Source organism: Eubacterium sp. OM08-24, assembly GCF_003438075.1.
Lineage (GTDB): Bacteria > Bacillota > Clostridia > Oscillospirales > Acutalibacteraceae > Ruminococcoides.
On record NZ_QSTA01000001.1, the window covers coordinates 173,015 to 230,685 of the forward strand.

Annotated in this window: 65 protein-coding genes and 1 tRNA gene (2 of these 66 running past the window's edge); 59 read left to right on the forward strand and 7 right to left on the reverse strand. The window is 38.0% G+C overall.

From position 1 onward, the window contains the following. The 3 genes from DXC23_RS00865 to DXC23_RS00875 all read left to right on the forward strand — a co-directional run. Positions 1–123, forward strand: partial view of a ferrous iron transporter B gene (locus DXC23_RS00865; RefSeq protein ID WP_117704330.1) — the 3' portion only. 2,373 nt of this gene lie to the left of the window's left edge; the window shows 123 of its 2,496 coding nt (coding positions 2,374–2,496); its start codon lies beyond the left edge, outside the window; its stop codon occupies positions 121–123. Positions 124–146: 23 nt separating this feature from the next. Further along, the gene (locus DXC23_RS00870; RefSeq protein WP_117704331.1) at positions 147–335 is read left to right on the forward strand and encodes a FeoB-associated Cys-rich membrane protein; all 189 of its coding nucleotides are present in this window, start codon (positions 147–149) and stop codon (positions 333–335) included. A 75-nt stretch (positions 336–410) separates the two neighbouring features. Beyond that, positions 411–722 carry a hypothetical protein gene (locus DXC23_RS00875; protein WP_147329111.1) on the forward strand — a complete coding sequence of 104 codons (312 nt, stop codon included), beginning with the start codon at positions 411–413 and terminating at the stop codon, positions 720–722. Between the two features lie 253 nt (positions 723–975). Here DXC23_RS00875 and DXC23_RS00880 read toward each other — a convergent pair whose 3' ends face one another. From DXC23_RS00880 to DXC23_RS00890, 3 genes are all read right to left on the reverse strand, one after another. After that, positions 976–1,518 (reverse strand): stage V sporulation T C-terminal domain-containing protein, encoded by a 543-nt coding sequence (locus tag DXC23_RS00880; RefSeq protein WP_117704333.1) that lies wholly within the window; start codon positions 1,516–1,518, stop codon positions 976–978. Between the two features lie 131 nt (positions 1,519–1,649). Then, positions 1,650–2,954, reverse strand: a complete 1,305-nt coding sequence (locus tag DXC23_RS00885; protein ID WP_117704334.1) for a GHKL domain-containing protein — start codon at positions 2,952–2,954, stop codon at positions 1,650–1,652. After that, positions 2,951–3,670 carry a LytTR family DNA-binding domain-containing protein gene (locus DXC23_RS00890; protein ID WP_158552385.1) on the reverse strand — a complete coding sequence of 240 codons (720 nt, stop codon included), beginning with the start codon at positions 3,668–3,670 and terminating at the stop codon, positions 2,951–2,953. The genes DXC23_RS00885 and DXC23_RS00890 overlap by 4 nt, the downstream gene beginning before the upstream one ends. A 294-nt stretch (positions 3,671–3,964) precedes the next feature. Here DXC23_RS00890 and DXC23_RS00895 point away from each other — a divergent pair, with 294 nt between their 5' ends. Together DXC23_RS00895 and DXC23_RS00900 are read left to right on the forward strand one after the other, a co-directional pair. Further along, positions 3,965–4,174, forward strand: a complete 210-nt coding sequence (locus DXC23_RS00895) for a GAD-like domain-containing protein (protein ID WP_158552386.1) — start codon at positions 3,965–3,967, stop codon at positions 4,172–4,174. Positions 4,175–4,239: 65 nt separating this feature from the next. After that, positions 4,240–4,512: a T6SS immunity protein Tdi1 domain-containing protein gene (locus DXC23_RS00900; protein ID WP_158552387.1), complete on the forward strand. Its 273-nt coding sequence runs from the start codon at positions 4,240–4,242 to the stop codon at positions 4,510–4,512. A gap of 2,248 nt (positions 4,513–6,760) precedes the next feature. On the opposite strand, the gene DXC23_RS00910 is transcribed toward DXC23_RS00900, so the two are convergent. After that, positions 6,761–6,836 (reverse strand) — tRNA-Thr (locus DXC23_RS00910). 192 nt (positions 6,837–7,028) lie between these two features. On the opposite strand from DXC23_RS00910, the gene DXC23_RS00915 reads away from it, so the two are divergent. From DXC23_RS00915 to DXC23_RS00925, 3 genes are all read left to right on the forward strand, one after another. Beyond that, complete coding sequence (locus tag DXC23_RS00915; RefSeq protein ID WP_158552388.1) at positions 7,029–7,436, forward strand: helix-turn-helix domain-containing protein; 408 nt, start codon at positions 7,029–7,031, stop codon at positions 7,434–7,436. Positions 7,437–7,639: 203 nt separating this feature from the next. Further along, a complete protein-coding gene (gene rpsO / locus DXC23_RS00920; protein ID WP_022233876.1) occupies positions 7,640–7,903 on the forward strand; it encodes a 30S ribosomal protein S15 in 264 nt (87 codons plus the stop codon). Between the two features lie 386 nt (positions 7,904–8,289). After that, on the forward strand, positions 8,290–10,497 hold the full coding sequence (locus DXC23_RS00925) for a polyribonucleotide nucleotidyltransferase (RefSeq protein WP_117704340.1): 2,208 nt from the start codon (positions 8,290–8,292) through the stop codon (positions 10,495–10,497). A gap of 651 nt (positions 10,498–11,148) precedes the next feature. Here DXC23_RS00925 and DXC23_RS00930 read toward each other — a convergent pair. The 3 genes from DXC23_RS00930 to DXC23_RS00945 form a co-directional block, all read right to left on the reverse strand. Then, a complete protein-coding gene (locus DXC23_RS00930) occupies positions 11,149–14,523 on the reverse strand; it encodes a C1 family peptidase (protein WP_117704341.1) in 3,375 nt (1,124 codons plus the stop codon). Positions 14,524–14,794: 271 nt separating this feature from the next. Next, entirely contained in the window at positions 14,795–15,808 is a 1,014-nt protein-coding gene (locus tag DXC23_RS00935; protein ID WP_117704342.1) for a tyrosine-type recombinase/integrase, read from the reverse strand. Between the two features lie 514 nt (positions 15,809–16,322). After that, positions 16,323–16,742, reverse strand: a complete 420-nt coding sequence (locus DXC23_RS00945) for a helix-turn-helix transcriptional regulator (protein WP_117704344.1) — start codon at positions 16,740–16,742, stop codon at positions 16,323–16,325. Between the two features lie 196 nt (positions 16,743–16,938). Here DXC23_RS00945 and DXC23_RS00950 point away from each other — a divergent pair, with 196 nt between their 5' ends. The 51 genes from DXC23_RS00950 to DXC23_RS01195 all read left to right on the forward strand — a co-directional run. After that, positions 16,939–17,229 (forward strand): hypothetical protein, encoded by a 291-nt coding sequence (locus tag DXC23_RS00950; protein ID WP_117704345.1) that lies wholly within the window; start codon positions 16,939–16,941, stop codon positions 17,227–17,229. A gap of 125 nt (positions 17,230–17,354) precedes the next feature. Next, positions 17,355–18,056, forward strand: a complete 702-nt coding sequence (gene dcm / locus DXC23_RS00955) for a DNA (cytosine-5-)-methyltransferase (protein ID WP_158552389.1) — start codon at positions 17,355–17,357, stop codon at positions 18,054–18,056. Between the two features lie 286 nt (positions 18,057–18,342). Next, positions 18,343–18,591 carry a DNA cytosine methyltransferase gene (locus DXC23_RS00960; protein WP_117704347.1) on the forward strand — a complete coding sequence of 83 codons (249 nt, stop codon included), beginning with the start codon at positions 18,343–18,345 and terminating at the stop codon, positions 18,589–18,591. A gap of 23 nt (positions 18,592–18,614) precedes the next feature. Next, entirely contained in the window at positions 18,615–18,830 is a 216-nt protein-coding gene (locus DXC23_RS00965) for a helix-turn-helix transcriptional regulator (RefSeq protein ID WP_158552390.1), read from the forward strand. Between the two features lie 59 nt (positions 18,831–18,889). Then, complete coding sequence (locus tag DXC23_RS00970) at positions 18,890–19,291, forward strand: helix-turn-helix transcriptional regulator (RefSeq protein WP_158552391.1); 402 nt, start codon at positions 18,890–18,892, stop codon at positions 19,289–19,291. A 21-nt stretch (positions 19,292–19,312) separates the two neighbouring features. Then, a complete protein-coding gene (locus tag DXC23_RS00975; RefSeq protein WP_117704350.1) occupies positions 19,313–20,197 on the forward strand; it encodes a Lar family restriction alleviation protein in 885 nt (294 codons plus the stop codon). Further along, a complete protein-coding gene (locus tag DXC23_RS00980; RefSeq protein ID WP_117704351.1) occupies positions 20,194–21,483 on the forward strand; it encodes a DEAD/DEAH box helicase in 1,290 nt (429 codons plus the stop codon). Before DXC23_RS00975 ends, DXC23_RS00980 begins: the two co-directional genes overlap by 4 nt. Continuing rightward, positions 21,449–22,006, forward strand: a complete 558-nt coding sequence (locus DXC23_RS00985; RefSeq protein WP_158552392.1) for a 3D domain-containing protein — start codon at positions 21,449–21,451, stop codon at positions 22,004–22,006. Before DXC23_RS00980 ends, DXC23_RS00985 begins: the two co-directional genes overlap by 35 nt. Beyond that, complete coding sequence (locus DXC23_RS00990) at positions 21,999–22,445, forward strand: hypothetical protein (protein ID WP_117704353.1); 447 nt, start codon at positions 21,999–22,001, stop codon at positions 22,443–22,445. Before DXC23_RS00985 ends, DXC23_RS00990 begins: the two co-directional genes overlap by 8 nt. Positions 22,446–22,858: 413 nt before the next feature. Further along, positions 22,859–23,272, forward strand: coding sequence for a VRR-NUC domain-containing protein (locus DXC23_RS01000; protein ID WP_199523031.1), 414 nt, complete (start codon positions 22,859–22,861; stop codon positions 23,270–23,272). Beyond that, entirely contained in the window at positions 23,194–24,951 is a 1,758-nt protein-coding gene (locus tag DXC23_RS01005; protein WP_117704355.1) for an AAA family ATPase, read from the forward strand. Before DXC23_RS01000 ends, DXC23_RS01005 begins: the two co-directional genes overlap by 79 nt. Before the next feature lie 29 nt (positions 24,952–24,980). Continuing rightward, positions 24,981–25,439: a DUF669 domain-containing protein gene (locus DXC23_RS01010; protein WP_199523032.1), complete on the forward strand. Its 459-nt coding sequence runs from the start codon at positions 24,981–24,983 to the stop codon at positions 25,437–25,439. A gap of 67 nt (positions 25,440–25,506) precedes the next feature. Then, positions 25,507–27,216, forward strand: a complete 1,710-nt coding sequence (locus tag DXC23_RS01015; RefSeq protein ID WP_242997363.1) for a hypothetical protein — start codon at positions 25,507–25,509, stop codon at positions 27,214–27,216. A 1-nt stretch (position 27,217) separates the two neighbouring features. Further along, a complete protein-coding gene (locus DXC23_RS01020) occupies positions 27,218–27,397 on the forward strand; it encodes a hypothetical protein (RefSeq protein ID WP_117704357.1) in 180 nt (59 codons plus the stop codon). 3 nt (positions 27,398–27,400) lie between these two features. Then, on the forward strand, positions 27,401–29,293 hold the full coding sequence (locus DXC23_RS01025) for a DNA primase family protein (protein ID WP_242997364.1): 1,893 nt from the start codon (positions 27,401–27,403) through the stop codon (positions 29,291–29,293). Between the two features lie 14 nt (positions 29,294–29,307). Next, positions 29,308–29,667, forward strand: a complete 360-nt coding sequence (locus DXC23_RS01030) for a hypothetical protein (RefSeq protein WP_147329114.1) — start codon at positions 29,308–29,310, stop codon at positions 29,665–29,667. Between the two features lie 13 nt (positions 29,668–29,680). Further along, positions 29,681–29,887, forward strand: a complete 207-nt coding sequence (locus tag DXC23_RS01035) for a hypothetical protein (RefSeq protein WP_117704359.1) — start codon at positions 29,681–29,683, stop codon at positions 29,885–29,887. Then, complete coding sequence (locus DXC23_RS01040) at positions 29,884–30,078, forward strand: hypothetical protein (protein ID WP_117704360.1); 195 nt, start codon at positions 29,884–29,886, stop codon at positions 30,076–30,078. The genes DXC23_RS01035 and DXC23_RS01040 overlap by 4 nt, the downstream gene beginning before the upstream one ends. Further along, entirely contained in the window at positions 30,071–30,760 is a 690-nt protein-coding gene (locus tag DXC23_RS01045) for a site-specific DNA-methyltransferase (RefSeq protein WP_117704361.1), read from the forward strand. Before DXC23_RS01040 ends, DXC23_RS01045 begins: the two co-directional genes overlap by 8 nt. Continuing rightward, the gene (locus DXC23_RS12490; RefSeq protein ID WP_199523033.1) at positions 30,757–30,912 is read left to right on the forward strand and encodes a hypothetical protein; all 156 of its coding nucleotides are present in this window, start codon (positions 30,757–30,759) and stop codon (positions 30,910–30,912) included. The genes DXC23_RS01045 and DXC23_RS12490 overlap by 4 nt, the downstream gene beginning before the upstream one ends. Before the next feature lie 172 nt (positions 30,913–31,084). Continuing rightward, on the forward strand, positions 31,085–31,351 hold the full coding sequence (locus DXC23_RS01055) for a hypothetical protein (RefSeq protein ID WP_117704363.1): 267 nt from the start codon (positions 31,085–31,087) through the stop codon (positions 31,349–31,351). A 226-nt stretch (positions 31,352–31,577) separates the two neighbouring features. Continuing rightward, complete coding sequence (locus tag DXC23_RS01060) at positions 31,578–31,997, forward strand: flagellar biosynthesis protein FliA (protein WP_117704364.1); 420 nt, start codon at positions 31,578–31,580, stop codon at positions 31,995–31,997. A gap of 123 nt (positions 31,998–32,120) precedes the next feature. Beyond that, positions 32,121–32,558: a terminase small subunit gene (locus DXC23_RS01065; protein ID WP_117704365.1), complete on the forward strand. Its 438-nt coding sequence runs from the start codon at positions 32,121–32,123 to the stop codon at positions 32,556–32,558. Between the two features lie 82 nt (positions 32,559–32,640). Then, positions 32,641–33,927 (forward strand): PBSX family phage terminase large subunit, encoded by a 1,287-nt coding sequence (locus DXC23_RS01070; RefSeq protein ID WP_117704366.1) that lies wholly within the window; start codon positions 32,641–32,643, stop codon positions 33,925–33,927. Positions 33,928–34,017: 90 nt separating this feature from the next. Further along, positions 34,018–35,481 carry a phage portal protein gene (locus DXC23_RS01075; protein ID WP_117704367.1) on the forward strand — a complete coding sequence of 488 codons (1,464 nt, stop codon included), beginning with the start codon at positions 34,018–34,020 and terminating at the stop codon, positions 35,479–35,481. Then, positions 35,474–37,069: a phage minor head protein gene (locus tag DXC23_RS01080; protein ID WP_117704368.1), complete on the forward strand. Its 1,596-nt coding sequence runs from the start codon at positions 35,474–35,476 to the stop codon at positions 37,067–37,069. The genes DXC23_RS01075 and DXC23_RS01080 overlap by 8 nt, the downstream gene beginning before the upstream one ends. A 2-nt stretch (positions 37,070–37,071) precedes the next feature. Further along, positions 37,072–37,233, forward strand: a complete 162-nt coding sequence (locus DXC23_RS12320) for a hypothetical protein (protein WP_158552393.1) — start codon at positions 37,072–37,074, stop codon at positions 37,231–37,233. Positions 37,234–37,371: 138 nt separating this feature from the next. Beyond that, entirely contained in the window at positions 37,372–37,995 is a 624-nt protein-coding gene (locus DXC23_RS01085) for a phage scaffolding protein (RefSeq protein WP_117704369.1), read from the forward strand. Between the two features lie 33 nt (positions 37,996–38,028). Continuing rightward, a complete protein-coding gene (locus tag DXC23_RS01090; protein WP_117704370.1) occupies positions 38,029–38,931 on the forward strand; it encodes a N4-gp56 family major capsid protein in 903 nt (300 codons plus the stop codon). Positions 38,932–39,002: 71 nt separating this feature from the next. Next, the gene (locus tag DXC23_RS01095) at positions 39,003–39,533 is read left to right on the forward strand and encodes a hypothetical protein (RefSeq protein WP_117704371.1); all 531 of its coding nucleotides are present in this window, start codon (positions 39,003–39,005) and stop codon (positions 39,531–39,533) included. 1 nt (position 39,534) lies between these two features. Further along, the gene (locus tag DXC23_RS01100) at positions 39,535–39,954 is read left to right on the forward strand and encodes a hypothetical protein (protein ID WP_117704372.1); all 420 of its coding nucleotides are present in this window, start codon (positions 39,535–39,537) and stop codon (positions 39,952–39,954) included. Then, on the forward strand, positions 39,947–40,357 hold the full coding sequence (locus DXC23_RS01105) for an HK97 gp10 family phage protein (protein WP_117704373.1): 411 nt from the start codon (positions 39,947–39,949) through the stop codon (positions 40,355–40,357). Before DXC23_RS01100 ends, DXC23_RS01105 begins: the two co-directional genes overlap by 8 nt. 1 nt (position 40,358) lies before the next feature. Beyond that, positions 40,359–40,733 carry a hypothetical protein gene (locus DXC23_RS01110; protein ID WP_117704374.1) on the forward strand — a complete coding sequence of 125 codons (375 nt, stop codon included), beginning with the start codon at positions 40,359–40,361 and terminating at the stop codon, positions 40,731–40,733. Between the two features lie 6 nt (positions 40,734–40,739). Then, a complete protein-coding gene (locus tag DXC23_RS01115; protein ID WP_117704375.1) occupies positions 40,740–41,354 on the forward strand; it encodes a hypothetical protein in 615 nt (204 codons plus the stop codon). 18 nt (positions 41,355–41,372) lie between these two features. Further along, positions 41,373–41,795 carry a hypothetical protein gene (locus DXC23_RS01120; RefSeq protein ID WP_117704376.1) on the forward strand — a complete coding sequence of 141 codons (423 nt, stop codon included), beginning with the start codon at positions 41,373–41,375 and terminating at the stop codon, positions 41,793–41,795. Positions 41,796–41,809: 14 nt separating this feature from the next. Then, complete coding sequence (locus DXC23_RS01125; protein ID WP_117704377.1) at positions 41,810–42,094, forward strand: hypothetical protein; 285 nt, start codon at positions 41,810–41,812, stop codon at positions 42,092–42,094. Between the two features lie 17 nt (positions 42,095–42,111). Next, positions 42,112–44,763, forward strand: a complete 2,652-nt coding sequence (locus tag DXC23_RS12495) for a hypothetical protein (protein ID WP_117704378.1) — start codon at positions 42,112–42,114, stop codon at positions 44,761–44,763. Between the two features lie 3 nt (positions 44,764–44,766). Further along, entirely contained in the window at positions 44,767–45,459 is a 693-nt protein-coding gene (locus tag DXC23_RS01135; protein WP_117704379.1) for a mtfA protein, read from the forward strand. Next, the gene (locus DXC23_RS01140) at positions 45,459–48,488 is read left to right on the forward strand and encodes a phage tail protein (protein WP_117704380.1); all 3,030 of its coding nucleotides are present in this window, start codon (positions 45,459–45,461) and stop codon (positions 48,486–48,488) included. The genes DXC23_RS01135 and DXC23_RS01140 overlap by 1 nt, the downstream gene beginning before the upstream one ends. A gap of 10 nt (positions 48,489–48,498) precedes the next feature. Then, positions 48,499–48,735, forward strand: a complete 237-nt coding sequence (locus DXC23_RS01145) for a hypothetical protein (RefSeq protein WP_117704381.1) — start codon at positions 48,499–48,501, stop codon at positions 48,733–48,735. Continuing rightward, positions 48,735–50,828: a hypothetical protein gene (locus DXC23_RS01150; protein WP_117704382.1), complete on the forward strand. Its 2,094-nt coding sequence runs from the start codon at positions 48,735–48,737 to the stop codon at positions 50,826–50,828. Before DXC23_RS01145 ends, DXC23_RS01150 begins: the two co-directional genes overlap by 1 nt. 275 nt (positions 50,829–51,103) lie before the next feature. Further along, the gene (locus DXC23_RS01155; protein WP_117704383.1) at positions 51,104–51,364 is read left to right on the forward strand and encodes a hypothetical protein; all 261 of its coding nucleotides are present in this window, start codon (positions 51,104–51,106) and stop codon (positions 51,362–51,364) included. A gap of 18 nt (positions 51,365–51,382) precedes the next feature. Continuing rightward, positions 51,383–51,490 (forward strand): CD1375 family protein, encoded by a 108-nt coding sequence (locus DXC23_RS12740; protein WP_278286531.1) that lies wholly within the window; start codon positions 51,383–51,385, stop codon positions 51,488–51,490. Between the two features lie 50 nt (positions 51,491–51,540). Then, a complete protein-coding gene (locus tag DXC23_RS01160; protein ID WP_347474757.1) occupies positions 51,541–51,669 on the forward strand; it encodes a CD1375 family protein in 129 nt (42 codons plus the stop codon). Between the two features lie 125 nt (positions 51,670–51,794). Next, entirely contained in the window at positions 51,795–52,118 is a 324-nt protein-coding gene (locus DXC23_RS01165) for a hypothetical protein (protein WP_117704385.1), read from the forward strand. Positions 52,119–52,134: 16 nt separating this feature from the next. Continuing rightward, positions 52,135–52,365 (forward strand): hypothetical protein, encoded by a 231-nt coding sequence (locus DXC23_RS01170; RefSeq protein ID WP_117704386.1) that lies wholly within the window; start codon positions 52,135–52,137, stop codon positions 52,363–52,365. A gap of 84 nt (positions 52,366–52,449) precedes the next feature. Then, positions 52,450–53,454 (forward strand): peptidoglycan recognition family protein, encoded by a 1,005-nt coding sequence (locus DXC23_RS01175; protein WP_117704387.1) that lies wholly within the window; start codon positions 52,450–52,452, stop codon positions 53,452–53,454. 176 nt (positions 53,455–53,630) lie between these two features. Further along, entirely contained in the window at positions 53,631–54,422 is a 792-nt protein-coding gene (locus DXC23_RS01180; RefSeq protein ID WP_117704388.1) for a class I SAM-dependent methyltransferase, read from the forward strand. Between the two features lie 585 nt (positions 54,423–55,007). Continuing rightward, the gene (locus DXC23_RS01185) at positions 55,008–55,622 is read left to right on the forward strand and encodes a sugar transferase (protein WP_117704389.1); all 615 of its coding nucleotides are present in this window, start codon (positions 55,008–55,010) and stop codon (positions 55,620–55,622) included. 1 nt (position 55,623) lies between these two features. After that, positions 55,624–56,718: a glycosyltransferase family 4 protein gene (locus DXC23_RS01190; protein ID WP_117704390.1), complete on the forward strand. Its 1,095-nt coding sequence runs from the start codon at positions 55,624–55,626 to the stop codon at positions 56,716–56,718. A gap of 24 nt (positions 56,719–56,742) precedes the next feature. Then, positions 56,743–57,671, forward strand: partial view of a glycosyltransferase family 1 protein gene (locus DXC23_RS01195; protein WP_117704391.1) — the 5' portion only. Its footprint extends 163 nt past the window's final position; only the first 929 of its 1,092 coding nucleotides appear in the window; the start codon lies at positions 56,743–56,745; its stop codon lies off the right edge, out of view.

Consider the following 57,671-nt stretch of genomic DNA (forward strand, 5'->3'; position numbering starts at 1 on the left):
GGCAATGTAAATGTTATCGGTCTTATTTTTGCGGTTTTGGTACTTGCATTTATGATTTATATGCTTGTAAGACCATACAAAGAGGCAAATACATTGAAAACCAATGTTAAAGTAAAGGGCTAATAAAATAGATAGGGAGGATGTATATGCTTACTTTTTTAGCCAATAATCTTGGTACAATAGTTGTTTTGCTTATAGTTATTGCTGTTGTAGCGGCAATTATCATCAGCCACTTTAGGGCAAAGAAAAAGGGCAAATCTTCTTGTGGCAGCTGCGGCTGCGGATGTGCATCCTGTGCAATGGCAGGCAAATGCCACCCTAACACACATAAATAATTAATCACAACTAAAACAACCGTACATTCATTTAATTATGTTTGTACGGTTGTTTTTTGGTTCTGTTATAAATGTGTGGCAGCATTAATAATGGTTTGCCGTACTTTCGGTCGGGAAACAAAGTACGGCAAACGCTACACTTTCTGCCCGAAGTTAAAAGTTTGGTCAACCTTTTCAAAGGTTGTGGGTGTGGGCAACGCCCACAAATACTTTCAATTATCTCAAATTAGTGATATCCAAACGGCTTGCCGTTTGGTGGCTGAATATAATGGCGAAAGCCTCTGCAACAGCAACAAAAGAAAAAGCAACGCTACTATAACTACTAATTTGTCACTTTTCAAGGGCAAATTAGTCACTCACAAAAATTTTTTGCGTCCTTTAGAATAACTTTACTCTACTTTGACTAAAGTGTAACTTTCTTACTCTCTGCCACTCATTATTCTTAACTTTTGTTTTATCTAAAAATTTTGATTACTCTAAAGTTTAGTTATTCTATATAAATAATTGCAACTGTTTGTTTTTTATTGAAAATCAGTGCAATTTTATAATTTTATGGGCTCTGCCCAAACACGCAACCCTTTAAAAAGGGTTGACCTGAATTTTGAATTTATTAAACTAAACTTTGTGCGATAACCATAATTTACTCCTCCATCTGCTTTCCGAGAAATGCGGCAGCTGAGTGTGCAAGTTTTACCTCAGTTTCGGTTGGAATTTTATTATCTTCGCTCATAAGCATTACAACCGCACCTGTAACATCGCCTGCGGCTATAATAGGGTAAATAACTGCCGCCCGATGTTCCACACCCTCAACAGGCTGAATATCGCCGATTGTAGCTTGCGTGGCAGTGTAGCTTTTCCTGTTTTCCATATAGTTTTCAAGAACCGAGGATACCCTGCGCTCAAGCATTTCTCGCTTAGAAACTCCCGAGGCGGCAATCACATGGTCTTTGTCGCATATAATAACAGGCAAACCGCTCACCCTCGACAAAACATCCGCATATTGTGACGCAAAAGCCGAGAGTTCCCCGACAGGCGAATACTTTTTGAATATAACCTCGCCATCGGTAGCAGTATATATTTCAAGTGGGTCGCCCTCACGAATACGAAGAGTGCGGCGGATTTCTTTTGGTATAACAACACGACCGAGGTCGTCTATTCTTCTTACAATACCTGTTGCTTTCATATCAAATCTCCCCTTATTTTGTAATATTTGCAAAATATTGCATTAATATTGTTTGAATTATAATTGCATTTATACCGCCGTTTAAAAATAAAATATGCACCGTATTATCAGCTTTACGGTGCATACAGTGTTTATTCTTTAATTTTCAACACAACAGAAAGTGTAAATTTCATTTCATCGGGGTTAAAGCTATGGCTTACATTGCCGTCATATTGCTTTGCAATTCGCTCTATGCTCTTAATTCCGTAGCCGTGAATAAATTTATTGCTTTTAGTTGTTTGCAGTTTGCCGTCCTTTAGGTTAGGCGCAGAGGAGCAGTAGTTCCAAGCGTTGATTACGATATAGTTTGTGTTTATCGGCTTTACAGTCAGCTCAATTTTCTTATTGTTTGCATTTTGTGTAGCCTCAATGGCATTTTCAAGCAGGTTGTCAAGCAGAGAGGTTATATCGTTATCAGACATAAACGAAAAATCAATATCACGAATATCGCAGTAAAAATCAATCGTTTTGTCTTTGCAGGTGTTCATATATCTGTTTATGATTGCGTTTATCAGCTTGTTGTCGCTGTATATTCTCAAATACTTGATTTGATAGTTTTCGTATAGGTTATCTATATATTTGTTAATGCCCTCAAAGTCCTTTTCGTTTGAAAGCTCTTTTATAGACAACAGGTGGCGCTTTATATCGTGAATAAGTATGTTTGAGTTTTCGTATTGATTTTGCAGAATCGAGTAATACTCTGTATCAATCTCGGATTTTTGCTTTTGAAGTTTCAAAGAAGTGTTTTCAGCCTGAGTTTGCAGTACGCTTTCGTGAACAAGAAAAACCACAATATTTGAGTACATCAATAAAATTGTACCCACCACAAAAAGTATATATGCATACTCGTCAAGCTCGTATTTAAGGGCAATGTATGACATTCCGCCCATAATAAGAATAGATGCCATCGGTAGAAAGAAAAGCATATTTGTTTTGTTGAGCTTTAAATTTTCCTTATTTTCTTTAATAGAGAGTTTTGAAACAAAATATGCTACAAAGAAGAATAACAGTTTTGAACTTCCGCTTACAAGTACAAAAGTCATACTATTGCTCTCAATATTTGAAAAATCAATTTTAAAAATTATCATTGCAAGAAACAGTACGCACATTTCTGTAATGAACATTATGGATGTAAGCAGAATTGTCGCATAAATTGATTGAAAAATATTTGTATTAAAGCAGAAAATGCAAAGCAGTATGTTACAGGCAATAAATCCGATTAAATTTGTAAAATTATTGTCGCTGACAAGGTTTATTATGAATTGCACCAACGATGATGAAAAAAAGCACAAAAACATCGCATTGTTGTTTAGCTTTGACGTGAATTTGTTTGAGAAAAATATGTAAGAAATAATTGCCTCGAAAATATGCACCGTTGCGTAACAGAATATTGTCATACAATACCTCCCGCAAAATCAAAGAAAGCCTTTTTAAACTCGGCATATTTTCTTTGAGAAATGCAATGAGCCACCAAGTTTCCGTCGTCGGTTTCAAAGGTTATTGAGCTTTTGTCAAAGTTTGTAACATTCTGAAGATTTACAAGGTAGCTTTTGTGCGACTGAATAAAGCAGTTTGGCTGATTAATTATCTCGTACCATTCGGCAGGCTTTTTGTTGGTTTCGTAGGATTTGTCCTTTGTAACAATCAGCGAGCCGTGCTTTCTGTTTTCTATATATAGAATATCCTTCGTTTTTACGGTAAAAATCTCATCGTATTTTTCTATAATAATGCTCTTGCTGATTTTCTTGTAATACTCAACCGCCTCAAGAAAATTTCTGTTAAATCTCTCGGTATCAATCGGCTTTGAAAGGTATCTGAAAACCTGAATTTTCATTGCGCTGTCAAGATAAGCGGGGTACGAGGTTAAAATCATAATTATTATGTCGGAATTGAGCATTTTCAATCTTTCCGATACTTCAAGACCGTTTACAGACGGCATTTGAATGTCAACAATGGCAATGTCGTATGAGTGTTTTTCTTTAAAAATAAAATCTCCGCAGGTGCGCATATCCACATTGAACTGCATTTTATAATTTTTTTGCAGTTTGTTAATAAGCGAACTAACCTGTTCGAGAATTAATTTGTTATCATCACAAAGCAGAATATTAAGCAAAAAAATTCCTCCCTTAAAAGGTATTATACAACAAAAAATCGAATTTGTCATATAAAAATCATCACTTTTGACTTTTTTTAATGCGTTTTTGCCGAAATTGTAACAAACCTCTTTTCTCGTGATAGAATACAGATGGTAAATAAAGGAAAAACAAGTACAAATTTAGAAGTTTTGTATTTAGAGGTTTTGATTATGGCACTTCACAGCAACTTCATACACCTACGATATGGTGTATGAAGTGATGCGGTGCTATGTAACAATGGTACGGAGGTTAATAAAAAGGGAGGAGTACTCTTGAATACAGTTGCATTAAACGATTTTATTTCTTATTCAAAGGTTAATGACAGCGTTATTAACAAGTTCAAGAATATAATTCCAAAAATTCTGATCTCAATCTGGGAAAAACACGGATTGGGCACCTTTATGAACGGATATATAAAGGTTATTAATCCCGATGATTATCAAAGCATTGTAGACAGCACCTGCTGTACCTACAAAAAGTAGTTCCTATTTTTGTAACTGCTTTTGGTGATATTATCACACTCGAAAGTGGCGAATACATAGGCATTTTGTATTATCGCTACGGAAAATTTGAGCTGCTGCTAAAGGATTTTGATTTCTTTTTAAGCCGCCTTACAGACAGGAGCTTTGTTAACGAATTTTTTTCCTTAAATCAGTATTATAAAGCTATTAACGAACATGGAATGTTGTTGTATAAAGAGTGCTTTGGCGATACCACCTTATTAGCGCTCGGTGGCAAGCACACCACCGAAAGTCTGAAAAAAGTTCAGATACAAGAGCATATAGCGCTGATAAATTCGTATTCGGGCACAATAATGTAAATCCGTTATGTCTGACATCTTGCAGTTTATTGTTAAGTGAGTAATCGGCAATATGTTATTTAAAGAGAGAGGGAACAAGATGTCAGACAACGAGATTTAAACCTAAATTTGATAGTACCTCATATGTTTTAGTAGTATCTGCGCTTTGTGTAGGTGCCACTTTTTTATGCTTTTATAATCTTTTTGCAAATGTGGGGGTAATATTAATAAATTGTGGTTTAACACACAAAGTTTAGCTTAATAAATTAAAAATTTCAGTCAACCCTTTTTAAAGGGTTGCGGGTTTGGGCAGAGCCCATAAAATAATAAAAACATACTAATTTTAATAAAAAAAGAACCAGTTGCAATTATATTGTAGAATAACTAAACTTTAGATTAATCAAGATTTTAGCTGAAAGCAAAAGTAAAGACTAATTAGTGGCAGAGAGCAAGAAAGTTGCACTTGAGTATCAGTAGAGAAAAGATATTCTAAAGGAAACAAGAGTTTGCGTGTGTGCCTAATTTGCCCTTGAAAAGTGGCAAATTAGTAGTTTTAGTAGCGTGGCTTTTTTTATTATGCTTTCGTTTTAAAAGGCTCTCGCCGTTGTGTTCAAGCCGCCAAACGGCCAAGCCGTTTGCCTATCAAAATTTACAATAGCATAAAGTATTTGTGGGCGTTGCCCACACCCACAACCTTTCAAAAAGGTTGACCAAACTTTTTGAAAGGTTGGAAAGTTTAACATTTGTCTTACTTTGATGCCCGACCGAAAGTATGCTAAACCATATTTTAACCAACTTTTGATAAAGAACCTTTATAATCAAAACTCGCCAAAATCCAAAAAGTCGAACACAAAGCAAAAAATATTTGTTTGTTTTGGTCAAAAATTCAAAAAATCGAAAAAATTAATAAACAAACTTTACTTGCAATTTATGTGCAATTTGCCTTTTTACTTTACTATTCCTACAAAAACAGCAATAAGCCCTTGATTTTGTGGTGATTTTAAGTATAATAATAGAGTAGTAACTATATATAGTTACCGTAACATAGTTGAAATGTGCCTGTTACGAACGGGCTTCATTTTCATAAAACACACAATACAAAACAGACCGTTTGCCAGCGGTCTGTTTTGTGCTATATAGAGTATAAAGAACTTAAATGGATCTATGCTGACTGTTGAGTAGTGACGCTATTTTAAAAAGTTTAGCATACTATAAAGCTTTCTTTTGGGAAAAAGCGGCTCTAATAAAAGTTGTCACTCGGTTTATAAAGTTTTTAAGTACAAATATTTATATAAAATTATACTATGAACTTAAAAATAAGTATGCTATAATAATACTCGTAAAGGAACGGTGGCGGCTGTTTCAGCTCCCTTGCGAAAGGGGGTGAGTGTCTTAATGACTGATGTAATTTTATTACTTACATTCGCTGTTGTATTATCAGCAGTAAATGAAATCATAAAGAACATAAAAAAGAAATAACCGCCCTGTGTTGCAGCACAAGACGGTTAAGTTAAAAAATTAAACCTATTGTAAGCGAAACAGCTAAAGCCGTTCCTTTTCACCTATATTATACACCAACAACAAGTTAGTTGTCAATAGAATAGATTTCAGAAATATGGCGGAGTACGGAAACCTTTTCAGCTGTACCCCTGATAAAATTGAGAAAGTTTGCTGTAAATTACTTGTATTAAAAATCCACGCATCAAACAAGCGCTTGGCGTAAGCATTAATATTATAAATAATTTTGGAGATGCTTTTATGAAAATAACATCTAAAAGCATATGTGAAAAATTAGGCTTTGATGTGTTGAGTTATGAACCCGAATGTCCGGGTTATGAAGATGACTCAAAACTCTCCCATTTTCAATACTTTTATTAGACGAATCACTTTTTTAGTGATTATCTGACAGAAAAGCAAAAAGATACTAAAACCGCTCCGTAAAAAGGGCGGTTTTGTTATTTTAACTTGCTTTCAACTTGTTTTTAATACTTAAAAAGAATTAAAACAGCTTGCTTTCAGAATTTAGCACTTCTAATAAAGATAGGTAGTTGAGTTGAAAAGAAAATATCTGTAATAATTGCCGATTGTCCCTGATGTAAAAATTGTATTGAACAAGCAGATAAGAACCTCATTTAGCTTGAAATTATTTAACAAGCTGACTAACATTTTTAAAATTTAAAGCAGTTTTAGGCGGTGTTTTGCGATAAATATAAAAAGAAAAACCGCACCCAAACGCCTAAAAAACGGCTTGGTTATGCGGTTTTTGCTTTGGAGCTGGTGAACAGACTTGAACTGTCGACCTACTGATTACGAATCAGTTGCGCTACCAACTGCGCCACACCAGCAAAATGTGAATACACATCTATTATACAACCGAAATTTAAAAAATTCAAGACCTGAGGGAGAATATTAAAAATAATATTTGCAGTGATTTATATTCACATTTGTGGAAATTAAAACTACTTTGTATTATAATAAAAATATATGAAAAAATATTAATAATTCATTTATGTTTTATATACAAAGGATGTGTAAAATTGACTAATCACGAAAGAAAAAACAATTCTTTTGCGCTAAGACTTAAATTGCATCGTGAGAGTTGCCATCTTACTCAGCAGCAGGTTGCCGATATTTTAAATATTAACAGAACCACATACACAAAGTACGAAACTGGCGTTTCTGAGCCGAGCCATGAGGTTCTCGGCAAAATTGTTTCTATCTTTGGCGTTGATTACAACACGCTCCTCGGCAAGGGCAAGCTTACTCCGGTGGTTCAGGATCCGTTTGATAACGAGTTTAGGCTCAATAATCTTTCAAATGATGAAAAGATGCTTGTGATTGCGTACAGGGTGATGTCTGATGAAGACAAGAAAAGTATCCTTGACAGCGCAAAAGAAAGGGTAAAGAGAGAAAAGGCAAAAGGTTCTGATGAAAATTCCGATTAATCTTTGAGCTTTTGCTGATTTTTTTGGTGGGCAAACAGCAAAAATACTAAGTTTTTTGCAAATTTTTCTTTACATTTAATTTCCTTTGTGTTATAATCAATTTGTTGACCACTGCCTCGGAACAAGGGTTAAGCCGTATTTCGGATTTTCACAGCCTTACTCTGGGACGGTTGGCGAAATATTTTATAAAGGTGGAAACGCAAATGTTAAAAGAAGAAAAGCAGGCTATCATGGCCGAGTACGCTACTCACGAAGGCGACACAGGTTCTCCTGAGGTACAGATTGCTCTCCTTACAAAGAGAATTAATGACCTTACCGAGCACCTCAAGGTTCACAAGAAAGACCATCACAGCAGAAGAGGTCTTCTTAAGATGGTTGGTCAGAGAAGAAGTCTTCTCAACTACCTCATCAAGGTAGACATCGAGAGATACCGTTCTATCATTGCAAGACTTGGTATCCGTAAGTAATTTTGCAAATCAGGGCAAGCGTCAGCTTGCCCTAAATTCCGTTTTTGCGTAAATTTTCTCAGCTGTATTTTAGCGGTAAAACGGGTAAAAAATCGTAAAAAATCTTATTTTGGAGTTCTTTGTCTAAAGTTGTGGCTAAAGTTTAGAACTCGTTAATAGTTATTTTAAGTCAAAACTTACTTAGTAAAGTGCTGTAAACGGCGACACCTCATCTGACATTTTCTACGGAAAATGTCATCTTCCACTCGAGTGGAAGGCTTAAAGTATGTTAAGTTTTTAAATAGCGTTATTACAGAATAATTTTTTATCGGTTTTATTGCTAAAACAGCGTGAAAATCCGCAAGATATTATTAAAGAAATCACTGATTTCAGAAAGGATTTTTACAATGAACAGATTAATGACATTCGACAAATACAGAGTGTTTGAAACAGAATTTGCCGGCAGGCCTTTAAAGGTTGAAACAGGCAAAATGACACAGCTTGCAAACGGTGCTTGCCTTGTGCATTATGGCGACACAACAGTTCATGTTGCTGTTACAGCATCTCCAAAGCCAAGAGAGGGCGTAGATTTCTTCCCACTCTCAGTTGACTATGAAGAAAAAATGTATGCAGTAGGCAAAATTCCAGGCGCTTACTTAAAGCGTGAGGGCAGACCGTCTGAAAAGGCTATCCTTACAAGCCGAGTAATTGACCGTCCTATCCGTCCGCTTTTTGACAAGAGTATGAGAAACGATGTTTCTATCGTTTGTACTGTAATGAGCGTTGATATGGACTGCTCACCTGAAATTACAGCTATGATTGGTGCGTCAATCGCAATTTCAATTTCTGATGTTCCGTGGAACGGCCCTATTTCGGGATGTTCTGTCGGTATGATTGACGGCGAGTATATCATTAACCCAACCGAGGAGCAGAGAGCTGTTTCTAAGATGGCTACTACCGTTGCGTCTACAAGCTCAAGAATTGCTATGATTGAGGCAGGCGCTGACTGCGTTACAGATGATGAAATGTATAACGCAATTATGGCAGGCCACGAGGCAAACCAGAAGATTATTAAGTTTATTGAGGATATCAAGGCAGAAATCGGCAAGCCTAAGTTTGAGTTTGCAAGCCTTGAGCCTGACCACGATATGTTTGAGGCAATCAAGGCATTTGCTGAGGAAGATGTAAAGGTTGCTCTTGATACCGATGACAAAACAGTTCGTGACGATAGATTAAAGCCTATTTACGAGGCGGTTCACGCAAAATTTGACGAGATTTATCCTGACAGTGAGGCTCTTATTGACGAGTGTCTTTACAAGACACAGAAGTTCATCGTTCGCCGTTGGCTGCTTGATGAGCAAAAGCGTGTTGACGGCAGAGGTATGGACGATATTCGTCCGCTCGCATCTGAGGTTTCTGTACTTCCGAGAGTTCACGGTTCGGGTATGTTTACAAGAGGACAGACACAGGTTCTCACAATCGCAACCCTTGGCCCTGTATCAGACAAGCAGTTGCTTGACGGTATTGACGGCGAAACAGAAAAGCGTTATATTCACCATTACAACTTCCCGAGCTACTCAGTTGGCGAAACAAAGCCAAGCAGAGGCCCGGGCAGAAGAGAAATCGGTCATGGCGCACTTGCAGAGCGTGCACTCGTTCCTGTTATTCCGCCTGTTGAGGAGTTCCCATATGCATTAAGACTTGTATCTGAGGTACTTTCTTCAAACGGCTCAACTTCGCAGGGTTCTATCTGCGGTTCTACACTTGCACTTATGGACGCAGGTGTTCCGATTAAAGCTCCTGTTGCAGGTATTTCTTGCGGCCTTATCACAGAGGGTGAGCGTTGGATGACAATGGTTGACATTCAGGGCCTTGAGGACTTCTTTGGCGATATGGACTTTAAGGTTGCAGGTACACACGATGGCATTACAGCTATTCAGATGGACCTTAAAATCAGCGGTCTTACACCTGAAATGATTAAAGAGGCTCTTGCAAAGACACATAAGGCTCGTAACTACATTCTTGACGAGGTTATGCTCAAGGCTATCCCAGAGCCAAGAAAAGAGCTTTCACCATATGCTCCTAAGATGTATACAACTACAATCCCTGCCGAGAAAATCAGCGAGGTTATCGGTAAGAGCGGTAAGGTTATCAAAGAAATTCAGGCTGAGTGCGAAGTTAAGGTTGACATTGAGGAAGACGGCGATTACGGCAAGGTATTCGTATCGGGCATTGACGCTGACAAGTGCAACAGAGCTATTGAGATTATCAAGACTATTGCTATTGATCCGGAGCCGGGCGCAATGTACCTCGGCAAGGTAACAAGACTTATGGACTTTGGCGCATTCGTTGAGATTGCACCTGGCAAAGAGGGACTTGTTCACATTTCACAGCTCGATGTAAAGCGTGTTGACAAGGTAACTGATGTTGTCAATGTTGGCGATGTGATTCGTGTAAAAGTAATGGAAATTGACGAAAAGGGCAGACTTAACCTTTCTCGCCGTCAGGTTCTTATAGATGTAGACGGACTTACTCCTGAGAACGATGTAGATACAGAGAGAAAGCCACGCCCACGCAGACCTTTTAACGAGAGAAGAAACAACGGCAGAAGATAATTTGCTGAAATAAAAATAATTATAAAAACTCCGCTTTGGTAATACAGAGCGGAGTTTTTGTATGGTATAAATTTTAGCTTACTAAATCTAAAATTCAGGTCAACCCTTTTTAAAGGGTTGCGGGTTTGGGCAGAGTCCATAAAATAATAAAAGCACACTGATTTGAAATATAAGTAAACAGTAATAATTATATAATAGAAAAACCAAACTTTAGACTACTCAAGACTTTAGCAGAAAATAAAAGTCAAGATTACTGAGTGGCTGAGAGTAAGAAAGTTACACTTGAGCAGTCTTAGAGAAAAATATTCTAAAGGACACAATAAGTTTGCGAGTGTTGCTGATTTGCCCTTGAAAAGTGGCAAATTAGTAGTTTAGTAGCGTGCTTTTTCTTTGTTGCTGTCGCAATTTAATGGATTTCGCCGTTATGTTTAAACCGCCAAACGGCAAGCTGTTTAGCTATTAAAATTTGCGGTAACATAAAGTATTTGTGGGCGTTGCCCACAAATACAACCTTGAAAGGGCTGACCAAACTTTTATATTCGGGACAGAAGGTTTAGCATTTGTCTAACTTTGTTGCCCGACCGAAAATAATTTAACCTAAAAATGCACCGAAAGCATTATGCTTAGCGGTGCATTTTCTTTAATATTAAATTATCCCACGCTATATATTTCCAAGCTGTCTATTTTGCCTGAAAGGTAGCGCTGAATTTCTGTTACATTATTAACTGAAATTGTTTCGTAATAGTGGGTTACAGCCGAATTTTTATACTGAAAATCATTAAATTCAACATTGCCTGTTATGAAATTCTGCAACAGTGTTACATCGTTAATATCTACCTTGTTGTCAAGATTAATGTCGCCTGCAATCAAATCGTCAATATTAGTATAGGTTTGCTCCATATCCGGCGACTGTGTGTTGAGGTCTACAAACTTAATTTTGTTGTTGCTTGCGTATTTTTCGGCGGCGGTTGATGAGTAGCCGTTAATTACATAGTTCGGATTTTTTATAATTGAATAATTCTTATTGCCGAGCGCATAATTCAAATATCCAATCGCACTATTTCCTATGTATTCAACATTTTTGCCAATTAATATTTTTTCAAAACTACAGCCTGTGAAAGCAAAATCATCAATATATTTTACGCTTTCGGGCAGGTTGATTTCTGTAAGTGCTTCGCAGCTTTCAAAAGCATTTTTACCGATTTTTTCTACATTATTTCCGAGCTTTACAGTCTTGAGATTATACCTATAATTTGCAAACCTATCGGGAATTTCTTTAATACCGTTTCCGATTACAAGGTTCTCAAGGTTGAATACCTGTTTTATTGATACATTTTCAAGCGTAACAAGACTGTCGGGGAAAATGAGAGTTTTAATGTTGCTTGTGTCGGTTGAATTTAAGAAAGTTTCGGAAAGTTCGGTTACAGGCTGTCCAAGATATTCTGACGGAATTTCAAATGTTTCGGACGGTGTGTAGTTAATTGAAATAAGAATTAGCGACTTATCCTTAAGATTAACTCTGTAATTGTAGTTATTGTCTTTGTCGACATAATCAATATTCAAAAGTACAAAATTGTTATCCGTCAAAGAATTCTTATCAACATAGTAGTATTTATCGGATTTGGTCAGCTTAACGGTTTCTGAAGTACAGCTTGTTACAGTGTGGAGCAATGAAGAAACTCTGATAAAATCGTCCTGCATTTCAACAAAAATATCACTGTTGGCTGGTGTTGGGAAAAAGTAAAGATTGCTCGTCTTAGAGTTTGCATTGTCAAATACCGACAATCCGTTTGTTGCGTAAACCCTATTGTTGCTTAGATTGCAGTAGGAGAAAATCGACTGAATTGCAAAAGCTAATTCACCTGCGTATTGACCGTATATTGTGCAGTTTTCAACATTGCAGTACGATGCAACCGAGTACCAAAACTCGCCGCTGATTGCGCCCGAAGACTGGGTGCTTGAGTAGTAATCGTAATTTACCACGCAGTTTTTAACGGTGCAGTTTAGTATTGTAGCGTATTGAGCATATGCACTGAGAATGCCGCTCCTGCTTGCAGGTGCAACATCCGCATTTTCTATTGTAAGGTCTGTTATCTTTGCGCTTTGCAATGAGCCAAACAAGCCGCTCATTGTATTTCCGTAAGCACTAACAGAACTGATTTTTATGTTTTTTATTGTGTGATTATTGCCGTAAAAATCAGAAGAAAAGTTGCCCTCGGCATTGCAGATAGGGGATACCTCTTTGCCGTAATCGGAAAAGTCAAGGTCTGCGTTCAGACTTATTTTTTGCGGAATATATCCCGATTTATTGCTGATTTCAACCAATTTTAGATAATCGTCAATATTGTTTATCTCATACGGAGTGTCAATAGCTTTTTCGAAATAATACTTTAAAAGAATAACAGCGTTATTAATATCCTGAACCGAGCAGGCAGTGTCGGTCAAAAGTGCCTTTGATGCAGTAATTTGATTGTTGAGCAGCTGAGCGTATTCCTCATATTTGATTTTGTCTTTGTCTATGTTTTCTGCATCTGTAATTGCAGATTTTAGCTTGTTGATTGTTTCGCTGTTATCGGTATATGAAGTAAATGCTTTTATGGACGCATAAGCCCTTGTTTGTTTTTGTTGTGTAATCACATCCTGCCATTTACCCGAACTGAGAACATAGCCGCTTTTTTCTTTGCTTAATTTGCCCACACACTCCGAGCTTGAAAAAGACATAAAGCTGGAATCGTTATTAGCCTCAATAACAACAGAGAATTTCTGACCTGAGGCGAGGTAAACATTATCCTTTACATCAAGGTAGTGGATACCGTTGTTGTTGATTTTTCCGCTGAATGTGGTGAGCAGCTTGCCGTCTTTTGGATTTGTAAAATCAGCGTCAAGTGCATAGACCGAGGCTGTATAGTCGTAAGCGCCTATTGTCTTAAAGCTGATTTGCTTTAACTGCTCATCGGACTCGGCGGTGAATACATTTGCCGCACCGTTATAGTTGTAACCAAGACCGTCGGTTACAATGCAGTTTTGATATTCGTTGTCGTATGCGTCATTTCCCTGCATTATGTACTGAGCAAAGCTGATGTTTGCGGTATCGTAAGAAATCCATACATAGCCGTCATCTCCGTAGCGGTCGCCCCAACTGTTTTTGCAAAGCCATGCGCCATCATTTTTCGGCTTAACCTTTCCCGTAAAATTATCTTTGCTGTAATTATCATCCCATCCAACAATTACAATTAAATGTGAATCGCTTGTTGGAATACAGGTATCGTCACTGTAATAGTTTGCAAAATCAGATGAATAGCATTCATTTATGCTTGGATAGTGAACGGTAATTGCACCGCCGCCCATTATTTTAGATTTTAATGTATCTCGGTCGTTGCTGAGTTCGCTATAATCCTTTAGCCTGTAATCGGAGTAATGTCTTAAAGTATCCGAAAATCCGTCTTTAATGCTGTCATACGGGCAAAGACTTTGCGGATATGTACCGTAACCCGAATTTAAGGAAATGGCAAGCGTTTCCGAAACTCCGCCATTGCTGCCCTTTGATGCATCGTTTATATAATCATTATAAAAGGGCGACTCCTTGTCAACTGTTCCGGAGTGAATGTACCACACCAAGCCTGCCTCCGAAAGGTCGAGCTTTTCGTTCGGGTTTTCGCCAATCTTATTTCTGAGTTCGCTTTGCGAAAGTATGCTCGACTCCATAGACGCCACAGAGGCAAATGCCCAGCAATAGCCCTCAGAGCCTTGGCTTTTCACCTTTGACACCCTGCCGTAATCTCTCAAGTCGTAAGATTTCGGAAGATTGTTTTTTGCATTTCCTGTATCGTCATTAAGCTCTTCAAGCGAAATTTCGTTTTTGCTTTCGTCATACAAAACCTTTTTGCCGTCCTCAATCTTTTCGTAAATCGCCTTTACGGAGTCGGTGTAATCGCTAATAGTGGCGGCTGAAAACACTGTTGAACAGCAGCCTGCCGTAATGAGTGCCGACAGCAGAACGGATATATATTTAATTGACCTTTTCATTTTATTCTCCTTTGCGTTATATTTTGATAATTATAACATTAATTTTTCTTATTTACAATCTATTTTGAACAAATGCTAATACAAAATAAGAATGGTTTGTTTTTGTCATAATTAAATATACAATTAATATAATGACGAAATAATGACAAAATTAAAAATGTAAATATAATATTGATATTTATGTTTTGTATGATATAATATTTCAAAGAAACCCCCAAACCCTTGATTTTATAGGGTTTGGGGGTTTTTCTGTTACTAACCTGTTACTTGTTCAAAGTAATAAATTTATTGTGTCCTTCAATTCATCAAGTGTTTTATGGGTGTAAACCCTTTCACCAACATCCTTTGATGTATGCCCCATCAACAAATCAATACACCTTTTATTTGCACCGGCTGAATCCAATCTTGACCTGAAAGTGTGTCTGCATTCGTGCGGTGTATGGGACATTGACAACTGTTCCATTATCTGATTCCAAAAGATATAATATTGAGTTGCTGACAGTTTCTTTCCCTTATATGAAAACAAGAATTTATTTCCTTCTGACATTCTGCTTCTGACAAAGCCTTGAATCTTTGGATGAATTGGAACAATGCGGTCTTTTCCTGCTTTTGTCTTGATACCACCTTTGATGGTCATTTCTTCAAGGTTTACATTGGCACATTCAATGGTTGTCATTTCACCTATTCTGAAACCGGTATAAAGGAAGAACAAAACTGAATCCACCCATTCTTGGTCAGAGATATTCCACACCGCTGTAATTTCATCTTCAGTGAATGGAACTTTGCTTGATGGTGGAATTGGTGCTGCTGAAATCAATGCTGAATTGCATTTGTTGATGACATCCAATTCCATTGCAAAGCGGTCAAGTTGACCAAATAAATTCTTGATTGCACCTTGGGTTGAATAACCATATCCGCAGTTGTCAATGACTTCTTGCATCTGATAGGCTTTGATATTCTTGTATGGTGCATTATGAAGTGCAGATGCGTGTTTGAATGCTGATTTATGACTTGATGCAGATGACTTTGACATCTTTGAAAAGTCCCTTTTTGACCACTTTTCAAATAGTTCCTTCATTGTTATCTTTGACAAATCCACATCAAAAGGATTTCTGTTGTATTCTGCAAGGGCAATCATTGCTTCCTGCCGTTCTGCAAAATATCCAATCACTTTATAAATTGGATAGCCTTTGTCATTCCATCCGGAAGTCTTTCTTGCACAATATGGTTTTCTTCTGTTCCCGGATAATTTAACAACAGAACCATAACCATTTGGATTCTTCATAGCATTTTACCTTTCCATATTGATTTTCAAGGCAAAATGTGCTATAATATTTATACCAAATTTCACCTTGAATTTTTCGTGTTTTCATCGTTGAATTTGGGGTTTAACCCGGAACCGGTTGGTGTTGCAGCACTGACCGGTTCTTTCTTTTTATAGGTAACAGGGTAACAGGTAACACATACATTCTATATTCTTTTATTTTTAGGGGTGTATGAATTATCAGACCTATTAAAAATCAATTTTTCAAATAAATATCAAGTGTTACCTGTTACCTGTTACCTTTTATTGTCTGAATAATTTTCTTGATAACCCAATAAATGCCATAGCAGACTGCATAAATCATCCAAAAGGACAGGACACAGACATACCACATCATTTGGAATATCAAAACGAACATAAGAACTAACCACATCCACCATATATTGGTCTTTGTGATTCGCAATCCTGCACCAATGCGGAATTTACTTTTACCTAACATTTTACCTAATGAAATAAACATAATTAAATCAACCTTTCAATTTATGTATTTTTGAATTGCTGTTAAATCTTCAAGGGTTTCAATTGCTTTAGTCTTTCCGGATTTGTTCAAGGTATTGAACAGTTGCAGAATTTTCACTGAATCTTTTCCAAATAATTTCTGCACAGATTCAATGACTTGGACTTCCGTTTGAAGTTGCTGATGTGCATTCAACTTTTCATCCCACATCTTCTTTTGTTCTTCCGTTGCAGCGGTTGGTTCATACCCGATGATTTCACAAGGTGTCACACCAAATATTTTTGCAAAGGCAATAATTTTGGACTGTGGTAGGTCTGCTTTGCCCAATTCAATTTTGTTTATGGATGACTTGTGTGAATATCCCATCAGTTCAGCAAGTGTTTCTTGGGTCATCCCCCTTTCTTCACGCATCATTTTAATAATCTGCCCGGTTGTCATATATGCAAAACCATCCTTTCTTACAATATGATTCTACTGTATTATAGCACAAAATAGAATGAATTTCAACTTTTTCAGAAAAATTTTCTAAAAAAGGTTGACACACATTCTACTTTGTGCTATAATACTTTAGTCACGGTAGAACAAAATTCTACCAAATGACACTTCCCAAACATTGAAAGGACAGGTGGAAATAATGAAAATCACACATTATGAACAGGCATCTTGGGGAACACACAACAAGATGAAACAAGAAGAGCTTCAAAGTATGGCAAAGAAAATCGTCAACAGTTGCAAATTCACATCTGAAGTGCATCACGGATATGGAACAAATAACCCTGAACAGTGCAAGAAAGATGAAGATTTTGCTTCCATTCTGAATGGCTCAATGGCACTGACTTATGAAAGTGAAGTTTTTCCTGTAAAATATGTAATTCACTTTGATTGCGGTATGGTTACTGAAATAATTGAAATGCTTGATTGTTGAACAATGAAAACACGATTCAATATATTGGGGACAGGCTGCAACCTTCCCCATCTGTAATGCAACCAATGCAGGTCACAAGTCCTGATGCAAAATGCAGAGTGCAGAAAAAGAAGGAAGGTGAAAAGATGGTAAAACTTCTGTCATTGTTCAGTGGAATAGGTGCTTTTGAAAAGGCTTTGACTAACCTTGGGATTCCATTTGATTTGGTGGCATATTGTGAATTTGACAAATACGCATCAAAGGCATATTCAGCCATTCACAATGTTCCTGAATCAATGAACCTTGGGGACATCACCAAAGTTGATGAAAAGACACTTCCACAGAATATTGACCTTGTAACTTATGGTTTCCCTTGTCAACCGTTTTCCCAAGCAGGAAAACAAGAAGGATTTGAAGATTCAAAAGGAAGGGGAAATTTGTTCTTTGATGCTTTGCGTGTAATTCAGCATTGTCAACCCAAAATTGCCATTGCAGAGAATGTCAAGAATTTGACTTCACCAAGATTCAAAAATGAATTTGCAACCGTTCTTCAGTGCCTTACTGATGCAGGGTACAACAACTATTGGAAGGTGCTTGATGCAAAAGATTATGACCTTGCACAGCATCGTGAAAGGGTGATTGTTGTCAGTATTAGAAAGGACATTGACACAGGACGCTTTGAATTTCCGAAACCTGTAAAACTTCTGAAATGCTTGTATGATTATCTTGAATCAGAAGTGGATGAAAAGTATTACATACCTGATGAAAAGGCAAAAGCATTGATTTCGCAACTGAAAGAAAAGATGATTTCTAATGCAATCAGGGTGGGGGGGGGCACGGTTCAATAGACAAGCATCAATGGGATTTGGTATGTGTCCGGCAAGGTGTAACATTAAGTAAATGTGCAACAAAGATTGATTCCTTGACAAGTATTGCAAACACACTTCTTGCAAGAGATTTCAAAAGTTTTGGGAATCAAAGTATGAATGCGGTGGTGGAATATGAACGAAAATAAACAAATCATTCAGATTGGGAATGTGTGTCCCACAAAGAATAGGGACAACCCAAATCAAGGCAGAGTTTATGACCCTTCAGGCATTTCCCCATCATTAAACTGCAAGGGGGGGGGGTAACTTGGAACCGCACATCATTGATGAAAGCCTACGATGCCGAAAATACACCCCATTAGAATGTTTCAGATTGATGGGATTCACAGATGAAGATTTCTTCAAGGTCAAACAAGCACTGAATGAAACCTTTTACAACGGAAATGACAGGTCAAATTCACAACTTTATAAATTAGCAGGAAATTCAATATCTGTTCCAATGTTGGAATTTATCTTCTGTCAGATGTTCGATGACAACGATGAAATTTGGGTATAAAAGAAAGGATGGTGACAAAAACAATGACTAACACTTTGAAGCTGAAAGCGGTGATTCTTGAAAGAGGATTCACGCAGGAACAGATTGCAGAAATGCTTGGAATGACCATTGCAACATTCAATTACAAGGTCAATAACAAGTCCGAGTTCAAAGCATCTGAAATCAAGAAGTTGGGTGAAATTCTACATTTGACAGCAGAAGAACTGAACACAATTTTTTTTGCTGACAAAGTAGAATGACATTCTACCGAAGGGTTAAATTCAAAATTCAAAATTCAAATCAAGAAAGGATGATGAAAATGAATGCTTTTTCAGAAAGATTGAAAAAAGCAATGGATGAACAAAAGGTCACACAATCTGACCTTGCATCCAAAACCGGACTTGGTAAATCTTCAATCAGTCAATACCTGTCCGGAAAAAATACACCTTCTGCACTGAGAATGTCAATGATTGCAAATGCTTTGGATGTGTCTGTGGATTGGTTGAATGGTTCTGTTGATGAAATCGACAGTTCCGGACATCTGAACAACCTTCCGGTTGAAACTGTTGCAAAGTTGATGGGGGTTGGAAAACAGATGGTCAGACAGGGGTTGAAAAACGGTGTGTTCCCATTTGGATATGCGGTTTTAATGCCTTCCGGAAAATACCGTTATTACATCAGCCCCAAGAAGTTTGCTGAATACACAGGAAATGAAATCTAATTTTGAAAGGAAATGAAAACAATGAAAAAATTTGAACTTACTACTGAACAGAAAATCAATTGGTTCGGAAGAACCCTTTACAGAATCAAGGCTTGTATCAGCTTCACAACCACTTCCGGTGATGAAGTCAAAGCAGGTGACCTTGGTGGATTCGTTGAGAAAGAAAGCAATCTTTCCCACGATGGAAAGGCTTGGGTTTGGGGCAATGCCAAGGTTTGGGGCAATGCCAAGGTTTGGGGCAATGCCGAGGTTTGCGGTGATGCCGAGGTTTGGGGCAATGCCAAGGTTTGCGGTGATGCCGAGGTTTGGGGCAATGCCAAGGTTTGCGGTGATGCCGAGGTTTACGGTGATGCCAAGGTTTGCGGTGATGCCGAGGTTTACGGTGATGCCAAGGTTTGCGGTGATGCCGAGGTTTACGGTGATGCCAAGGTTTGGGGCAATGCCAAGGTTTGGGGCAATGCCGAGGTTTGGGGCAATGCCAAGGTTTGCGGTGATGCCGAGGTTTACGGTGATGCCAAGGTTTGGGGCAATGCCAAGGTTTGCGGTGATGCAAGTGTCTTTTCGACAGAACACATCTTCTGTGCGACACCTATCGGTGAATATGCAAATTCTTTGACACTGTTCAGAACAAAACACCTTGAAATCAAGATTTCCTTTGAATACGAACTTTACAGCGTTGAAGAATTCAAGAAGGTCATTGATGAATGGGATGACACCAAGAACAGAGAAGTTGCCCTTGCAGTTCTTGAAATCGGTCAGAAACACATTGACCTGACCCCTACATCTGACGATTTGAAACCTTGCCCTTTCTGCGGTGGTGAAGCAGAATACAATGATTCCGATATTGTTGTCTGCAACAACTGTTGTGCATCTGCTGACAAGAAAATTTGGAACAAACGAGTATGACAGCGGTGAATTTATTTCCGCATCAAGTCAAAGCACTTCAGGAAACAGAGCAGTTCAACAAGGTTGGTTATTTCTTGGATATGGGTCTTGGAAAAACTTTTGTTGGTTCGGAAAAGGCAAAGGAATTAAAAAAACCATTGCTACTTGTTTGCCAAAAATCAAAAATAGAAGATTGGGTGACGCATCTTGTTGATATATGTGGTTTTGATGCTTATGACCTGACGGATAAAAAAGAACTTGATTATTTCTTGCAGGTTATGAACGGGGACAAGGAAGTTGCATCTATGACATCCGGAATTATCAATTATGAATTGTCATTCCGTAGACCTGACCTTCTGAAGCTGAAAGACTTCACCTTGATGTTGGATGAATCTTCACTGATAACCAATCCATCAGCAAAAAGAACCAAGTTCATTGACAAATTGAATCCTTCTAATGTGATTCTTCTTTCCGGAACACCCACAGGTGGCAAGTATGAAAAATTGTGGTCACAGCTTCACTTGCTTGGATGGAACATCAGCAAAGATTTGTTTTACAAGCAATATGTAGTTGAAGAATGGATTGAAGATGGTGACAGCGGTTTCAAGATGCGTGTCATTGTAGGTTACAAGAATGTTGACCGCCTGAAAGCAAAATTGAAACAGTATGGTTGCATTTTTATGAAAACCGAAGAAGTGTTTGACCTTCCGGAACAGATTGTCATTCCTGTAATGGTTACAAACACCAAAGAATTCCGCTACTTTATGCGGAACAGTGTGGTGACCATAGAGGACAAAAAACTGATCGGTGATACAAGACTGACAAAAAGGATGTATGCAAGGCAACTTTGCGGTCAGTATTCTAAAGCAAAGTTGACCGCATTTCAGAACCTTGTGGAATCTACTGATGACCGCTTGATTGTGTTCTATAACTTCAATGAAGAATTGGCACGAATGAAGGCAATTGTTGAGGATTTGGAAAAACCAATTTCAATTGTAAATGGGTCTGTAAAGGATTTGTCTGCATACGAAAACCAAAGTAATTCAGTGACCTTTGTTCAATATCAAGCCGGGGCAAAAGGGCTGAATCTTCAGAAGGCAAACAAAATCATCTATTTTACACTTCCGCAAAATCCTGAAGATTTTGAGCAGTCCAAGAAAAGAATTCACAGAATTGGTCAGAAAAACAACTGCTTCTATTACTATCTGATGGTCAGAAACAGTGTGGAAGAAGATATTTTGGAAACTTTGAAAATGCGAAAGGAATATGATGATGAACTATTCAAAAAATATGAAGAAGCGTTTTAACAAATTACTGTTACCGGGTTTATTGACGGTTATCATTGGAATTTTGGTCATAGTCAGTTGCAGTGCAATTGATGAACCACTTCCGGAAACGGTTGCTGAAGGTGCATCTGTTGATATAACTGAACATATAAAGCAGACAACCGCATCAACTGCTATTTCAACAGAACCGGTGATTGAACAAGTTAGTCTTGGTGAATACAAGTTGACTGCATACTGTGGTTGTTCCAAGTGCTGTGGAAAATGGGGTGAAAACAGAACCCTTGATGAAAGTGGAAAACCTATTGTTTACACCGCAAATCAGACCATTGCAAAAGAAGGTGTGACCATTGCTGCTGACATCAGTGTTCTTCCCTATGGGACAGAAGTCATCATTGATGGTCATAGGTACATAGTTCAGGACAGGGGCGGTTCAATCACCGGAAACAAGATTGATATATACTTTGAATCCCATCAAGCAGCATTGGAATTTGGGGTTCAGTATAAAGAAGTATTTATTGAAAGAGAGGTTGAAAACAATGATTAAATGTGAAAACACTTGTCCCCTTGGAAAGTTTGATGGATGCTGTCACAGTTGTCCGGAATTTGCAGACTGCAAGGATGCTTGTTCTGAAGATTTCAAAAAATGCGGTTGTTCCACAGTTGATGAAGAAACCGCACTTGAAACATTCAAAAGTCAGCAGCTTGCAGTCCTTCAGCAGATTGCATCTTTGGTTACCACAAAAAAGCAGATTGAAGCACAGGAAAAGGAACTGAAGGACAAACTGAAAGAAGCAATGGAGCAGTACGGTGTGAAGAAATTTGAATCTGATATTCTGAATATCACCTATGTTGCAGAAACCACATCCACTTCAGTTGATAGTGCAAAGTTGAAGAAACTGCATCCGGATATTGCAACAGAGTGTTCAAAGACTTCCAAAAAATCTGCTTACATTAAAGTTGAAGTGAAAGGCGGTAAAAAGTAATGACAGAAACAGTCTTGGTTGTATTGATTATCTGTGTGACTTTGGTTGCTATTTCAATCATAGGTAGAAAGAAGTGATTTGATGGCAAAGTGGAAACCTATTTTGAATCATCCAAATTATGAGGTCAATAGGATGGGGCAAATACGAAACAAGAGAACAGGAAAAGTCTTGAAACCCTATGATGACGGGAATGGATATTTAAGGGTGAAAATTGATGGAAAGTGTGAAAGGGTTCACATTTTAGTTGCAACTGCTTTTATCCCAAATCCCGAAAACAAACCCGTGGTCAATCACAAGAAAGGTAAAAAGCACGATTGCAGAGCATCACAACTTGAATGGGTCACACAATCCGAAAACATCAAGCACGCTTGGGATTTTGGTCTATTTCAATCAAGGGGGGGGGGTAAAACGGAATGGCAGCGGAAAAGAACTTTGAAAACAGGGTCAAAAAATGGCTTGAATCCATTGGTGTCTATCCCCTTGGTACTGCTGATGACAAGATGAATGTTCTACCTTGTGGTTATTGGGAAAAAAGGTGGGGCGGCGGGTACAGCAAGAAGGGGTTGCCTGATATGCACATTGTGGTTAATGGTTTCAATATTGATGCTGAATTGAAGGCATCTGATGGCAGACCGTCAGAACTTCAGAAACACAATGTTGCACAAATTAACAAGTCAGGTTCAATTGCAATGGTTCTATATCCGGAAGGATTTGAACAATTCAAACTTATTGTGAAAGGGGTGAAAGAATGCAATGGTCACATAGCAGAACTGAATGCTTTGAAAAATGCCCATTCAAGTTCAAAATGCAATATCTTGACGGTATAGGAACAAATGACCCTATCAATTCAGATAATGCACTTGTTCTTGGAACGGCACTTCACACAGGAATTGAAAAAGATGTGAAAACGGCAATTGAACAGTATTATATGTCATTTCCCATCATTGACGATTCCCACATCAGCGAAGCAATTAAGTTGGAATATTTGATTCCAAAAGCAAAAGCGGTCTTGCCTTCAGGGGAATATGAAGTTGAAATCAATGATGACGATTTTCACGGATTTATTGACCTGCTTGCACCGGCAAGGGTGTTTGAAAGGGGTGTTGAATTACCTAACACCTATGACATTTATGATTTTAAGTATTCAAATAATCAAAATCATTACAAGGATTCAAGGCAACTGCACCTATACAAGTATTTCTTTGAGAAGAACAACCCCGGCAAGAGAATCCGCAACCTTTATTTCTTGTTTGTTCCAAAGGTGAACATCAAACAGAAAAAGACAGAGGACTTACAACAGTTCAGACAGCGAATCAAAGACGAACTGAAGGAAGCTGAAGTCAAGACAGTTCAAATTGAATTTGACTATACAAAGGTGATTGATTTCCTTTTGTTGGTCAAGTCCATAAACGAAACAGCAGAATTTCCACAGAACAAGGGTTGGTTCTGTCGGTACTGCGAATTTGAAGAATATTGTATGAAAGGATGGAACTATTTTATGAAGTTACCAAGTACAGAAAGAAGAAACATTGAAAAAGTTGACAAAAGGGTTATGTGGATTTATGGTGTTCCCTTCTGCGGAAAGACCACCTTTGCGAACGCTTTTCCCGACCCCCTTATGCTGAATACGGATGGTAACATCAAGTTTGTTGATGCCCCCTACATTCGTATCAAGGATGAAATCAAGGTTGAAGGCAGAATGACCAAGAAAACCTTGGCTTGGCAGGTGTTCAAGGATGTCATTGATGAACTTGAAAAGAAAGAAAACAGTTTCAAGACTATCATTGTTGACCTTGTGGAAGATATGTATGAATATTGTCGTCTGTTTATGTATGACCAAATGGGAATCAAACACGAATCTGACGATTCCTTCAAGGCTTGGGATATGGTCAGGGGGGAATTCCTGAATACACTGAAAAGATTGATGGCTTTGGATTATGAAAATATCATTCTGATTTCACACGAAGATACAAGCAAGGACATCACAAAGAAGGGCGGTGACAAAATTACTGCTATTAAACCGAATATGCAGGACAAGGTTGCATTGAAGGTTGCCGGTATGGTTGACATTGTTGCAAGAATTGTTGCTGATGGTGATGTCAGAACATTCAACTTCAAGTCCAATGAAGTCATTTTTGGTGGCGGTCGTTTGAAAACAGATGCAAAAGATATTCCGCTTGATGTAAATGCCTTGTTTGCTGTTTACGATGAAGCGAATAGAAACGCTGTCAGAAAGGCACATAGTAACGCACAGAGAGCCGAAAACACAAAGGCGGTAAATGATACTACCAATAAAGAAACACCGTCAGAAACGGCAACAGAGGGCAGAAAGAGCCGAAGAAGAAAGGTTGCTGATGAAGATGCACCGCCTTTTGACACTGATGATACAGAAGCAGCGGAAACACCTTCCACAGAGCAGTCCAAAGTTGACAACAGACCTGACCCTGCTGAAAAGCCGGTCAGAACACGCAAAAGAAGAGCATCCACAACTACTGAAAACAATTAAAATTTGAAAGGTTAAAATGGTGAATTAAAATGGCAGAAATGAATATTTGGGATAAGTTTGACAGTGCAATTGACACAAAGGGTCTTGCAGAAGATGTAAAGGATGCACAGGAAAATGGTGCAACTTACAAAGATGTTCCACACGGTGATTATGAAGTCAAGATTGATAAACTTGAACTGACTGCATCCAAAGCCGGTGATCCTATGGTTTCAGTTTGGTTCAAAATCTTAACCGGTGACTTCAAGGGTAGTCGAATCTTTATGAATCAGGTCATCACACAGGGATTTCAAATCCACATCGTCAATGAATTCTTGCGTTCTCTTGATACGGACATTGACATTGAATTTGTTACTTACAAGCAATATGGTAATCTGTTGATGGATGTGATTGAAGCTATTGATGGAAACCTTGAATATGGTCTTTCCTATAAGGAAGGCAAGAAGGGATTCAGCACCTATGAAATCACAGATGTATTTGAAGTTGAATGATTAAGGTATAACAAGGGGGATGGTCACCCCATCCCCCTTTCAATTTTAAGAAAGGATGGTGAATGTTATGGTCTTTTATGACTTTGAGGTTTTCCAATATGATTGGTTAGTTGTCATCAATGATGTGAGCAATAAGAAAGAAACTGTCATCATAAACGATGAAAAGCAACTTCAACAGTTCTATGATGCACATATCAATGATATTTGGGTTGGTTTCAATTCAAGACATTATGACCAATACATTTTAAAAGGCATCCTTTGCGGATTTGACCCAAAGAAAATCAATGACTTCATTATTGTGAAAGGTAACCCCGGATGGAAGTTCAGCAGTATGTTAAGGGACATCCCCTTGATTAACTATGATGTGATGCTTGGAACTGACAGGGGTTTGAAATCCTTTGAAGGGTTTATGGGTAACAATATCAAAGAAACATCTGTTCCGTTCGATATAGACCGCAAATTGACGGATGCGGAAATTGCCGACACAGTGAAGTATTGCAGACACGATGTTCAACAAACAATTGAAGTTTTCATCAAACGCATTGATGAATTTAACACAATGATGTTCTTTATCAAGCACTTCAAACTTCCATTGATGGCATTATCCAAGACCAAAGCACAACTTGCTGCGGAAATCCTCGGTGGAAATCGAAAAGGTCAAAATTTTGATGATGAATTTCAATTCCCGGTTCTTGATTGCATTCAATTGAAAAAATACCGCTTTGTTGCTGATTGGTACTCGAACCCTGACAATCACGATTATGAAAAGTCACAAGAAAAAATAATGGTTGCAGGGGTTGAACACACCTTTTCTTGGGGCGGTGGTCACGGTGCAAAACCGCAATATCACGCAAAGGGTGATTTCCTGATAATTGATGTCACTGCTTATTATCCGAGTATGCAAGAAAAGTTCAAGTTTGGATATAGGGTAATGGATAACCCTGAAAACTTTGAATTTATTCACAATTCAAACATTGAGTTCAAAAGGAAAGGCGATAAAAAAGCAAGACTTCCATTCAAAATAATGGATAATGCAATCAGCGGTCAAATGAAACAGAAACAATCTGCATTATATGACCCTATGAGCAACAACAGCATTTGCATAAATGGTCAGTTGTTATTGCTTGACCTGATTGAACATATTGAACCATATTGTGAACTTGTTCAAAACAATACTGATGGTATCATCATCAGATTAAGGGATTATGAAAGAGATTTTGACATCATTGACCGCATTGTTGCTGATTGGGAACACAGAACCGGAATGAAGATGGACTTTGACACTTTCTTTGGTGAGATATTTCAAAAGGATGTCAACAACTATATGATAATTGACCGGGAAACCGGTGCAATGAAGGTCAAAGGTGCATATATCAAGAAACTTTCTGATTTGGACTATGACTTGCCGATTCTGAACAAGGCATTAGTCAATTATATGGTTGACGGTATTCCGGTAGAAGTCACAGTCAACAATTGTGATGATTTGAAAGAATTTCAGTTAGTTTCCAAGATTTCAAACAAATACAGTCACATTCTGTATGGTGAAACACCGCTGAAAGAAAAGTGCATCAGGGTCTTTGCATCAAAGAACCTAAAGGATGCAGGTGTGAAAAAAGTCAGCATCAGAACAGGCAGACCGGCAAAGTTGCAGAACAGTCCTGAACATTGTTTTATTTGGAATGATGAAGTGAACGGTGTCAAGGTTCCGGACAAACTTGATAAGCAGTGGTATATAAATTTTGCCCTGCGAAGATTAAAAGATTTTGGGGTGGTGTGATATGGCAAAAAATTATAAACCGGATGAAAACGGAAATACAAAGTGTATTGAATGTGGTCAAGTCATTCACCCCTCTGATTCTTACCATTGGGTGAAGCAAAAAGGAACACCGGCAAGGGTGATTTTCATTCATAAAGACTGCTATGAAAAACTTTTGCCACACACAAATGAAAGGAAGTGATGAATGATGTTTTACAGGGGTTACATTATGACCAAGGATAAAAAATCCATAGAAAAATTCAAAGGTGTAGCAACCTTGAAAACCCTTGAACAAGTTCAGTCACTACCTGAATTTGCAGGTGTAATGGCAGAAGATTCAATCTTGGTTGATATTGATGATATGGAACAGTCAAATCTTCTGTTGGATATTTGCGATAAAGAAGGCATCAGATGCAAGGTTCTTCAGAGCAGGTCAGGAATGCACTTCCTTTTCAAAAGCACGAAAATCAAGAACTGCCCAAACAGAACCAAACTTGCCTGCGGTCTTACCGCTGACATCAAAGCCGGGTTCAAAAGTTCCTATGAGGTTTTGAAAATTGATGGCAAGGAAAGAACTGTTCTGTATGACATCCTTGAAGGTGAAGAATATCAGGACATTCCAAAGTGGTTATTCCCAATTAAGTGTACTACTGAATTTCTTGATATGGATGCCGGTTCCGGAAGAAATCAGGCATTGTTCAACTACATTCTAACCCTTCAAAGCAATGATTTCAGTGTAGAAGAAGCAAGGGAAACCATCAGAATCATCAATCAATACATACTGAAAGAACCGCTGTCAAACAGTGAACTTGAAGTGATTCTGCGTGATGATGCCTTCAAAAAGCCTGTTTTCTTTAAGGGTAGCAATTTTCTTTTTGATAAGTTTGCAACCTACATAAAGAATAACAATCACATCATCAGAATCAATGGTCAGTTGCACTTGTTCAAGGATGGGGTCTATGTTCCCGGACAGGAAGAAATTGAAGCTGTAATGATAAAGCACATTAGCAGTCTTTCCAATGCAAAGCGGTCTGAAGTGCTGAAATATCTGAATTTGCTTTTGCTTGAAAATACTGAAATGGCTGCACCAAATATGATTGCCTTCAGAAATGGCATTTATGACTTGGAAACTGACAGTCTGAAACCGTTTTCACCGGACATAGTAATCACAAACCGCATTCCTTGGGACTACAATCCCACCGCATATTCAGAACTTGCAGACAAGACCCTTGACAAGATTGCCTGTCACGATGCTGAAATCAGAACTATTCTTGAAGAATGTATTGGTTCTTGTTTCTATCGGTCAAACACTTTGGGTGGTGGTAAAGCGTTCATTCTGACGGGTGAAGGTTCAAACGGAAAGTCCACCTTCATTGCTATGATTCAGCATCTTTTGAATGAAGAAAATATCACTGCACTTGACCTGAAAGAACTTGACCAAAAGTTTCAGAATGCTGCCTTATTTGGAAAGTTGGCAAATCTTGGTGATGATATTTCTGATGAATTTATTGTCAATGCTTCATTCTTTAAAAAGTTAGTTACCGGGGAAAGGGTTCAGGTTCAGAACAAAGGTGAAAAACCTTTTGAATTTAACAATTATGCAAAATTTCTGTTTTCCGCAAACAACATTCCAAGAATTAAGGACAAAACAGGTGCAGTTCTGCGAAGGCTTTTGATTGTCCCCTTTGATGCAGAGTTTTCTAAAAATGACCCTGACTATGATTCAAGTATTAAATACAAATTGCAAGAACCTGAAGTGATGGAATATTTGATTGTTCTTGGTATCAAGGCACTGAAGAACATCATTGAAAAGCAAGGGTTCACAGAATCAGCAAGGGTTCAGGGACAGTTAAAAGAATACGAAGAAACAAACAATCCTATTATTGGATTCTTTGATGAAATGCAGATTGAAGAATTTCAGATTGAAAATGAACAGTCTGACAAGGTATATAAACGATACAAAGAATACTGCCTTGCAAACAATTTCAATCCTATGTCAAAAGCAGAGTTTTCAAAGCAACTTTGCAGAAAACTTGGGATGACTACCAAAACCAAGAAGATTGGTGGCAAGGTTTACAGAATTTATATCAAACAATGAAAGGACAGATGAAAATGAATGCTGTTGAAAAAGATGTGAATGAACTTGTGTTCAAAGAATTGAACAGTGCAAACACCAAATTTCCCCTTTTCCCTTCTGCACATCACGGTTATGCAGTGATTAAAGAAGAAATTGAAGAAGTGATGGATGGTATGAATCTTTTGCTTGAAGTTTTTGCCAATGCTTGGGCAGGTATCAAGAAAGATGAACCGGTGTTTGAGCAGATGAAGATTATCAGAGAGGTTGCAAAGAATGTTGCAATTGAATCCATTCAGGTGGCTGCAATGTGTGACAAATATGATATGTCACTTCAGGAAGGTGCAAGAAACGCATCACAATATGCCGACAATGACACCTTGAAACCTGCTACATAAGGCGGTGATTCTGATGCAGGGTGATAAAAATAATCCGTTTTATAATAGTGAAGGTTATCCAAATGCAACCGCATTTGGAGTTATTCAGGAAGAAAACGAATTGGAAAAGAAAACAGGGTTTTTGATAAAGGTTCTGAAATTCATCATCAATGAAAGTGGTTATGAACTTCTGAACAGAATTGAAATCAAAGATAAAAAATCAGGAAGGGAGTTCAGATGAAAGTTACTAAATGCAAAGGTGAAGGTCAAGGGTCTTGCAAGAAGTGTTCTGATGAAGGTAGATGGAACAGAACTTGGATGTGCTTCTTGTATGAAATAGAAGGTCTTAAAGGTTGTTACTGTTCAGATTGTGTCAAGAAAATTGTTCAGGGCAATTCAGAAACACTTGAAAAGGTGGGTTCAGATGATTGAATTTGATGTCATATACAATCAAGATTGTTTATCAGGTATGAAATCACTTCCGGACAAATGTATTGACTTGATTATTACTGACCCACCTTATGGAAAGAAAGCCGATAAAGGAACAAATGGTTTTGGTGTATCTAAAAACAGAAGATATACAGGAAATTGGGATTCCAAAATCCCCGAAAAAGAAGTGTTTGATGAAATGTTCCGCATTTCAAAGAATATCATCATCTTTGGTGCAAATTATTTTGCCCATCAACTTCCACCTTCTGTTTGTTGGTTGTTTTGGGACAAGAAAGGTGATATTGCTTTTCAAAATCCATTTGCGGATGGTGAATTGATTTATACCACTTTCAAAAAACCTATCAAAAGGATTGTGTTCAAACAGCAGGGATTCATCACCGATTCCAAAGATGTTAGACAGCACCCAACACAAAAGCCATCAGAACTTGTGCAGATACTCATTGAACAATATTCCAATGAGGGTGATATAATCCTTGACCCCTTTCTTGGTAGCGGTACAACAGCGGTTGCATCCGTCAGAACAAACCGTCATTACATAGGTTATGAAATTGATGACCACTATTTTGATGTGTGTTGTGACCGCTTGGATGAAGCAGAGAGAGAGAGAGAGAGAGAGCAGAGCAATCATCTTAATTCTGTTCAGAAAGGTTGTGATGGCAAATGATGAAATGGTTGAAGCAGTTATTTTGCAAGCATAAGAATGTTGTTTGGTGCAGAAAAGTTGAACCGTTCTGTTGCATTAGCGGTGAAAGATATTATCTTGTGTGCCAGAAATGCGGAAAGGTAACGGATGAAACATTTCATAAATTCAAATAAACAGAGGTTTTCAAAAATGAAATCACAATACATTTTTCCAGTCATCTTGATATTGCTTGACATAGGTGCAGGAATTGTCTATGCAACACAGGGTGACTTTAAGAAAACAATTTATTGGGTAGCTGCTGCGGTTCTGAATGCAGCGGTGACATTTTAGAAAGGGGTGTTGAAGATGGAAAACTTTCTGACACAGGAACAGATTGATTCACTTTTTGAAGCAATTCAAATTTTGGCAGATGTAATCGCCGAAGTGGTTCACCGTCTTGCAGATGTAATTGCTGAAATTATAGGAAGATTTGTTCAGACTTGGGACAATCTGATTCTAAACAGCGGAACCGGAAAAATCAAGCATCTTGCACTTCACGCAAAGAAAAAGCGAACTCGGAAGAAGAATTTTCACCGCTTACAAAAACAATTTATGGGGCTATTGTCAGGGTAACAGTAAAGGTAACACATAAAAACAGTTAAGTGTTACCCTGAAAAACAGCATAAAATCAAGGGTTGCGGTGGTTAAGGTAACAGGTAACACTTAATTCTTTATTTCTCTGAATATCAAAAAATTAAGGGGTACGATTTTTTAATATACCCCTAAAAATAAAAGAATATAGAAAACAAGTGTTACCTGTTACCTGTTACCCTAAATTTATTATGAAAGGATGATTAAAATGACCGCAAAACAGTATTTAAGACAGGCATACAGACTAAACGAATTGATTGACAGTAACCTGAAGGAACTTGATCAATTGCGTGACCTTGCATCCAGTGTGTCATCATCGAATTTGTCCGGTATGCCCCATTCGCCAAATAGAGATGTTGAGCCATCGTTTGTTAGATGCTTACCAAAAATCATTGACCTTGAAAACAAAATCAATGATGAAATTGATAAATATGTTGATTTGAAGGAAGAAATCAAAAGCAAGATTGAACAGATTCCGGATAAAAATGAAAGACTTATTCTTCAGAATAGATATTTGCTTTTTCATACTTGGGAAGTTATTGCCAAAGAACTTAATTTCACAACCCAATGGGTTCACGAAATACATAAAAGAGCCTTGCAAGATTTTTCTAAAAAATTTAATACCTAACCTTTTATTATAGCACCACTTGATTGTAATTTACAATCAAGTATGTTAAAATGGTATCATACAGAAATGCACATAGATATGTCTATGTGCATTTTCAATTTTATGCAGAAAGGAAGGTAAAATATGACTGCAAATCAGCAGAAGTTCTGTGATGAATACTTGATTGATTGCAATGCAACAAGAGCATATAAAGCAGCTTATCCCCGGATAAAGAATGATGCTGTTGCAAGGGCGAATAGTTCAAGACTGCTAACAAATGCTAACATCAAAAATTATATTGAACAACGGCTTGCAGAAATGAGTTCGGCAAAGGTTGCATCCGCTGAAGAAGTCATTAAATACCTGACTTCTGTGATGCGTGGGGAATCCGCTTCTGAAATCGTTGTTGTAACCGGTGATGGTGAAGGATTTTCTTCCGCTGAAAGGGTGACAAAATCCCCTGACGAAAAAGAAAGGTTGAAAGCTGCTGAATTGTTAGGTAAAAGATACGGTCTGTTCACCGACAAGGTAAATGTGGAAGGCAACACAAAGGTTGTAATTGTTGATGACCTTGATGATTAGAAACAGGTTAGTAACAGAACCCTATATTTTTATTGATTTTAAGGGGTTCTGTTATTATTGTGCCATAAATGGGGTGTGAAATATGGAAAATGCAGTTTTCAAAATTTCAGACTTTGTTGGCGGTGGATATAAAGATTTTTGGAAGTTCAAAGGTAGATACCGGGTGTGTAAAGGTTCAAGAGCATCCAAAAAATCAAAGACTTCTGCTTTATGGTTTATCAGCAACCTTTCAAAAGAAAAGTACAAAGCAGCAAACCTTCTTGTCATAAGGAAAACATACAGAACATTGAAAGATTCCTGTTTCACTGAACTGAAATGGGCAATCAATAGATTAGGATTGCAGAATGTTTGGGTTGCCAAAGAATCACCGCTTGAAATAGTCAATGTTGAAACAGGTCAAAAGATTTATTTCAGGGGTTTGGATGACCCTTTCAAAGTAACATCAATCACTGTTGACACAGGTGTTCTTTGTTGGTTATGGATTGAAGAAGCCTATGAAATAATGTCAGAATCAGACTTTGACACGATTGATGAATCAATCCGTGGTGAAGTTCCTGAAGGTTATTTCAAGCAAATCACTTTGACATTCAATCCTTGGAATGAACATCATTGGATAAAGAAACGGTTCTTTGATGCACCTGTTGACCCGGACATTCTTGCAATGACAACTAACTATTTGTGTAATGAATGGTTGGATGCTTCAGACAAGAAGTTGTTTGAGCAGATGAAAAAGAACAATCCAAGAAGATATGCTGTTGCAGGTCTTGGAAATTGGGGCATTGTTGATGGTCTTGTCTATGAAAATTGGGTTGAACAAGACTTCAGACTGATGACCAAGGCTGAATATAACAAATTGGATGAAAAACCTGACAATGTTGTATTCAGTGATAATCTGAAATCAGGGTTTGGTCTTGACTTTGGTTATACCAATGACCCTTCAGCAGCTTTTGTTGGATTTGTGGATTTAGATAATGCAAAAATATATGTGTGGGATGAAATGTATGAAAAAGGACTGTCAAACAAACGCATATATGAAACCCTGTATGGAATGGGGTATTCAAAGGACAGATTCACCGGTGATTCCGCAGAACCAAAAAGCATTGATGAATTAAAGGGTTACGGATTGAGAATCACCGGTGCATCCAAAGGCAAAGACAGTGTAAACAATGGTATTCAATGGATTCAAGGATTTCAAATCATCATTCATCCAAGATGTGTGAACTTCCTGACAGAAATATCAAACTACACTTGGGATAAAGACAAGTTTGGAAATAAACTGAACATTCCAATTGATGACTTCAATCACCTGATGGATGCTATGCGGTACGGTCTTGAACAGTTCATCAAGAAGAATGGTTGGTTGTATTAGTAACATATTAGTGACAGAATCCCTTGAAACACCGCTGTTCCAAGGGATTCTGTATATATTAAGTCATAAAAGAAAGGGCGGTGAAAAAGAATGCTAACAGAAAGTGAAATCTATCATCTGATTCAAGAAGATTTGACAAGTACAAGAAAACAGTCTGCATCTGTCGGACATAAATATTATGAGGGCAGACACGACATCCTTGACTATAAACTGTATTATTACAATGCAGATGGGAAATTAGTTGAGGACACCACAAGGTCAAACATTAAAATCTGTCATCCTTTCTTCACTGAACTTGTTGACCAATGTGTTCAATATATGCTGTCAGGAAAAGAAAGTTTTGTCAAGTCAGATATTCAGGAATTGCAAGATGAACTTGACATCTATTTTGGTGATGATTTCAAATCTGAATTTGCTGATACCTTAACTGATGTTTGTGCAGGTGGTTTTGGTGATATGTACGCATATAAAAATATCAATGACAGATTAACATTCCAATATGCTGATGCAATGGGTGTTGTTGAGGTCAGAGCAAAGGACACTGATGACCACACAGAATATGTGATTTATTGGTACATAGACCGCATTGATAAAGGTACAAAGAAAATCAAGCGTATTCAGGTTTGGGATTCGAAGCAAACAACCTATTTTGTTCAGGTTGATGAAGGCAAAATCAAAAAGGATGACGATGAACCGTTGAATCCAAGACCACATATTGTCTATACAAAGGACAATGATGATTCCTTGTATTATGACGGCTTTGGTTTTATTCCGTTCTTCAGACTTGATGCAAACCGCAAACTGACAAGTCATCTTCAGCCGGTAAAGGCTTTGATTGATGATTATGATTTGATGGCTTGTGGGTTGTCAAACAACCTTCAGGATGTGTCTGAAGCATTGTATGTGGTCAAAGGATTCCAAGGTGATAACCTTGAAGAAATGATTCAGAATGTCAAGACAAAGAAACACATTGGTGTTGAACCTGATGGTGATGTTGACATCAAGACTGTTGACCTTCCCCATCAAGCAAGGATTCAGAAACTTGATATTGATGAAAAGAACATTTACCGGTTCGGTATGGGATTTAATTCTGCACAATTGGGTGATGGCAATGTGACCAATGTTGTCATTAAATCAAGATATGCACTTCTTGATTTGAAATGCAATAAACTTGAAACCAAAGTCAGGTCTTTCCTAAAGAAGTTGGTCAAGATTGCTTTACAAGAAATCAATGACATCAATGGCACTGATTATCAGGTGTCAGATGTTTATTTTGAATTTGACCGTGAAGTTATGACCAACGCATCTGACAATGCACAGATTGAAAAGACTAAAGCTGAAACACAGCAAATCAGATTGACTACAATCTTGAATGCTGCTGCAAGGCTTGACAATGACACTGTTCTTCAGGCTATTTGTGAATTATTTGAACTTGACTTTGAAGATGTCAAAGCGTTGGTGAAACAAAATCCCGTGGTTGACCTAAACAGTGCATCAGAAGCACTTGCAAATGCACCTGATGATTCTACTGAAGGCGGTGGTGTAATTGAATAAAAGGCAAAAAGAGGTTCTGCAAATCACCTTGAATGATGAAGAAGCAGTTCTGAATGCTCTTGAAAGCAATTACACAAAAGCACTTGCAGACATCAAGCGGAATATCAAGGAACTTCAAGCAAATCCCCTGACACAATCAAAAGCATATCAGTTGGAATTTCAAAAACAGTTGGAAGCACAGGTTTCCGGCATCCTTGACAATCTTCAAGGAAGGAATTTCACTTCTGTTGCTGATTATCTGCAAAAGTCATATACCAATGGTTTTATTGGAAATATGTATGATATGCAGGGACAAGGTGTTCCGTTGGTTATTCCGATTGATGAAAGTCAGGTCTTGATGGCAGTTCAAAAAACTGGTGATGATTTCAAACTTTCAAACAAAAGGGGTATTTCTACAAAGAAATTGAAGAAACAAGTCCATTCTGAACTTATCAGAGGACTTGCAACGGAACTTTCCTATGCGGATATTGCAAGAAACATCAGTGAATATGGTCTTGCTGATATGAACAGAGCAACTACAATTGCAAGAACTGAAGGTCACCGGGTACAGACACAAGCAAGACTTGATTCAATGCAGAAGGCAAAGAAACTTGGTGCTGATGTAGTCAAACAATGGGATTGTACCCTTGACGGAAAGACAAGACCGGAACATTCACAGTTGGATGGTCAAATTCGTGAACTTGATGAAATGTTTGAAACATCCGGTTATTCCGGTTCTGCACCCGGCCAATTCGGTGACCCTTATATGGACTGCAATTGTCGGTGCTGCTTGCTTCAAAGGGCAAGGTGGGCGGTCAAAGGTGAAACATCATATCAGAAGTGGAACAATGAAACAGGTGGATTCATAGAATGTACCGGATATGAAGATTTCAAACAGAAATATCTGAAAGCATCAGAAAAGTTGAAAACTTCACAAACAAGCGGTATAATATCAATAAGTGACTGCAAGGATTTTGATTCATTATCTGCTTATGTTCAAAAGATTTATGAATTTGATATTGATGATAGTGTAAAGATACTTGATTATGCTACTGTTCAGCAAAGTATGATCGGAATTGAAAAGGTTATCAATGAATTTCCACAAGCAAAACAAACTTTGACCGGTATCGGAACAAGTAAAAATGGTGTTATGTGTGCAGGTTATAATGGAAAAATCAATTTCAACCCTGCATATTATGCTGATGGTAAACCAAGTGTTGCAGCCTGTATGGTTCAAGGTGATACAACAGGATTTCATCCCAAAAACACAGGTGTTCTTGAAACCGGAAGTCACGAAATGGGACATCTTCTTGAAAGAACTTTGATTGAAAAATCTGTTAATGATGGAAAATACCCCTTTGGTGCTTTTGCTTGGAATGATTCTACTGAATCAAAGGCGATTATTTCACAGGCTTGTAAAACAGTTAAAAAGACACCTGAAGGAAAAGGATTTAGAAATGCACAGTTAAAATCACAAGTATCAGGATATGCAACCAAAAATGACAGTGAATGCCTTGCTGAATGTGTTGCAGATTATGTTGCAAATGGTGATGGTGCATCAATACTTTCAAAGGAAGTTTGGAAAATGCTGAAAGAAAGGTTGGGTTGATAGTGGAAAACTTTGAAGATGTTAAAAAATTCTTTGATTATCTGATTATTGATGATGACGGTTGGAAAGGTATCAGGGATGATGCACCGGAATCAGCCAAAAAGGCTTATGATGAATACATCAAAAAGCAAAATACCCTTGAAAAGAAGGGTTACAAGGTATAAAAAATAAATATTTCTGATTAGAGCATCCGCAAGGGTGCTTTTTTTCATACCCTTCTTCAAAAGTCAGAAGTAAAACAGAGTATTTCAACACAAGACATAACTTGTAAAAATTGTAAATTGAAAGGTTGGTATATAACAATGACATTACAGGAAATTTTGAAGGCAAAGAATTTGTCTGATGAAGATGTTCAATCCATTATTGGTGAAATGAAACAAAACAAAATTTTCACCGCAGGTGAAGAAAATCTTGACATCAGATATGGAAAGCTGAAAACTGACTTTGATAATCTGACCAAGACACACGGTGAATCAACTGCTTTAATTGAGCAGTTGAAAAAGGACAATGCCGGCAACGAAGGACTTCAGACCAAAATCACCGAGTATGAAACAAAGGTCAGTCAGCTTGAAACGGAACTTCAGCAGACCAAGATTGATTCCGCATTAAAGGTTGCATTACTTGAAGCAAATGTGACCGATGTGGATTATTTGACATTCAAAATCAAGGAAAAAGGGGAAATCAAACTTGGTGATGATGGAAAAATCAAGGGCATTGATGACACCATTGCTGCTTTGAAAACCCAATTTCCGCAACACTTCACATCCGAATCCAAGAAGAAGATTGACGAAAACAAACTTCCGAACGGTGAAGACAAAGGTGACGGTTGGACAAAGAAAAATATTCTTTCTAAACCGTACAATGAAAGACTTGCAATGTATCAGGAAAATCCTGAAGCATTCAACAAGGCTATGCAATCCGAATAAACAAAATTTTATTTATGAAAGGAATTAAAAATTATGGCTAATCAAGTAACAAAACTTTCCGATGTTATCAATCCGCAGGTTATGGGGGCGATGATTGAAGCAAAGATTTCTGCCCTTTGTAAACTTACCCCTTATGCAAAGGTTGATACTACCCTTCAGGGTGTTCCCGGTGACACCAAGACTGTTCCTTCTTGGAACTACATTGGTGATGCACAGGATTTTGACCCTGAAAACACTACCGGTGCAGAAATCGAAACTGCAAAACTGACCGCATCTTCCACCACTTTCACAATTAAGTGTGCAGGAAAATCCGTTGCAATTCTTCAGACTGCAATCAACAGCGGTCTTGGCAATCCGATTGGTCAGGCTGAAACGCAGCTTGCAAAGTCCATTGTTGGCAAGGTTGACAATGATGTTCTTGCTGCTGCATACACATCCACTAACACCTTTGATGGCTCTGATGCTGCTATTGGTTACAAGCCTATTGTTAAGGCGGTAACTTCTTTTGAGGATGAAGAGGATGGCATTGAAAAAGTTATGTTCATTCATCCGAAGCAGGAAACAGAACTTCTTCAGGATGCAGATTTCATTTCTGCTGACAAATTTGAATCCGGTGTTGCAGTCCGTGGTTCTATCGGCAAGATTGCCGGTTGTTGGGTTAAGAAATCCAAGAAGGTCAAGACTGAAACTTCCGGCTCCGGTCAGACTGCAAAGACTTATTACCTGAATCCTATCATCAAGATGGAACCGGATTCCCCTGAAACCGAGTACACGGAAGATGAACTTCCGGCACTTACCATCTTCTTGAAGAAGGACACGCAGGTTGACCACGAATGGTTTCCGAAGAAGCAGCGTCACGATGTCACCGCAGCGAAGTATTACGGTGTTGCACTGACGAATGCTGCAAAGGTTGTCATTGCAAAGTTCAAAGCGTAAATAATGAACACTTAACTGGAAGTTATGCCTTGGTATGACTTCCGGTTATTTTTTTTGAAAGGGGTGCTTATATGATTATTTCTGTTGATGAACTGATGCGAATGCCTGAATTTTCAACAATATCAGTTGACACATTGAAACGGAAGCTGAACGGCATTGAAGATTTAGTCAGAGCATACACCAACAACAATTTTCAAAACCGAATGAAAAGGTTTTCTGCACCTTCTTCTGATTCAGTCCTTTATGGTTGGTGCGAATTGCTGAAGGTTGGTGACACAGTTCAAATATCTGAATCCATCAACGATGGTTTATATGTAATCACCAATATTGACAAGGTGAATAAAACCACAACCCTTGATGCTGACTTGATAGATGACGGTCACAACCTTGTTACCAAGATTGAATACCCGGATGCCATTGTTGAAGGTGTTGTCAATCTGATGGTTTGGGAAGTGCAGAACAGACAGAAGGTTGGCATTCAGTCTGAAACACTTTCAAGGCATTCTGTGACTTATTTTGCACAGGATGCGAACAACCAAGTGATGGGTTATCCGGTGTCCCTGCTTGGTTTTTTGAAACCATACATCAAAGCAAGGTTCTAATATGATTGGTGGAAACATCCTTGCCCTATTCCAAGTCAAAGACGGTGGAAAGAAAAATGCTATTGGTGAAAGGGAACACAATTGGGTTGATGTTGCATCATCCAAAGGATGGCTTGACTTGTCCGGTGGTGAATCAAAATATACAACCTACAATGCGAAAATTCAAGAATCCACACACATTTTTCTTTGCGATTATCAAACTTTCAAAGGTTTGTCCGGTGAATGGGTATGGGACACATTGAACTTTATCAGTGGTGAAATATCAACCTTAACATCGGATAAAAAGGTTGATGTCACAAGCGAAAATGCAAGAATGTTGATTGATGGACTTATCTATCAAATTATGCTGATTGATGACCCAATGAATTTGCATCAACACCTTGAAATTTATCTGAAATTTGTTGGTGGTCAAAATGGCTGAAATCAAATTTCAAGATAACAGGGTTCAATGTAAAAATGAATTGGGTGATGCAATGATTGCCTTTCTGCACGAAATAGGCGGTGAATTTGTTTCCCAAACAGCAAGAAACAGTAGGGTCAGAACCGGTCAGACAAAAGGTTCTTGGGACTATACAGTGGATGAAACTGCTTTTCAGGTCACTATTGGTTCACCTCTTGAAAATGCTATTTGGGAAGAATTTGGAACAGGTGAATATGCTTTGAATGGTAACGGTCGCAAAGGCGGTTGGTACTATGTTGATGAAATGGGGAACGGTCATTTCACACACGGTAAAACACCAAACAGGGCATTGTGGAATGCCTTCCAAACATTAAAACCGTCAATTCAAGCTGCAATGGAAGAAAAATTGAAAGGAATAAATTGATATGGAAGATGTTCTTGCAGTGGTCAATAACCAATTACAAAAACTTGGTCTGAATTATGAATTTGGGTCAATGACAGAATCACCGCCTAAATATCCATATTGGGTTGGTGGGTATTCAGAGCCGGAAGGACTGACGGAAGATGGGAAAGAAGAACCCACAGTCATTCTGACAGGCTTTTCAAGGGGTAAACACATCACCCTTGAACAACAAAAATCTATAATCAAAGACCATTTCAGACACGGTGTTTCTGTTATGACAGAAAACGGTTCTGCGGTGGTCATTTTTTATGGCGGTTCATTTCCTATTCCCCTTGAAGAAGGGGATTTGAAGAAGTGTCAAGTGAATTTAACAATCAAATTTTGGAAAGGAAACTGATGAAATATGGCATACGAAGAATTAAAAAATCACGGTGTAACGGAAAGCACACCGAAAAACATTCTACTTGGTGCAGGTACACTTCACAAGGGTTTCAAATTTGACAAGCAGACAAAGAAATGGAATTTTGCAGAATCTCTTGTTGGTGCAACTTCCGGTGGTAACAAGTTGACCATTACACCGGAAATCAAGACTGTTGAAGTTGATGGTGCTTTGGTTAAGGTCAAAGGACTTGATTTCAAGACAGGTGAAGTTGCAAAACTTGAAACCAACCTTGTTGAAATTACACCTGAACTGCTCAAAACAACTGTTATTGGTGAATTGGTTGAATCAAATGTTGAAGGTTACAACCTGATTGAATCCAAGGCAGATATTGAAGCAGGTGACTATTATGAAAACCTTGCTTTTGTCGGAAAGAAAACCGATGGTACACCCATCATTATCATTCTTGACAATGCCCTTTGCACTTCCGGTTTTGAGGGCGAAGCGAAGAACAAGGAAAATACAGTGGTGAAGGTAACATTTGAATGCTATCAGGATGCGGATGGTGACCTTGCAAAGTTACCTTATCACATTTATTATCCCACACCCACAAACCCTGCACAGCAGGCAAACGGTTAATGAAAGGAATTTTGAACAATGAATGAAATAATTGAAAAAAATGAACAGGCTGTTGAAGATGCAAAACCTTATTCCTTCAGAACATTGTGTGCAACAGACATTGCACCAATGTGTGCAATCATCGGTAAGCTCGGAATCAATAACTTCACCAAGTGTTTTAATTCCGATGACCTTCTTGACTTGTTTGATAAAAACAAAGGGGTCAAGAATTTGACGAACCTTGCAGGAATGACCATTGCTTTTGAAATGGCAAACACTATCATTCAGAACATCCCACATTGTGAAAAAGAAATTTTTGACCTTCTTGCAAGTGTCAGTGGTCTGAAAGCAAGTGAAATCAAGGCTTTTGGTCTTGCCACCTTCACCGAAATGGTCATTGACTTTGTGAAAAAAGAAGAATTCAAGGATTTTTTCAAGGTTGTTTCAAAATTGTTCAACTAACAATCATCAAGTGGATGGACTTGCTATTCAGAAGATATGCAAGTCCATTCTTACTTGTTGACCAAATGTTGCTGACCGGACAATTTTCTGAATTTGTAACAGAAATCTTTGATTATGACACGGATGACAGGTTGTGGAACATCTTCTTGCACAAAGTAGATGGTCAAACTTCTTTCAATGATTGGAAAGCAAGCATTGGTCTTGGTCAGAACAGTAACATAGAAATGACGAAGAACGAAATTGAAACAACTATCAATGATTCGTTTGATATATTGAACGGTTTTGAACCTACATCATAAGAAAGGGGGTGCAACCTTTGGAACTGTTCAAATTATTTGGAACTATTGCAGTCAATAATTCTGAAGCAAATCAAGGAATTGATGAAACAACCGACAAAGCGGAAGATGCTGCCGGAAAAGTAAAAGACCTTGGTGATGAAGGTGACAGAACTGAAGGAAAACTTGGAAAGGCATTTTCCAAGATGGGTTCTGCTGCTGTTGCAGTTGGAAAGACAATTGCAACCGGACTTGCAGTTGCAAGCACCGCTGTTGTTGCGGTTGGAAAGGCTGCAATTTCTTCTTATGCTGACTATGAACAGTTGGTTGGCGGTGTTGAAACCCTTTTTGATGAAAGTTCTGCAACGGTTATTGCAAATGCACAAAATGCCTACAAAACAGCAGGTATGTCAGCAAATGAATATATGGAAACAGTCACATCTTTTTCCGCTTCTTTGCTGCAATCTTTAGGTGGTGACACCAAAGCTGCTGCCGACAAAGCAGATATGGCAATCACCGATATGTCTGATAATGCAAACAAGATGGGTACAAGTATTGAAATGATACAAAATGCCTATAACGGTTTTGCAAAACAAAACTATACAATGCTTGATAACCTAAAACTTGGTTATGGTGGCACAAAGGAAGAAATGCAAAGACTTCTTGACGATGCTTCTAAACTATCAGGCATTGAATATGATATTTCTTCCTATTCGGACATTGTTGATGCAATTCATATTGTTCAAAATGAAATGGGCATCACCGGAACAACTGCAAAAGAAGCAAGTTCCACCATTTCCGGTTCTTTAGCATCTGCAAAAGCATCTTGGCAAAATCTTTTGACAGGGATTGCAGACGGAAATCAGGATGTTGGTGGTCTGATAACCCAATTCTTTGATTCCATTGTGACAGTTGCAGACAACATTGTTCCAAGAATAGCACAGGTGATGGGAACATTACCACAACTTATTACAGACCTTGTCCCAAAGCTGCTGACAAAGGTTTCTGAACTGATTGACATCCTTCTTCCTGTTGTAGTTGATGGTGCAGTATCACTTCTGAATGCAATTGTGCAAGTGCTTCCACAATTGGTGACTTCAATATTGAATGCTTTACCTGCTTTAATTAGTGGTATTGAACAAGTCTTTTATGCCATAGTGGATGCCCTTCCACAGTTGATGACAGTTATTTGCGAAGCGTTACCGGTTTTGATTCCGCAGTTAGTGGATGCCCTTGTGAATATGATTGTTTACTTGGCAACCCACATTGCAGAAATCATTCAACCTTTGATTGACAACCTTCCTGAAATCATCATTGCCATTGTGAATGCTCTGATGGATAATCTTCCGGCATTGATTGAAGGGGCGGTTCAGTTGGTAATTGGTATTGTTCAAGCAATTCCGCAGATTATTATGGCATTGATTGAAGCACTTCCAACAGTCATTCAATCCATTTTGGAAGGTCTTTGGAATGCCCTTCCATTGTTGCTTGAAGGCATCATCAGTATAGTTGGTGAAATCGGCACTGCAATTTGGGACATTCTTTCCGGATTCTTCACTGCACTTGGTGAATGGTTCGGTGGTTTGTGGGAAAGCATCAAGACTATATTTGCACCGGTTGTTGAATGGTTTGGAAATCTATTCAGTACAATTTGGAATTCTATTGTCAGCGTTTTTTCAACTGTCGGAAGTTGGGTATATGACAACATTATTGCACCTGTTGCAAACTTTTTCAAAGGACTTTGGGAAGGTATTGTTTCTGCATTCCATACAGTGATTGACCCTTGGATTGAAATAATCAAGAGGGCAGCAACACTTGTCTATAATACCATCATAGTCCCTATTAAAAACTTTTTTACAGACTTGTGGAATAGTATTGTAGGCATATTCAGTAAAGTTTCAGGTTGGTTTACTGATAATATTGCTACACCTATAAAGAACATCTTTTCAAACATTTGGAATGCTATGAAAAATGGTGCTTCCAATGCTTGGGAAGGTATCAAATCCGTGTTCAGCAAGGTAACAGATTGGTTTAAAAACATCTTTTCAAAGGCTTGGCAAGCAGTTAAAAATGTATTTTCCACAGGCGGTAAAATCTTTGATGGAATCAAAGATGGAATTGTGAACGCATTTAAGACTGTTGTGAATGCAATCATTAGGGGCATCAATAAGGTCATCAAAGTTCCTTTTGATGGTATCAATTGGGCATTGGAAAAAATCAGAGGAATCAATATTCTTGGTGTTGAACCTTTTGGATGGATTTCAACCATAAATACACCGCAGATTCCTGAACTTGAAAAAGGTGGTGTCCTGAAAAAAGGTCAAGTTGGTTTGCTTGAAGGTAAAGGTGATGAAGCGGTTGTTCCTCTTGAAAAGAATACCGGTTGGATTCGTAATGTTGCAACACAGATTCACGATTTTGTCATTGAAACAAAGAACAACCCAAAAGACATTGCCGGAAATATTTCTTCCACAGGTTTGTTGACTGCTCTGAAAGCTGAAGTCAGTGACAGAATCAGAAATCTTGAAGAAACTATTACAAATCTGATTGATATGCTGAAAGAGTTCTTCCCTGAACTACTTGAAGCATTTGATGTGACTGTTGTTCTTGATGATGGAACGATGGTTGCAAGGCTTACACCTAAAATTGACCGTGAACTTGGTAAAATTCAAAGAAGAAAGGAATGGGGATAATCTATGGATGGTGTAACATTTGGAACAAAACATTCTTATAGGGATTTTGGTCTGATTTTATCATCCAAAGATATTTCCCTTCCTAAACCTAAAACAAAAACAGTTGAAGTCCCCGGTGCCGATGGTGTTCTTGATTTGACAGAAGTATTGACTGATGACATCAAATATCAGAACAGACCTCTGTCTTTCAATTTCACAGTTGTTGACCCAATGGCATCTTGGTCAGCGGTTCTTTCAGAAGTTACCAATTACCTTCACGGTAGAAAAATGCGAATTTATATGGATTGGGATAGAAACTACTACTATGAAGGTAGATGCACGGTAAACAAATTCAAATCCAATAAAAGAACTGCATCAATTGTTGTTGATTGTGATTGCAACCCATATAAGGTTGAAAAGAATTCAGCATCAGACCCTTGGATGTGGGACACTTTCAGTTTTGTTGATGGCATCATTTATCTAAACAAAACAACTGTCAGCGGTGTAAAAACTGTTACACTGATAAACAGAAGAAAAATTGTTTCCCCCACATTCACCTGTTCTGCTGCTATGACTGCAACCTTCAATGATGTGACCTACAATCTACCAAAAGGAACAACCACGATCCTTGATGTTAGACTTCAGGAAGGTGAAAATATCATCACCTTCAGAGGAACAGGAACAGTTCAGATTGATTACAAAGGGGGTTCACTATAATGTATCAAGTATATTGTGATGGATTCCCCATCCACGATTTAAGAAGTGAAGAATTGGTGCTGAACAATAATCCTTCTGTCACATTAGCGGATAATGATTCAGGGTCTTTTCAATTTACGATTTCACCAAAGCATCCACACTATAATGACATCAAAAAGTTGAAGTCTGAAATCACCGTTCTTCATAATGGAGTTGAAATTTTTTGTGGCAGACCCACAGAAGAAGAAAAGGACTTTTACAATAACAAACGATTTTTCTGCAAAGGTGAATTGAATTATTTGGCTGATTCGATTCAAAGACCGGCTGAATATCACAACAAAACAGTCAGGGGTTTCCTTGAAGCACTTGTGGAAATTCATAATGCACAGGTTATTGAAGGGAATGTGGCAATTACTTTCAATGCAAACTGCAAAGGTGAATCTGCAAACTTTGACTATTTAGAATTGTATTATGTTCAGAATGGCAAAGTATTCAAAGCATTGTCACGATACAGAGCAGACAACCTTGCCGGAAGAACCTTTGTTGTTCCTACATTAGACTTTTATGTGTATTGGCATTCAGACGGAAGTGTGAACAATTTCTATGGATTTAGCATTGATTCTGCGACAATGACAGATGAAGCAGCTTTAATCGGAACTGAAGTTTCATCCCTTCCGGCATACAATGCTGTTCAAACTTCTAACATAACCGCTGTTCAGACTGCCCACAATCCATATTTGAACACATCAAATCTGTTATGGCATTATACCCACACTGTACCTGATAACTTTGTTGGAAAGAAAACCTTCAAAGTTGGTGCAGTCACAGTGGTTGACAGTAATGATTCCCTTTACAGATATACCAATTATGAAAATACATTGGATTGCATCAAAGAAAAATTAGTCAAAAGACTTGGTGGTCATATTCGTATCAGAAAAGCGAATGGTATCAAATATCTTGACTATTTGGCTGATTATCCGGTTACAAGTGACCAAGTGATTGAATTTGGAAGAAACCTTCTTGATTTCAGTCAAACACTTGATGCACAGGACATTGCGACTGCAATCATCCCCCTTGGTGCAAAACTTGAAGAAAGTACCATTGAAGCACTTGATGAAAGACTGACAATCAAATCTGTGAACAATGACTGTGATTTCATCTTCAATCAGGCAGCGGTTGACACCTTTGGATGGGTATTCAAAACCGTTACCTTTGATGCGGTCACTGTTCCATCCAATCTGAAAAGAAAGGGTGAAGAATACCTTTCAAGTGTTCAGTTTGAATCCCTTGTCCTTGATGTGACAGCAGTGGATTTGAATAATGTGAATGTAGATATATCAAGAATTCATCTTCTTGATAGGGTCAGGGTAAAGTCTGAACCGCACGGTCTTGACAGTTTCTTCCCTGTAACAAAACTGACAATTTCCCTTGAAAAACCGGAAAGTGACAAGATTGTTCTCGGAAGTGAAAATGCAAAAGTCACAATGACCGGTTCAAACAGTTCAACAAAAACTGACATTATGGAACGGATTGAAAATATTCCTTCAGAAAGCTCCATTTTGAAAGAAGCAACTGACAATGCAGCTGCCCTGATAAATTCTGCAACACACGGATTTGTGGTGACAACTGCAAATGAACAATTGATTATGGATACCAATGACACGGAAACTGCATCCAAAGTGTGGCGGTGGAATTTGAATGGTCTTGGTTATTCAAATACAGGTTATAAGGGGACATATACAACAGCAATCACAATGGATGGTCAGATTGTTGGTGAAAGATTAGTTGGTGGCTCTGTTTCTGCTGAAAAGTTATCTGTTGAATATAAGTATTCGGTTGAAAGAGCAATTGAACTTGCAAAAACAAATGCAAATGATGCAACGGATAACAAGTTGAAATCTTACTACACCAAAACACAGGTTACCACTGCAATTAAAAACAGTGCTGATTCTATTTTGATTTCAGCAAAAGAAGAAGCAGTTGAATATACTGACAGCCGTCTGACCGCATACGCAACCAAGGCTGAAATCAAGGTTAAAACTGACAGCATTGAAAGCACGGTTTCCAAAAAATTAAATTCTTCTGAATTTACAACCAAATTAACACAAAATTATTCTTATGTCAGAATTGCTTGGAACAAGTGTTCACAATACATTCAGTTTGAAAATTCTTCTTTGAATATCTATGACTACAATAATTATAAATTGATGTCATTAAATTCAAGCGGTTCTTGGTTTTACAGGGAAGGTTCAACTATTGGAATGATAGGAACAAGTCAGTGGTCAGATGACAGTAGTTATAAAGGACTTGTTTTTGATCTTGAAAACACTGCATCCTATATGTGTTGGGCAGCAAAAGACAGTAATAATGCAAGTTCTTATACCGTTAAACTTATTTATCATCATAAAACTTCTAAAGCAAAAAAAGGACTTCACTTTAGTTGTGATACTTATGCTGATAGTTGTTTGTATCTGACGGATTCAGACCGTTTTCTTGCTTGGTCAAGCGGTGGTTGTGGTTATAACGGTGAAATGAGTTGGGTAAACAAATCAAATAATACCGCTGTTGCTGTCAACGGTGTTTCAAAAAAGTTTACTATTTACAACGGTGTTTCAATTGATTTTTATTCTAATCTTGATATGCACGGATATTCTATCAAGAATCAGTCAGATGCAAGGATGAAGAAAGACATTCATCCAACAGGTGTGAAAGCATTGGAAATCTTAAATGCAATTGACTTGAAAGAATTCAAATGGGTTCAAACAGATGAATTTGAACCTATTGGAATCATTGCACAGCAGCTTCAGCTAATTGCCCCCGAATTGGTCACAGAAGAAAAGGATGGTCATTTGTCGATTCAAACAACCAAGTTTATTTTTTATCTTATCAAAGCGGTTCAAGAACTGTCAGGTGATAATTATGAAAAAGTTCCTTGGGTTGACCCATTCACTTTGGTTGAGAAGAAAGCATTTTGTGCAAAATTAAATCAAGAAAGTGCAACACCTGAAGAAAAGGTTGTTGAACCAATAAAAATACCTATCAGAAAGTGAGGATTTGCAGATGGCAAACGAAAAGAAAAATGTTCCGTTATCTGTGATAATGGAAGAAGCAAAGAAGGGGTATATTGAAGGAATTCAAAAGGTTAATGAAAAATTTAACCTTCCGGCATTCCTTGCTGAACCAATCCTTTCCGGCATTCTTGCTGATATTCGGCAGCAGAAAAATATTGAACTTGCAAATGACTATGCTTCATTGCAAAGTGCAGAGCAAGGCTCCAAAAAGGAAGGTGAAGAATAATGGCAGACATCAAGCCCTATACTGACCAAATTAAAAATGCGGTTTACGGTGAGGAAGTCCGGGATTCCATTGTTTCTGCTTTGGAAAAAGTAAATGATGACAATGAATCATATCAGAACATAAAGGATGAAATCACCGCTGACAAGACACACATTGATGCACAGGTCGAAGAATTTGGTGATATGGCTACTGAAGCACAGACAACTAAAACCGCATTGGATTCTTCTGTTCAAGCTGCAAACACAGCAAAATCCAATGTTCAAAGTGCAACCACTGCTGCTAATACCGCAAAGGCAAATTTACAGGCAGCAACTACATCAGCGAACACAGCAAAGACTGCTTTGGAGCAGGCAACATTAGATGCAAACACTGCGAAAGCAAATGCAAATACCGCAAAAAATCAGTTAAACACAGCAATCACAAATGCGAATACTGCAAAATCAAACTTGGATTCTGCCAAGACTGCTGCTGACAATGCACTTTCTGCATTGAATACTGCAATCAGTCAGGCAGCAACATCCAAAGGAAACCTTGACACAACCATTGCAAGTGCGAACACTGCAAAAAGTCAGCTTCAAGCAGTCATTGACAGTTCTGAAACGGCAAAAAGCAACCTTTCCACTGTCATTGCATCGGCAACTGAAATCAACATCACTTTGTCTGCAACCATTCAGACCGGCACTGAATTAAACGCATCCTTGGCATCACAGAACAGTCAAGCACTTGCTAATATCACAAATCTGTCTGATGAAAACTTCAAAGCAGATGAAATCTTGACAGGTGTGGATGACATCAAAGCATATCTTGGTTACACTGATGAAGATATTGCAGGAATCTGTGTTGACTATCAGAACAAGACCTTCAAAAGACTTGCAGGTGCGTATGATAAACAAGCAGGTACAGATTTTGATGTATTCACAATGTTCGGTGGTAGAAAAAGGTGCAATGTTTCTGATGATGGAACAATTGTGGCATATTGCGGTGATGAAGATTATGCAGAAGATGGTTCAATGGGGCAGGTTATGGTTTATCAACCTGCATTCTATTACAAGGTTGTTCCGCTTGTATATGACAAGAACACTACAACCGGTATTGGCTATCATTTACGCAAAGCAAATTATTATGTCAGCACAAGACCAAAGACCGGATTCAAACTTCATCCGGCATTCTATGATGCAAACGGCAATGCGGTTGATTATATTCTTTTATCTGCTTATGAAGGTAGTATGTATGATGTATCAGGCACAGTTTATGTCAATGACGGTGTTGACACTGATACCGCAATTGAAACCGGCGACCTGCTCTGCTCGGTTGCAGGAAAGAAACCGATTTCCGGACTGAAAAAGACTTTGACTAAAGCAAACCTTGAATTGATGGCACAGAATAGGGGTGCAAATTGGCATCTTGAAAATATCAAGGCTACTTCTGCAAACCAACTTCTGATGATAATTGAACTTGGAACGATGAACACCCAAACCGCTATTGGTCAGGGTGTTGTTTCAATTTCAAACAATTCAGCATACAACTGTGCATCACTTACCGGGTCAACTGCTTCCATTGGCAATGGTACCGGACAGGCAACCGAAACCACAAATGAAATTGGTGGCACTGAAACGGCATACACCACATCCGGGAAACTTTCTATTACATACAGGGGTGTTGAAAACCCTTGGGGTAATATTTGGAAACACATTCAGGGCATTAACATCTGGGGTGACGGCTCTATGGGTGGCGGTCAACCCTATGTTGCAGAAGGTTTCACATATAACGAATCCAAAAACACTGAACCATATCACCCTGTTGGATTTACCCTTGCAAATGCTAATGGATATGTCAACGCAATGGGTTATGGTTCAGAAGAATATGATTGGTTGCTTATGCCTTCAGAAATCGGTGGTACATCTGCACTCCCTGTTGGTGATTATTTCTATGTTACACCAAACCTGAACAGTTACAAAATCGCCCTATTGGGCGGTGCTTGGAGTAGTAGCGGTGATGTGGGCGGTTTCTATTGGCGTTGTAATAGCGGCGTCGGTAGTCGTTATCAGAATATCGGCGGTCGCTTGGTGTATGTACCAACCGCAACTGTATAAATAAAAATATGGGCAAGCAAACGGTGATATGTATTACATTACACCTTGTTAAGAAAAAGCACTTGTAAAAATTTCAAGGTGAAGATGGTTGCAATAAATAAGAAAAGGTTGAACGGAAAATCACTAACCTATTTAGAATGGTGTTCAATTAATTCTTATAAAGGGTGGTTGAAGCACTGCGACAGTTACCGATTACAGATAAAATATTTGAAGTCATTAGAACAGTATGCTGATAACTACTACAATCAAAATATCAAAATGAAAGGGTGAATATTATGGTTGACTATGGAATTGTCAGAAGCACTGTCAAGCCGGAAGAAAAGGTGATTGATGAATTCAGTGTGTGGGTAAACACAGATATTTCAGAAATTGAAGTGTCACACGAAGATGACACCCACGCTGAATTTGAATATCATCAAGTCCAGTATTCTAAAGATGAATACATCAAGATGATTGATGAAAGGAATGCAGCTTTGGAAACACAGGTCACTGACACACAGATTGCCTTGTGTGATGTTTATGAAATGATACTTTAAGCGGAAAGGAAGATAAATATGGCAAAAGTATATGCAGACCTTATCAAGAAGGGCATCAAAACAATTGATGATGTTCCTAAAAATCTGAAAGATGATGTTCAGAAAATCTTGGATGGTGAAGGTTGATGTTAATCAACTTTATCATAAAAATATTATTTAGAAAGGATGAAGAACAAATGGCAGTAGTTTATGCAACCCTTATTGTCAAGGGAAAGAAAACCTTTGGTGCCGTTCCCGAAAGAATCAAGGAACAGGTGAAGCAGGTGTTGATTGACCTTGAATGTGCGGATTTGGTCACAGAATAAACGCACAGCAGCCTTTTAAGGCTTTGGGTATGGAATTATACCCTAACAAATTAAATGCCCTTGTAGGTCGATTCTGATGGCTTACAAGGGCATTCCATTTTCAAAAGAAAGTTGGTGGTTAAAGATTGAAAGAGTTTCTTGTGCAAACCTACACAGTTGCATTGCCCATTGTGCTGACTGCTCTGATGGGATATATTGTGTGGCTTCTGAAAAATCAGAAGAAAGACCGAAGTGCAAACAGCAAAGGAACAATGCTTCTTTTGCGTGTGCAGCTTATTGAATATCACGATAAATATACTACCCTCGGTGAAATTCCAAGTTATGCTTATGAAAATTTTATGGAAATGTATCAAGCATATCACGAATTAGGGGGGAATGGTATGGTGACAAAAATGAAACAGGAAATTGAGGAACTACACCTTAAAAATAAAAATAAAAAGAGCGAATGAAAGGATGGTATTCATTATGAAAAACATTGATTGGAAAAGAAAGTTGACAAGCAGAAAATTTTGGGCAGCAGTGGTTGGTTTTGTAACCCCTACAATGCTTGCATTTGGTGTGTCAGACAGCGTTGTGACACAAGTTGCCGGAATCATTATGGCAGGTGCAACCTGCATTGCTTACATTATCGGCGAAGGTCTTGTTGATTCAAACAGAACGGACAACACAGAAAGTGAGGACGAAAACAATGGTTGATGAAAAGAACATTCCGGAAGTTGAAGAAGAACTTTCCGCAGAAGCACTTGAAGAACTTTCAAATAACAAGGGGGAAGATGAATAATGGCATACACAAACAGTCCTTTGGTATCATATACCAAAATTTCACCTAACAGAACCAAGAACAGAAACCACGCAATTGACACCATCACCATTCACTGTGTAGTTGGTCAGTGTTCTGTTGAAACCTTGGGAAATGTTTTTGCACCGGTCAGCAGGCAAGCATCTTCCAATTATGGTGTCGGTTATGACGGCAGAATCGGAATGTATGTTGAAGAAAAAGACCGTTCTTGGTGTTCATCTTCCGGTGCGAATGATCACAGAGCGATTACCATTGAAGTTGCTTCCGATACAAAAGAACCTTATGCAGTGAGGGATGCAGCGTATCAGGCAACCATTAAACTTGTTGCTGATATTTGCAAGCGTAACGGCATCAAGAAACTTGTTTGGTCAACCAATAAAAATGACCGTGTAAATCATCTGAACGGTTGTAATATGACGGTTCACAGGGATTATGATGCAGACAAATCTTGCCCCGGTACATATCTTTATAACCGACAGGGCGATATTGCAGCAAAGGTCAATGCCATTCTTGATGCAGACAACAAACCTTCCGAAAATCCAAAACCGACTACAAGTACAGTGAAGGTTGGCGATTCCGTCAAGATTTCTTCCAACGCCACTTATTACAGCGGAAAATCTATCCCCGGATGGGTGAAGAATAAGACTTGGGTTGTTCGTCAGGTGAATGGTGATCGTGCAGTAATTGACAAGTCCACAGACGGAAAGAATGCTATTTGCAGTCCTATCAATGTAAAATTCCTTTCCGTTGTCGGAACTTCCGGTTCGCAGCAGACCACATTCAAACCCTATCTTGTAAAAGTCAACACTTCCGCTTTGAACATCAGAGCAGGTGCAGGAACAAACTACAATAAAACCGGTTGCATTACAAACTGTGGTGTTTACACCATTGTTGCTGAATCTGCCGGTCAAGGTTCGGATAAAGGCTGGGGAAAATTGAAGTCCGGTGCAGGTTGGATTTCCCTTGATTACTGCATCAAAAAGTAACACTAACCTGTTACTAATGAGATACTAACCGCCTTGATTTTGGGTGGTTGTAGGTAGTTCAACTTTGTTCAAAAATCCCGAAAAATCAGGCATTTCAAGCAGTTGAAAATTGAACTGATTTATGATATAATAAATAAAAAAGTTAGTAACGACTAACTCAAAAAAGGAGTAATGATATGAAGCCGGATTATAAAAATTGGGTGCCGAAATATATGGTAAACAGCTTGATAGCGGGTACGATTGTGATAGCTGTACTGTTTGTAATATTCGGTGTGATAGGTGTAGGATTAAGCGATGCGCTGAGGTGGATAATATTTGCGGCGCTTTTGCTCGCTCTGCTGATTGTCGGTGCTTTTCTTAAATGGAGTATAATGGCATACAGAGCTTTCTCCTATAACGGTACTCGACAGCTTTCAAAGCAGATTGTTGAGGGAATGGCAAATTACATAAAGCTGCCAGACAGCGGTACAGGTCTTGATGTTGGCTGTGGCAGCGGCGCTTTAACTATTGCGTGTGCAAAGAAGAACCCAAACGCTAAAATGATTGGCGTTGACAGATGGGGAAAAGAGTACTCTGATTTTAGTAATATGCTCTGCTGTAAAAATGCAGAGGCAGAGGGAGTTAAAAACATTGAATTTATGAAGGGCGATGCTTGCAAGCTCGATTTTAAGGACGAGAGCTTTGATGCGGTAACAAGCAACTATGTTTATCATAATGTGACAGGAGTCGATAAGCAAAAGCTGCTGCTTGAAACGCTGAGAGTGCTTAAAAAAGGCGGAACCTTTGCAATTCACGATTTAATGTCGCAATCAAGATACGGCGATATGCAAAAATTTAAGCAAAAGCTGATTGATATGGGCTACGAAAGTGTTGAACTGATAGATACCACCGATGGAATGTTTATGACTAAGCGAGAGGCAAGATGCCTCCGGCTCGGCGGTTCAACCCTGCTTGTGGGCAAAAAATAAATATTTGTTCTGATAATGCGGCAGTTGTTTTGATAACTGCCGTTATTTTTTAAAAGAAAAAGCGACAGTTTTGCACTGTCGCCGTGGTAATATGGATTTATGAAAACAGGCAGGCCGTTGCGGCGGCAAATACCGCTACCGCAAGCAAAACCGCAAACAGCGTTCTCTTTTTCAATAATTTTTTCACTATACACACTCCATTTATTATTTTATATTTTCATTTTTCACTCTAAACTCAAAAACATAGATTATTATACATTTTATTTTCTTAAAGGCATTAGATTTATTATTTAAAAAAAGTATATTTTGTAACTAAAAGTCATAAAAGCATTAATGAAATTGTAAAATTATGATTTTAAAAGTGTGCAAAAATGTGTGCAGGAATTTACACGATTTTCTTTATCGTTTTGAAATATATTTTATTCTGTATAATCCGTATAATAAAATTTCATATATTACAGAATATGTGAAATTATTAGCTATATTAATTTTAAATGTACTATTATGTTGATATATTGTACTTTGTGTGATATAATTATGAATAAATATAGTGTGTAAGTGTGTGCCAAACGGAGTGTAGTGTTTATGAACAGAGAAAAAACAGTTTACAACAGAATAATCAAGCGTATTTTAGATATTATCTGCTCGTTTATGGCGATTGTTTTTCTCTCAATAATTCACCTCCCAATTTGTGTAATTATCAAATGCACAAGCAAAGGCCCGATATTTTTTAAACAAAAGAGAGTGGGCAAGGATAAAAAGTATTTTAATATATTAAAATTCAGAACTATGAGAACGGATACTCCAAAGGATTGTCCTACTCATTTGCTCAAAAATCCTGACCAATATATTACCAAAGTCGGCAAGTTTTTAAGAAAGACCAGCTTGGATGAACTGCCGCAGATTTTTAATATTTTTAAGGGCGATATGACTGTAATCGGACCTCGCCCCGCTCTTTGGAATCAGGACGATTTGATTGCCGAAAGAGATGAGTATAACATAAACAGCTTAAAACCCGGCTTGACAGGCTGGGCTCAGATAAACGGCAGAGATGAGCTGCCTATCCCTGTAAAGGTTCAGATGGATAAGGTGTATTATGATAATTTAAGCTTTGCCTTTGATGTAAAATGCCTGTTTATGACAATAGTCAGTGTGTTTAAACACGAAGGCGTAGTAGAGGGCGGAACGGGAGCTTTGTAAAATGAGCAGTAAAAAAAGAAAAATTTTGATTTTGACTAATCATTCATATATGCTCTACCGCTTCAGAAAAGAGCTAATTGAAGAATTGATGAAGAACAACGAGGTTGTACTCAGTATGCCTTTTGTTGGTCATCATGATGATTTTATGAATATGGGTTTGCGCTGCATTGAAACTAAAATGGAACGCAGAGGTATAAATCCTTTTACCGACTATGCTTTAATGCAGTTTTATAAGAAAATTCTCAAAGAAGAAAAGCCCGATTTGGTTGTTACATATTCTATTAAGCCAAATATTTACGGCGGTTTAATGTGCGCAAAGCTGAAAATTCCATTTTATGCCAATGTTCAGGGATTAGGAACAGCTTTTCAAAAAAAAGGACTTGCTCAGTTTGTAACTTTTTTATATAAAACCGCTTTTAAAAAGGTAGAAACCGTATTTTTTGAAAATCAGGTTAATGCTGATGAATTTACAAGCAGAAAAATAATTCCTGCTGAGAAAGAAACTGTACTCAATGGCGCAGGTATAAATTTAAAAACATATGAGTACAAGCTGTATCCGAATAATGAACCACCGAGATTTTTATATTTGGGCAGAATTATGAAAGAAAAGGGTATGGACGAGCTTTTTGATGCCTCGGAAAAACTGCATAATGACGGTGAAAAATTTGTTCTTGATTTAGTCGGCTTTTTTGAAGATGAATATAAAGAAAAAGTTGATGAGCTTGTTAAAAAGGGCATTGTGGATTTTCATGGCTTTCAGGAAGAACCAAGACCGTATTATGCTAAAGCTGACTGTGTTGTTATGCCGAGCTATCATGAGGGTATGAGCAATGTTAATCTTGAAGCCTCCGCTACCGGCAGACCTGTTATCACTACCGATATTCCGGGTTGCAGGGAATCTGTTGAAAACGAAAAAACAGGTTGGCTCTGCGAACCGAAAAATTCTGACAGCTTATATGAAAAGATGAAGGCTTTTTTGCATACAGAAAACTCTGTTCGTGAACAAATGGGCAAAACTGCCCGTAAAAAAATGGAAAATGAGTTTGATAAAAAGATTGTTGTAGAGCAGACAATAACAGCATTGGGCTTGAAGTGATAATCGTATATTGAGAGGATTATTATGATAAGAGTATTACAAATAGTTACATATATGGGCAGAGGCGGACTCGAAACTATGATAATGAATTATTATAGAAATATCGACCGCAATAAAGTACAATTTGATTTTCTGGTTCATCGTCAAGAGGAGGCAGATTATGATAAAGAAATACTTTCATTGGGCGGTAATATTTATCATATGCCAATGTTAAATCCTTTTTCAAAATCTTATTTTAATGCTTTGGATTCATTTTTTAAAGAACATAAATATGATATTGTACATTGTCATTTAGATTGTATGAGCGCATACCCTTTAAAAATAGCCAAAAAAAATGGTGTAAGAGTTAGGATTGCGCATTCACATTCAAAAAGTCAAGACAAAAATATTAAGTATCCTATTAAATTATATTCCAAAAGATTGATACCTCAATATGCTACTCATTTGTTTTCTTGCGGAAAGGAAGCGGGTGATTGGATGTTTTGCGGTCATGAATATACTATCATAAACAATGCAATTGATGCACAAAAATATCTTTTTAATAGAGATGTTGCTAAAAAAGTAAGAACTGAATTAAATATTAATAACGATGCTCTCGTTGTGGGTCATGTGGGGCGATTTAATCCGCCTAAGAATCATGATTTCATTATAGATGTCTTTAATAAGATTTATCAAAAAAATAATACAGCAAAATTGATTCTCGTTGGCGTGGGTAATGGTCAACAGAATATTATAGATAAGGTTAAAAATCTTGCATTATCTGATAGTGTTTTATTTTTAGGTAACCGAACCGATGTAAATAAAATTTTACAGGCTATGGATGTATTTCTTTTTCCGTCACTTTACGAGGGTTTGCCGCTTTCTATAATTGAAGCTCAAGCTGCCGGATTACCATGCGCAATATCTGATAATGTACCGCCTGAGTGTATAAAAACAGATAGAGTTTTTCATTA

Bases quoted from the DNA above. Each gene is read 5' to 3' on its own strand.
- DXC23_RS00970 (WP_158552391.1), top strand. From the start codon at position 18,890: ATGAATGCTTTTTCAGAAAGATTGAAAAAAGCAATGGATGAACAAAAG.
- DXC23_RS01185 (WP_117704389.1), top strand. From the start codon at position 55,008: ATGAACAGAGAAAAAACAGTTTACAACAGAATAATCAAGCGTATTTTA.
- DXC23_RS01125 (WP_117704377.1), top strand. From the start codon at position 41,810: ATGGACTTGCTATTCAGAAGATATGCAAGTCCATTCTTACTTGTTGAC.
- DXC23_RS01035 (WP_117704359.1), top strand. From the start codon at position 29,681: ATGCAGGGTGATAAAAATAATCCGTTTTATAATAGTGAAGGTTATCCA.
- DXC23_RS01105 (WP_117704373.1), top strand. From the start codon at position 39,947: ATGGCTGAAATCAAATTTCAAGATAACAGGGTTCAATGTAAAAATGAA.
- DXC23_RS01070 (WP_117704366.1), top strand. From the start codon at position 32,641: ATGGAAAATGCAGTTTTCAAAATTTCAGACTTTGTTGGCGGTGGATAT.
- DXC23_RS01025 (WP_242997364.1), top strand. From the start codon at position 27,401: ATGATGTTTTACAGGGGTTACATTATGACCAAGGATAAAAAATCCATA.
- DXC23_RS01095 (WP_117704371.1), top strand. From the start codon at position 39,003: ATGATTATTTCTGTTGATGAACTGATGCGAATGCCTGAATTTTCAACA.
- DXC23_RS00980 (WP_117704351.1), top strand. From the start codon at position 20,194: ATGACAGCGGTGAATTTATTTCCGCATCAAGTCAAAGCACTTCAGGAA.
- DXC23_RS01170 (WP_117704386.1), top strand. From the start codon at position 52,135: ATGAAAAACATTGATTGGAAAAGAAAGTTGACAAGCAGAAAATTTTGG.
- DXC23_RS01015 (WP_242997363.1), top strand. From the start codon at position 25,507: ATGGTCTTTTATGACTTTGAGGTTTTCCAATATGATTGGTTAGTTGTC.
- DXC23_RS00985 (WP_158552392.1), top strand. From the start codon at position 21,449: ATGAACTATTCAAAAAATATGAAGAAGCGTTTTAACAAATTACTGTTA.
- DXC23_RS01155 (WP_117704383.1), top strand. From the start codon at position 51,104: ATGGTTGACTATGGAATTGTCAGAAGCACTGTCAAGCCGGAAGAAAAG.
- DXC23_RS01100 (WP_117704372.1), top strand. From the start codon at position 39,535: ATGATTGGTGGAAACATCCTTGCCCTATTCCAAGTCAAAGACGGTGGA.
- DXC23_RS01150 (WP_117704382.1), top strand. From the start codon at position 48,735: ATGGCAGACATCAAGCCCTATACTGACCAAATTAAAAATGCGGTTTAC.
- dcm (WP_158552389.1), top strand. From the start codon at position 17,355: ATGGTAAAACTTCTGTCATTGTTCAGTGGAATAGGTGCTTTTGAAAAG.
- DXC23_RS01030 (WP_147329114.1), top strand. From the start codon at position 29,308: ATGAATGCTGTTGAAAAAGATGTGAATGAACTTGTGTTCAAAGAATTG.
- rpsO (WP_022233876.1), top strand. From the start codon at position 7,640: ATGTTAAAAGAAGAAAAGCAGGCTATCATGGCCGAGTACGCTACTCAC.
- DXC23_RS01065 (WP_117704365.1), top strand. From the start codon at position 32,121: ATGACTGCAAATCAGCAGAAGTTCTGTGATGAATACTTGATTGATTGC.
- DXC23_RS00965 (WP_158552390.1), top strand. From the start codon at position 18,615: ATGACTAACACTTTGAAGCTGAAAGCGGTGATTCTTGAAAGAGGATTC.
- DXC23_RS00975 (WP_117704350.1), top strand. From the start codon at position 19,313: ATGAAAAAATTTGAACTTACTACTGAACAGAAAATCAATTGGTTCGGA.
- DXC23_RS01060 (WP_117704364.1), top strand. From the start codon at position 31,578: ATGACCGCAAAACAGTATTTAAGACAGGCATACAGACTAAACGAATTG.
- DXC23_RS00925 (WP_117704340.1), top strand. From the start codon at position 8,290: ATGAACAGATTAATGACATTCGACAAATACAGAGTGTTTGAAACAGAA.
- DXC23_RS12740 (WP_278286531.1), top strand. From the start codon at position 51,383: ATGGCAAAAGTATATGCAGACCTTATCAAGAAGGGCATCAAAACAATT.
- DXC23_RS01120 (WP_117704376.1), top strand. From the start codon at position 41,373: ATGAATGAAATAATTGAAAAAAATGAACAGGCTGTTGAAGATGCAAAA.
- DXC23_RS01115 (WP_117704375.1), top strand. From the start codon at position 40,740: ATGGCATACGAAGAATTAAAAAATCACGGTGTAACGGAAAGCACACCG.
- DXC23_RS00930 (WP_117704341.1), bottom strand. From the start codon at position 14,523: ATGAAAAGGTCAATTAAATATATATCCGTTCTGCTGTCGGCACTCATT.
- DXC23_RS01055 (WP_117704363.1), top strand. From the start codon at position 31,085: ATGGAAAACTTTCTGACACAGGAACAGATTGATTCACTTTTTGAAGCA.
- DXC23_RS01085 (WP_117704369.1), top strand. From the start codon at position 37,372: ATGACATTACAGGAAATTTTGAAGGCAAAGAATTTGTCTGATGAAGAT.
- DXC23_RS01090 (WP_117704370.1), top strand. From the start codon at position 38,029: ATGGCTAATCAAGTAACAAAACTTTCCGATGTTATCAATCCGCAGGTT.
- DXC23_RS00935 (WP_117704342.1), bottom strand. From the start codon at position 15,808: ATGAAGAATCCAAATGGTTATGGTTCTGTTGTTAAATTATCCGGGAAC.
- DXC23_RS01140 (WP_117704380.1), top strand. From the start codon at position 45,459: ATGTATCAAGTATATTGTGATGGATTCCCCATCCACGATTTAAGAAGT.
- DXC23_RS01045 (WP_117704361.1), top strand. From the start codon at position 30,071: ATGATTGAATTTGATGTCATATACAATCAAGATTGTTTATCAGGTATG.
- DXC23_RS00885 (WP_117704334.1), bottom strand. From the start codon at position 2,954: ATGACAATATTCTGTTACGCAACGGTGCATATTTTCGAGGCAATTATT.
- DXC23_RS01020 (WP_117704357.1), top strand. From the start codon at position 27,218: ATGGCAAAAAATTATAAACCGGATGAAAACGGAAATACAAAGTGTATT.
- DXC23_RS01160 (WP_347474757.1), top strand. From the start codon at position 51,541: ATGGCAGTAGTTTATGCAACCCTTATTGTCAAGGGAAAGAAAACCTTT.
- DXC23_RS01190 (WP_117704390.1), top strand. From the start codon at position 55,624: ATGAGCAGTAAAAAAAGAAAAATTTTGATTTTGACTAATCATTCATAT.
- DXC23_RS01175 (WP_117704387.1), top strand. From the start codon at position 52,450: ATGGCATACACAAACAGTCCTTTGGTATCATATACCAAAATTTCACCT.
- DXC23_RS01005 (WP_117704355.1), top strand. From the start codon at position 23,194: ATGCAATGGTCACATAGCAGAACTGAATGCTTTGAAAAATGCCCATTC.
- DXC23_RS00950 (WP_117704345.1), top strand. From the start codon at position 16,939: ATGAAAATCACACATTATGAACAGGCATCTTGGGGAACACACAACAAG.
- DXC23_RS01135 (WP_117704379.1), top strand. From the start codon at position 44,767: ATGGATGGTGTAACATTTGGAACAAAACATTCTTATAGGGATTTTGGT.
- DXC23_RS00870 (WP_117704331.1), top strand. From the start codon at position 147: ATGCTTACTTTTTTAGCCAATAATCTTGGTACAATAGTTGTTTTGCTT.
- DXC23_RS01145 (WP_117704381.1), top strand. From the start codon at position 48,499: ATGGCAAACGAAAAGAAAAATGTTCCGTTATCTGTGATAATGGAAGAA.
- DXC23_RS01010 (WP_199523032.1), top strand. From the start codon at position 24,981: ATGGCAGAAATGAATATTTGGGATAAGTTTGACAGTGCAATTGACACA.
- DXC23_RS00880 (WP_117704333.1), bottom strand. From the start codon at position 1,518: ATGAAAGCAACAGGTATTGTAAGAAGAATAGACGACCTCGGTCGTGTT.
- DXC23_RS01075 (WP_117704367.1), top strand. From the start codon at position 34,018: ATGCTAACAGAAAGTGAAATCTATCATCTGATTCAAGAAGATTTGACA.
- DXC23_RS01180 (WP_117704388.1), top strand. From the start codon at position 53,631: ATGAAGCCGGATTATAAAAATTGGGTGCCGAAATATATGGTAAACAGC.
- DXC23_RS12490 (WP_199523033.1), top strand. From the start codon at position 30,757: ATGATGAAATGGTTGAAGCAGTTATTTTGCAAGCATAAGAATGTTGTT.
- DXC23_RS01000 (WP_199523031.1), top strand. From the start codon at position 22,859: ATGGCAGCGGAAAAGAACTTTGAAAACAGGGTCAAAAAATGGCTTGAA.
- DXC23_RS00990 (WP_117704353.1), top strand. From the start codon at position 21,999: ATGATTAAATGTGAAAACACTTGTCCCCTTGGAAAGTTTGATGGATGC.
- DXC23_RS00945 (WP_117704344.1), bottom strand. From the start codon at position 16,742: ATGACAACCGGGCAGATTATTAAAATGATGCGTGAAGAAAGGGGGATG.
- DXC23_RS01110 (WP_117704374.1), top strand. From the start codon at position 40,359: ATGGAAGATGTTCTTGCAGTGGTCAATAACCAATTACAAAAACTTGGT.
- DXC23_RS01040 (WP_117704360.1), top strand. From the start codon at position 29,884: ATGAAAGTTACTAAATGCAAAGGTGAAGGTCAAGGGTCTTGCAAGAAG.